This window comes from Hyalangium sp. (assembly GCF_035629615.1).
GTDB lineage: Bacteria > Myxococcota > Myxococcia > Myxococcales > Myxococcaceae > Hyalangium.
Map to the genome: position 1 here is coordinate 1 of NZ_DASPHO010000266.1, position 45,767 is coordinate 45,767.

The 45,767-nt window shown below is 69.1% G+C and carries 34 protein-coding genes and 1 pseudogene; 20 read left to right on the forward strand and 15 right to left on the reverse strand.

Annotation, left to right across the window (positions count from 1 at the left end; genetic code table 11):
* Positions 1-1,177 (reverse strand): CTP synthase (locus VD972_RS13325; protein ID WP_324986298.1); only part of this gene is annotated, 1,177 nt, incomplete at its 3' end.
* 76 nt (positions 1,178-1,253) lie between these two features.
* A complete protein-coding gene (locus tag VD972_RS13330; RefSeq protein ID WP_324986300.1) occupies positions 1,254-1,487 on the reverse strand; it encodes a hypothetical protein in 234 nt (77 codons plus the stop codon).
* A 533-nt stretch (positions 1,488-2,020) separates the two neighbouring features.
* Here VD972_RS13330 and VD972_RS13335 point away from each other — a divergent pair.
* From VD972_RS13335 to VD972_RS13345, 3 genes are all read left to right on the forward strand, one after another.
* Positions 2,021-9,610 (forward strand): DUF5011 domain-containing protein, encoded by a 7,590-nt coding sequence (locus VD972_RS13335; protein WP_324986303.1) that lies wholly within the window; start codon positions 2,021-2,023, stop codon positions 9,608-9,610.
* 178 nt (positions 9,611-9,788) lie between these two features.
* Positions 9,789-12,293, forward strand: coding sequence for an HYR domain-containing protein (locus tag VD972_RS13340; protein ID WP_324986306.1), 2,505 nt, complete (start codon positions 9,789-9,791; stop codon positions 12,291-12,293).
* Complete coding sequence (locus tag VD972_RS13345; RefSeq protein ID WP_324986309.1) at positions 12,290-13,429, forward strand: aminotransferase class V-fold PLP-dependent enzyme; 1,140 nt, start codon at positions 12,290-12,292, stop codon at positions 13,427-13,429. The genes VD972_RS13340 and VD972_RS13345 overlap by 4 nt, the downstream gene beginning before the upstream one ends.
* 84 nt (positions 13,430-13,513) lie before the next feature.
* On the opposite strand, the gene cysK is transcribed toward VD972_RS13345, so the two are convergent.
* From cysK to VD972_RS13360, 3 genes are all read right to left on the reverse strand, one after another.
* Positions 13,514-14,425 (reverse strand): cysteine synthase A, encoded by a 912-nt coding sequence (gene cysK / locus VD972_RS13350; RefSeq protein WP_324986312.1) that lies wholly within the window; start codon positions 14,423-14,425, stop codon positions 13,514-13,516.
* Between the two features lie 39 nt (positions 14,426-14,464).
* Positions 14,465-15,310 (reverse strand): serine O-acetyltransferase EpsC, encoded by an 846-nt coding sequence (gene epsC, locus VD972_RS13355; protein WP_324986315.1) that lies wholly within the window; start codon positions 15,308-15,310, stop codon positions 14,465-14,467.
* Positions 15,311-15,389: 79 nt separating this feature from the next.
* Positions 15,390-16,394, reverse strand: coding sequence for an NAD(P)-dependent alcohol dehydrogenase (locus VD972_RS13360; protein ID WP_324986321.1), 1,005 nt, complete (start codon positions 16,392-16,394; stop codon positions 15,390-15,392).
* Positions 16,395-16,450: 56 nt separating this feature from the next.
* Between VD972_RS13360 and VD972_RS13365 the strand changes: the two genes are divergently transcribed.
* The 9 genes from VD972_RS13365 (at position 16,451) to VD972_RS13405 (ending at position 25,250) form a co-directional block, all read left to right on the forward strand.
* The gene (locus VD972_RS13365) at positions 16,451-16,921 is read left to right on the forward strand and encodes a YqaA family protein (protein WP_324986396.1); all 471 of its coding nucleotides are present in this window, start codon (positions 16,451-16,453) and stop codon (positions 16,919-16,921) included.
* A gap of 187 nt (positions 16,922-17,108) precedes the next feature.
* Positions 17,109-18,797 (forward strand): lamin tail domain-containing protein, encoded by a 1,689-nt coding sequence (locus VD972_RS13370; RefSeq protein ID WP_324986324.1) that lies wholly within the window; start codon positions 17,109-17,111, stop codon positions 18,795-18,797.
* 103 nt (positions 18,798-18,900) lie between these two features.
* Positions 18,901-19,407 (forward strand): ureidoglycolate lyase, encoded by a 507-nt coding sequence (locus VD972_RS13375; RefSeq protein WP_324986328.1) that lies wholly within the window; start codon positions 18,901-18,903, stop codon positions 19,405-19,407.
* Positions 19,408-19,530: 123 nt separating this feature from the next.
* A complete protein-coding gene (locus VD972_RS13380; protein WP_324986330.1) occupies positions 19,531-20,367 on the forward strand; it encodes an alpha/beta hydrolase in 837 nt (278 codons plus the stop codon).
* A 63-nt stretch (positions 20,368-20,430) separates the two neighbouring features.
* Positions 20,431-21,804 carry a tetratricopeptide repeat protein gene (locus VD972_RS13385; protein ID WP_324986333.1) on the forward strand — a complete coding sequence of 458 codons (1,374 nt, stop codon included), beginning with the start codon at positions 20,431-20,433 and terminating at the stop codon, positions 21,802-21,804.
* Entirely contained in the window at positions 21,804-22,892 is a 1,089-nt protein-coding gene (locus tag VD972_RS13390) for a glycosyltransferase (protein ID WP_324986335.1), read from the forward strand. The genes VD972_RS13385 and VD972_RS13390 overlap by 1 nt, the downstream gene beginning before the upstream one ends.
* Positions 22,889-23,929: a radical SAM protein gene (locus VD972_RS13395; protein ID WP_324986338.1), complete on the forward strand. Its 1,041-nt coding sequence runs from the start codon at positions 22,889-22,891 to the stop codon at positions 23,927-23,929. The genes VD972_RS13390 and VD972_RS13395 overlap by 4 nt, the downstream gene beginning before the upstream one ends.
* Entirely contained in the window at positions 23,926-24,804 is an 879-nt protein-coding gene (locus VD972_RS13400; protein ID WP_324986341.1) for a radical SAM protein, read from the forward strand. The genes VD972_RS13395 and VD972_RS13400 overlap by 4 nt, the downstream gene beginning before the upstream one ends.
* Before the next feature lie 83 nt (positions 24,805-24,887).
* Positions 24,888-25,250, forward strand: coding sequence for a hypothetical protein (locus VD972_RS13405; protein WP_324986344.1), 363 nt, complete (start codon positions 24,888-24,890; stop codon positions 25,248-25,250).
* Positions 25,251-25,460: 210 nt separating this feature from the next.
* Here the strand turns inward: VD972_RS13405 and VD972_RS13410 are convergent, their stop codons facing one another.
* Entirely contained in the window at positions 25,461-25,766 is a 306-nt protein-coding gene (locus VD972_RS13410) for a hypothetical protein (RefSeq protein ID WP_324986347.1), read from the reverse strand.
* A gap of 94 nt (positions 25,767-25,860) precedes the next feature.
* Between VD972_RS13410 and VD972_RS13415 the strand changes: the two genes are divergently transcribed.
* Both VD972_RS13415 and VD972_RS13420 read left to right on the forward strand, forming a co-directional pair.
* Entirely contained in the window at positions 25,861-28,047 is a 2,187-nt protein-coding gene (locus VD972_RS13415) for a dipeptidyl-peptidase 3 family protein (protein ID WP_324986350.1), read from the forward strand.
* A 409-nt stretch (positions 28,048-28,456) separates the two neighbouring features.
* Positions 28,457-28,675: a hypothetical protein gene (locus tag VD972_RS13420; protein WP_324986352.1), complete on the forward strand. Its 219-nt coding sequence runs from the start codon at positions 28,457-28,459 to the stop codon at positions 28,673-28,675.
* Positions 28,676-28,699: 24 nt separating this feature from the next.
* Here VD972_RS13420 and VD972_RS13425 read toward each other — a convergent pair whose 3' ends face one another.
* Positions 28,700-29,800 (reverse strand): AI-2E family transporter, encoded by a 1,101-nt coding sequence (locus VD972_RS13425; protein WP_324986355.1) that lies wholly within the window; start codon positions 29,798-29,800, stop codon positions 28,700-28,702.
* A 116-nt stretch (positions 29,801-29,916) separates the two neighbouring features.
* Between VD972_RS13425 and VD972_RS13430 the strand changes: the two genes are divergently transcribed.
* Genes VD972_RS13430 through xdhB form a run of 3 tightly spaced genes read left to right on the forward strand, consistent with a single transcriptional unit; the run spans position 29,917 to position 34,216 of the window.
* On the forward strand, positions 29,917-30,333 hold the full coding sequence (locus VD972_RS13430) for a DoxX family protein (protein WP_324986358.1): 417 nt from the start codon (positions 29,917-29,919) through the stop codon (positions 30,331-30,333).
* A 57-nt stretch (positions 30,334-30,390) separates the two neighbouring features.
* Positions 30,391-31,842, forward strand: coding sequence for a xanthine dehydrogenase small subunit (gene xdhA, locus VD972_RS13435; RefSeq protein ID WP_324986361.1), 1,452 nt, complete (start codon positions 30,391-30,393; stop codon positions 31,840-31,842).
* Between the two features lie 4 nt (positions 31,843-31,846).
* Positions 31,847-34,216: a xanthine dehydrogenase molybdopterin binding subunit gene (gene xdhB / locus VD972_RS13440; RefSeq protein ID WP_324986363.1), complete on the forward strand. Its 2,370-nt coding sequence runs from the start codon at positions 31,847-31,849 to the stop codon at positions 34,214-34,216.
* On the opposite strand, the gene VD972_RS13445 is transcribed toward xdhB, so the two are convergent.
* Entirely contained in the window at positions 34,213-35,454 is a 1,242-nt protein-coding gene (locus tag VD972_RS13445; RefSeq protein WP_324986366.1) for a threonine/serine ThrE exporter family protein, read from the reverse strand. The two genes, xdhB and VD972_RS13445, sit on opposite strands and share 4 nt — an antisense overlap.
* A gap of 111 nt (positions 35,455-35,565) precedes the next feature.
* Here VD972_RS13445 and VD972_RS13450 point away from each other — a divergent pair, with 111 nt between their 5' ends.
* Both VD972_RS13450 and VD972_RS45485 read left to right on the forward strand, forming a co-directional pair.
* The gene (locus VD972_RS13450) at positions 35,566-36,114 is read left to right on the forward strand and encodes a GNAT family N-acetyltransferase (RefSeq protein ID WP_324986369.1); all 549 of its coding nucleotides are present in this window, start codon (positions 35,566-35,568) and stop codon (positions 36,112-36,114) included.
* Positions 36,115-36,481: 367 nt separating this feature from the next.
* Positions 36,482-37,317, forward strand: a pseudogene (locus VD972_RS45485) (pseudouridine synthase).
* Here VD972_RS45485 and VD972_RS13460 read toward each other — a convergent pair.
* The 7 genes from VD972_RS13460 to VD972_RS13490 form a co-directional block, all read right to left on the reverse strand.
* The gene (locus tag VD972_RS13460; protein ID WP_324986373.1) at positions 37,302-38,366 is read right to left on the reverse strand and encodes a FadR/GntR family transcriptional regulator; all 1,065 of its coding nucleotides are present in this window, start codon (positions 38,364-38,366) and stop codon (positions 37,302-37,304) included. The pseudogene VD972_RS45485 and the gene VD972_RS13460 sit on opposite strands and share 16 nt — an antisense overlap.
* A 74-nt stretch (positions 38,367-38,440) precedes the next feature.
* Positions 38,441-40,984, reverse strand: a complete 2,544-nt coding sequence (locus tag VD972_RS13465; protein ID WP_324986376.1) for a hypothetical protein — start codon at positions 40,982-40,984, stop codon at positions 38,441-38,443.
* A 3-nt stretch (positions 40,985-40,987) separates the two neighbouring features.
* A complete protein-coding gene (locus VD972_RS13470) occupies positions 40,988-41,575 on the reverse strand; it encodes an RBBP9/YdeN family alpha/beta hydrolase (protein ID WP_324986379.1) in 588 nt (195 codons plus the stop codon).
* Positions 41,576-41,584: 9 nt separating this feature from the next.
* Positions 41,585-43,036 (reverse strand): M48 family metallopeptidase, encoded by a 1,452-nt coding sequence (locus VD972_RS13475; RefSeq protein WP_324986382.1) that lies wholly within the window; start codon positions 43,034-43,036, stop codon positions 41,585-41,587.
* Positions 43,033-43,617, reverse strand: coding sequence for a hypothetical protein (locus VD972_RS13480; RefSeq protein ID WP_324986385.1), 585 nt, complete (start codon positions 43,615-43,617; stop codon positions 43,033-43,035). The genes VD972_RS13475 and VD972_RS13480 overlap by 4 nt, the downstream gene beginning before the upstream one ends.
* Positions 43,618-43,641: 24 nt before the next feature.
* A complete protein-coding gene (locus VD972_RS13485; RefSeq protein ID WP_324986388.1) occupies positions 43,642-44,577 on the reverse strand; it encodes an SDR family oxidoreductase in 936 nt (311 codons plus the stop codon).
* Entirely contained in the window at positions 44,574-45,380 is an 807-nt protein-coding gene (locus VD972_RS13490) for a lysophospholipid acyltransferase family protein (RefSeq protein WP_324986390.1), read from the reverse strand. The genes VD972_RS13485 and VD972_RS13490 overlap by 4 nt, the downstream gene beginning before the upstream one ends.
* 98 nt (positions 45,381-45,478) lie before the next feature.
* On the opposite strand from VD972_RS13490, the gene VD972_RS13495 reads away from it, so the two are divergent.
* Positions 45,479-45,767 (forward strand): VOC family protein (locus tag VD972_RS13495; RefSeq protein WP_324986393.1); only part of this gene is annotated, 289 nt, incomplete at its 3' end.

A 45,767-nucleotide genomic window follows, 5' to 3' on the forward strand; every position in this document is an offset into this window, starting at 1 on the left:
CCACGACGGCCATCTGCAGGCCGAGGCAGATGCCGAAGAAGGGCACCTTGTTCTCGCGCGCCCAGCGGACGGCCGCAATCTTGCCCTCCGTGCCGCGCACGCCGAAGCCGCCGGGGACGAGCACCGCGTCCACGCCGTCCAGCATCGCCTCCGGGCCCTGCGTCTCCACGTCCTGGCTGTCCACGAAGCGCAGGCGCACGCGCACGTCGTTGGCGATGCCGCCGTGGAGCAGGGCCTCGTTCAGGCTCTTGTAGGCCTCCTTGAGGTCCACGTACTTGCCGACGATGCCCACCTGCACCTCGCCGCGGGCCGGCTCGTAGATCTTCCGGCAGATGCTCTCCCAGCGCTCCAGGTGGGGCGCTCGGCTCCAGATGTTGAGCACCTCGGCCAGCCGGTCATCCAGCCCCTGGCGGTGCAGCTCCAGCGGCAGCTCGTAGATGCTCTTCACGTCCGGCGAGGTGAACACGTTGCCCGTGTCCACGTTGCAGAACATGGCGATCTTGTCCTTGAGCTCCTGGGAGATCTCCCGGTCCGTGCGGCACAGCAGGAAGTCCGGCTGGATGCCGATCTCCCGTAGCTTCATCACCGAGTGCTGGGTGGGCTTGGTCTTCACCTCGCCGGCCGCGCTGATGTAGGGCAGCAGCGTCAGGTGGACGTAGACGGTGTTCTCGCTGCCCACGTCGTAGCGCATCTGCCGGATGGCCTCGAGGAAGGGCAGCGACTCGATGTCGCCCACCGTGCCGCCGATCTCCACGATGATGACATCCACGTCCTGGGCGGCCTGGCGGATGCTGATCTTGATCTCGTCGGTGACGTGCGGAATGACCTGGACCGTCTTGCCCAGGTACTCGCCCCGCCGCTCCTTCATGATGACGGAGTGGTAGATGCGGCCGGAGGTGAAGTTGTTCATCCGGCTCATCCGAGCGTTGGTGAACCGCTCGTAGTGGCCCAGATCCAGGTCCGTCTCGCCGCCGTCCTCGGTGACGTAGACCTCGCCGTGCTGGAAGGGGCTCATCGTGCCGGGATCCACGTTGATGTAGGGATCCAGCTTGACGAGGGTGATGTTGAGTCCTCGGTTCTCCAGCAGGGCGCCGATGGACGCGGAGGCGAGCCCCTTGCCCAGGGAGCTGACCACGCCGCCGGTCACGAAGATGTACTTGGTCTTCTTCGAACGCATGTCCCTTCCTGCCAAGGAGGTCGGGGTGCGTCAATGATTCTGTGGAGGCCAGGGGCCCGGCCGGCTCGCCAGCGGCTCAGGAGCCGTCCTGGCTCTTGGGGCGGGCGTGGGCGTAGTCCTTGGCTTCCGGCTCTCCGGCGCGCAGGTTCCGCAGCGGACAGTGGCGGCAGGTCCAGCCGTCCCAGGCGCGCTTCACGGCCAGGTGCAGGCAGCGGTCATAGTGGAAACAGAAGAGGTTGCGCTGAGTCTCCACCGCTCCCTCTTCCCGGATGGCCGAGGGGAGGGGGGTGGGGCAGGGTGTAATAGGCACGGCAGAGCTTCTCCAGAGAAGTCATCGAGGCTTCCCCCCCGCTCACAAACAGGGTGGCTGCGAGGTCATTCCCGAAGAGCCGTGGAGCACTGGGACATAAAAAAGGCCCGCTCTCCCCGTGCGCCCCTTTCGGGTACGACGCGCGCGGGAGGGAACGGGCCTCACTGCTGGCTCCACATCCGCCGGGTGGCTAGTGCGCCATGCCAGCGGAGGTGGATGCCTGACTGATGTTGGTCAAGGCATCACCTCCTTTCGTCTGCGGCAGCAGTGTTAACCGGGAGGGTGGTGCGTGCGCTAGTGCTGAATGTGGGTATTGCCGGGTGTCGGACGGGTCGGCTGCTCCTCAGGCGGCCACAGGGCATCAGGCCCTGAATCCGGGGGCCAAGGTCCGGGGGCCGGGGCCATACCACCTGCGTGGTATCGCCGGGCCTGCTCGGGTTGCGCACCCTGCCTCGGTTCCTTGTCCTTCGACAGCGTGGCTGCTGGCTCCATAAGGGACGGGAGCGCTCGCTCCGCTGAGGGGATTGCGCCACATGAAGCTCGAGAGCCTGGGGTTGTTCCTGTGGGTGGCGTTTGTGGCCAGCTCCTGTGGTGAGGAGCGGCGTGCGCCGGGGGCTGAGCTGGCTCCGGTGGCGGCGCGCACGACGCGGCAGGAAGCTCGGAGCACCAACAAGGTGCTGATCCTGGGCAGCACCGTCAACGGTGGGCTTGGCAGCCGTGAGGCTCAGGCCGCGCTGGCCTACGCGCCGCCCGGTGTGGTGATTGACGTGGTGACGCCTGCGCAGTGGCGGCTGATGACGGCCACCCAGTTCATGTCCTACCGCGCCATCGTCATCGGCGATGCGGCCTGCACGGCCGGTGAGGCCGCGTTCCAGGCGGCGATCGACACCCGCGCCACCTGGGGAGCCATCGTCGATGGTGACGTGGTCATCATCAGCACGAACGTGAGCTCCAACAATGCGCCCCAGATCGTGGAGAACGGGATCTGGGACGTCATCCGCAACACCTTCCAGCACCGAACGGGCATGTACATCTCGCTGGGGTGCGCCTACCAGAACGCCCCGGCCAACACGCACGTGACGCTGCTGGAGCCGTTCGGTGAGTTCAAGGTCCAGGGCCTGTCGACCTGCGCAGATACCGGCCACATCTTCCAGGTGCTGCCCGACTACCTGTCGGACAGCATGTTCGATGGGTTTCTCCCTGGCGAGGATCTGTGCGCTTCGCGTGCGGTCTTCACCAACTACCCGAATCGCACCTTCGCGTTTGTGGCTCTGGCGACGAGTTCCATCGGCGAGCCGATTCCTGGCGAGCAGGTCTATACGGACTTCTTTGAGGGGATGGATTACGCGGGTACCCCCTACATCCTCATGCGCGGTGCCTCTCCTGTGGGCGCCGGCTGCGGCGGTGACTCCAACAACGTCCCGTCGGTAGAGGAGTGTGACCTGGGGGATGGCAACAATGGCCAATCTCCCGTCGAGGGCACACCTCCGGAGCTCACCTGCTCGTTCTCGTGCCGCCTCGAATGGTGCGGCGACGGTCACGTGGACACGATCTGGGGCGAGGAGTGCGACGAAGGCCTCAACAACGGCCGTAGCTCAGATGCCTCTGGCACCATCGGCACGTGCACCTCGTTCTGCAAGACCCCCAGCATCCCGGTGCCGCCCAGCAGCCCGCCTGTGGCGCGCTGCAAGAACGTGACGGTGATGGCGACCAACACCTGCGGCATCCCCGCCGACATCAATGACGGGTCCAGCGATCCGGACAACGATCTGGTGGGCTGCACGCAGAACCCGCCCGGCCCGTACGGCCTCAGCCCCACGGGTGCCGCCACTTACGCCACGGCGGTGACCCTGACGTGTACGGACCAGGCGGGCAACATGGCTCAGTGCATGGGCACTGTGACGGTGACGGACAAGGTGGTGCCGACGGTGACCCTCATTGATGAGGCCAACCAGTCGCTCGAGTGCAACCGCAGCATTGCGTACTCGGACCCGGGCGCCACTGCCAACGACCTGTGCTCAGGCCCGCTGCCGGCCGTGCCGTCGGGCACGGTATCCATGGGGACACCCAACACCTATACGGTGACCTACACCGCGACGGACCATGCCAGTAACAGGGGCACGGCCACGCGCACGGTCGTCGTGTCCGACACGCTGCCACCCAACATCACTGTTGGCACGAACCCCGTTTCGCACCAGTGCGGCGAGGCCTACAACGATTCGAACGTGTCGGCCCTCGACCAATGCGCGTTGGGTGTGCAACTGGTGAGGACCGGCGTCCCGACCGGCTTCGTCACGGGCGGCTTCACGGTCCTCTACAACTCGACGGACCCGGCGGGCAACGCCGCCCAGGAGAAGAGTCGCACGGTCAATGTGATCGACACGGTGAAGCCCACCGTGACGATCACCGGGTCGCTGACGCAGACGGTGGAGTGCAATGACCCCGCCTATGTGGACCCGGGCGCCACGGCCACCGACACGTGCGCCGGAGCGCTGCCCGCCGTGGCCCAGACTCCGCCCAACACGGGCGCTCCGGGCACCTACCCCGTCAGGTACCAGGCGGCGGATCCCGCAGGCAACGTGGGGATCTCGTCCAATGCTCGGACTGTGACGGTGCGCGACACACTGCCGCCGTCGGTGACGCTCACCGGCGGGAATATGGGCCTGGAGTGCGCCACGGTTTGGGACGATCCGGGCGCCACGGCCACCGACCAGTGCCGCGGCAACCTGCCTGTCACCAAGAGCCCGGCCACGGTAAACAACATGCAGCTGGGCGCGCAGACGCTCACCTACAGCGCGACCGACGGGGTCCGCACGGACTCGGAGACGCGGATGGTGACGGTGAGCGACTCGCGGGCCCCGGCCATCACGCTCATGGGCCCGCTGAACCTGTCGGTGGAGTGCGGTGATCCGACCTACGCGGACCCGGGTGCTACGGCGAACGACGCGTGCGTCGGCCCGCTGCCCGCGGTGCCGGAGCCGCCGGCCAACCCGAACGTGCCGGGCACCTACAACGTCCGCTACCGCGCGACGGACCCCTCCAACAACACGGCCCTCTCGGACACCAGCCGGACGGTTTCGGTGCGCGACACGCTGCCGCCGACGCTGACGCTGCAGGGCGCCAATCCCCAGGCGCTGGAGTGCGGTACGCCCTGGGTCAACCCGGGCGCCACCGCCAGCGATCAGTGTGCCGGCCCGCTGACGGCCACCGTCTCGGGTGGCGTGAACCACCAGGTGCCTGCCGCCTATACGGTCACCTACACCGCCTTCGACGGAACCCACACGCTGACCGCCAACCGCGCGGTGAACGTGAGCGACACGCTGCCGCCCTCCATCACCGTGAACGGTCCGCTGGAGGACTCGTACGAGTGCGGCGCTGCCTATACAGATCCGGGTGCCTCTGCGACCGACGCGTGCGACGGGCCTGTGGCTGTGACTTCGTCCAGCCAGGGCGATCCGAGCCGGCCGGGCACCGTCACCATCTCCTACTCGGCGCAGGATGCGGCGGGCCACCAGGTGACTTCGCCCGTGACGCGCACGGTGACGGTGGACGACGACGCGCCGCCCACGCTGACCCTGCTGGGCCAAGCGACGCAGCGGCTCGAGTGCGCCACGCCCTACAACGACCCGGGCGCCAGGGCCAACGACGTGTGCTACGGGGATCTGACCGCCAACATCGTGCGGACGGGCTCCGTGAACAACATGCAGCTGGCCGCCCATACGCTCACCTACAACGTGTCGGATGGCGCGGGGAACAACGCGGCCCCTGTCAGCCGCACGGTGCAGGTGGAGGACGGGGAGGCGCCGATCGTCACGGTCACCGGCCCGCTGAACATCCCGGTGGAGTGCGGCGATGACTCGTACGCGGATCCGGGCGCCACTGCGAACGACGCGTGCGTCGGGCCGCTGCCTACGCTGCCTAGCATCGTGGCCGACCCGGATGCGCCGGGCTCCTACGTCATCAACTACCAGGCGGCGGATCCTTCCGGCAACGTGGGCCACTCGAGCACCAGCCGCACGGTGACGGTGAGCGACACGCTGCCGCCAGTGCTGGCGCTCAACGGTGGGAACATGGGCCTGGAGTGCGCCACGCCCTTCAATGACCCGGGCGCCACGGCCAACGACCAGTGCCGCGGCAACATCACGGGCCTGATTGCGCGGACGGGCGAGGTGAACAACCGTCAGCTGGGTGACCAGACGCTCACCTACAGCGTGACCGATGGCACCTTCACGGACACGGAGACCCGCACGGTGACGGTGAGCGACACGCTGGCGCCCACCATCACGGTGAACGGTCCGCTGGAGGACTCGTTCGCTTGCGGTGCCACCTATACGGATCCGGGTGCCACGGCCACCGACGCGTGCGTTGGCTCCGTCCCGGTCACGTCGTCCCGCACGGGCGACCCGGGCCGGCCCGGCACCATCACCATCTCGTACTCGGCCACTGACCCGTCGGGTAACAGCGTCACCTCGCCTGTGACGCGCACGGTGAGCGTGAACGACGACGCGCCGCCCACGCTGGTCCTGCTGGGGCCTGCCACGCAGTCTCTGGAGTGCGCCACGGATTGGACCGACCCGGGCGCCACGGCCAACGACGCGTGCTTCGGGGATCTGACGGGCAGCATTCAGCGGACGGGAGAGGTGAACAACCGTCAGCTGGGCCCCCAGACGCTCACCTACAGCGTGACCGATGGCACCTTCACGGATACGGAGACCCGCACGGTGAATGTGAGCGACACGCTGGCGCCGTCCCTGACGGTGCTGGGGCCGCTCAGCCAGCAGGTTCAGTGCAACCATGCCCCGTATACGGATCCGGGCGCCACCGCGACCGACCTGTGCGCCACCAACGTGCCCGTGCTGGTCACCGGCTCCGTCAACACCGGCGCGGCGGGCAACTACACCCTCACCTACCGCGCGACCGACCCGTCGAACAACACGACGACGTCCTCGGATGTCCGCACGGTGACGGTGGTGGACGACCTGCCGCCCTCCATCTTGCTCACGGGCGCTTCCCCCGCCACGCATGAGTGCGGTATCGCCTACAACGACCCGGGCGCCACGGCGAACGACGCGTGCGCTGGGGACCTGACTCCTCTCATCCAGCGCTCGGGCGCGGTGAACTCGGGCCAGCTGGGCGAGTACACGCTCAACTACACCGTGACGGATCCGTCCAACCTCACCGCGAGCACGCAGCGCACGGTGACGGTGGATGACACGCAGGGCCCGATGCTGACCCTGGTGGGCCCCGCCACCCAGACCGTCGAGTGCGGCCCGACCTACGCGGATCCGGGCGCCACCGCCACGGACCTGTGCGCGGGCAACCTGGACGCTCAGATCCAGGTCTCCGGCGCGGTGAACCCGCGCGTGGTGGCCGACTACAACGTCACCTACTCGGTGGCCGACAACGCGGCCAACGCCGCGACGCCGGTCAACCGTGCCGTGCAGGTGCGTGACACGGTGGCGCCTGAGATCACCGTCACCGGCGAGCTCGAGACGACGTTCGAGTGCGGCTCCGCCTACGTGGATCCGGGCGCGACGGCCAGCGACGTGTGCGCCGGCCCCGTCACCGTGGTTGCGGCGCAGGCGGGCAATGCGAACCAGCCGGGCACCATCACCATCAGCTACACGGCGACCGACCCGTCGGGCAACAGCGTCACCTCGCCTGTGACGCGCACGGTGCACGTGAGCGACAACGCGGCGCCCACGCTGGCGCTGCTGGGCTCTGGCACGCAGCGGGTGGAGTGCGCCACGCCGTTCAACGATCCGGGGGCCACGGCCAACGACGCGTGCTACGGGGACCTGACGGGCAGCATCACCCGCAACGGCACCGTCAACACGGCCGTGCCGAACGACTACCCGCTCGTGTACAACGTGACGGACGGGGCGGGGAACAGCGCGCCCTCCGTCAGCCGCACGGTGGAGGTGCGTGACACGCTGCTGCCGTCCATCACGGTGCTCGGCCCGCTCGCGGACTCGTACGAGTGCGGCGGCGCCCAGTACACGGACCCGGGCGCCACGGCGACCGACAGCTGCGCGGGCAACCTGACGTCCGCCATCGTGGCCACGCGCACCTCGGACCCGGGCGCGCCGGCCAACTTCGTCATCACCTACAGCGTGTCGGATCCGTCCGGCAACACCGTCACCTCGCCGACTTCCCGCACGGTGACGATGAACGACAACGCGGCGCCCACCATCGCGCTCAACGGCCCGGCCACGGAGACCCTGGAGTGCTGGCCTGGTCCGTACACCGACGCGGGCGCGACGGCGAACGACGCGTGCATCGGTCCGGTGCCGGTGACGGTCAACGGCTCGGTGAACACGCGCGTGGCGGGCAACTACACGCTGCGCTACACGGCCCAGGACACGGCGGGCAACACCTCGCTCGAGGTCTCCCGCAACGTGCGCATCAATGACACGGTCGGTCCGGCCATCACGCTCACCGGCCCGAACGCGGTCACCCTCGAGTGCAAGGTGGAGACGTACGCGGATCTGGGCGCCACGGCAGAGGATCTCTGCTCCGGCCCGGCCCCCGTCGTGGTGGATGCCTCCGACGTCGACCCGACGGAGACGGGCTTCTACCTGGTCCACTACTCCGCCACGGACTTGAGCAACAACACGAACACCACGGTGCGCAACGTGAACGTGGTCGACAGCCTGCCGCCGACCATCGCGCTCAACGATCCCAACCCCATGGTCATGGAGTGCGCCACGCCGTTCATCGATCCGGGTGCCACGGCCGAAGACGTGTGCCAGGGCAACGTATCCGACACGGTCTTCGTGGAGTTCACCGACCTGGATACCCTGCGCGAGGGTGACTACATCGTCCGGTACCAGGCGCACGACCGTCGCGGCCACGATGTCCGGGCCACGCGGAACGTGACGGTCAACGACACCCGGCCGCCGGTGCTCACGGTGGTGGGCGCTCCCACGCAGGAGATCGAGTGCGGCACCCAGCCGGGCCTGGGTGTCTCTGCCACGGATGCGTGCTACCCCCACACCGCCACCATCGTGGCCACTCCGGCCCAGCTGCCCAACGAGCCGGGCGAGTACGACGTCTACTACTCGGCCACGGATGCGGCGGGGAACACCACCGCCGAGGCAGACCGCGTCACGCGCCACTTCACGGTGGTGGACACGACGGAGCCGGTGCTGGTCGTCAACGGGCCCACGGAGCTGTACTACGAGTGCACGGGCCACGCGATCGGCAACGTGTGGAGCAACCCGGGCGCCAGCGCCACGGACGTGTGCGAGGGCGACATCATCGTCCACCAGTACAACACGGGCGACGATGACGGCGACGGCGTCCCGGGCGACATCGATATGGATGACTTCGGGCCTGGCCCGACGACCGAGGTCGAGGGGCTCTACTACGTCCAGTACCTGGCGTGGGATGAGAGCTTCAACATCCAGGGCGCCATCCTCTCCGTGTACGTGCAGGACTCGCTCAAGCCGGTGCTGTACCTGAACGGCGAGGAGACCGTCCAGACGCAGTGCTTCCTGCCCACGGACGATCCGACCGACCCGGATGAGGTCGTCGAGGTGGACCCGGATCCGTACGTGGATGCGGGCGCCTTGGGTGATGACCAGTGCTACGGCGATGTGACGCCGCTGGTGCAGTCGTTCGGCGACATCAACAAGCAGGCGCCGGGCACGTACACCATCGAGTACCAGGTGCGTGACGGGGCCTTCAACTGGGCCGATCCCATCACCCGCACGGTGGAGGTCATCGACAACATCTCGCCGAAGCTGAAGCAGAACCCGCCCATCAAGCTGTTCCCGCCGAACGGCGTCACCATGCGGACGGTGCAGCTCAGCGAGTGCGCGGTCGCCTGGGACATGTGCGTGGGCTACATGGACATCATGGACCGGGCGTACGACCTGGTGGTCACCAGCAACGAGCCGGGCAGCGACGCGGGCGACATCGTCATCGTCGGCAACAACACCTTCCAGGTGCGCGCCGAGCTCAACTCCAACGGCACGAGCCGGGTGTACACGGCGCAGTACAAGGTCGATGACGACGTGGGCAACTCCCAGCAGGGCACGTGCAAGGTGTATGTGCCGATCAACGACAACGACCCGGCGCCCACTGTCACCGGCGGCTCCGAGTTCATGGCGGGCCGCTAGCCCGTCACACGCTGTGAAGTCCTGAACGGCCGGTGTCCCTCACGGGGCACCGGCCGTCGTATTTTTCCAGGGCCCCCGGAAGCTCCCTGGGCAGGCTGGCAGAGGGGGCTGCCTCCACCTGGGCGAGTGAGGTACACAGGAGGTGGGGTGGGGCCCTGCCCTGGAGAAGAGCGGAACCATGAGGCTTCACCAGCGCTCCGCGCACTTGCTGCCGTTGCTCCTACTGGTGCTGCTCCTGCCTGTGCGCGGGGAGACGGCGGGGGAGGCCGGGCCCCGCCTGGCGTGCGCCCCTTCGCCTCAGCAGGAGACAAGCTTCGCGAACAAGAATGTCACCATCACCTCGCTCGTGGCGATGGGCGAGGCGGTCTTCTTCGCCTCGTCCGAGGCCAGCGTCGGCGCGACGCTGTGGAAGGCCACCCAGGACGCGAATGGCGACGTGGTGACGACGAGCCTGTACTTCAGGGCGGGGGGGGACGTCCGCTTCAGCCGGCTGACCGTGGCGCAGCAGCGGCTGTACTTCGTGGTCACCACCGGCGGCCTTAATCCCGAGCTGTGGGCCAGCGATGAGATGGGTACTCGGGGGCTCAAGATCTTCTCGGACTCCGCCCTGTCCAATGGCGAGAGGTTCGCCGTCATGGGCGGCACGCTGTTCTTCATGGCGGGAGTGTCTGACACGGGCGCCGAGCTGTGGCGCAGCGACGGGACGGCCGAGAGCACGCAGCTCGTCCATGACATCAAATCCGGCCCCGAGCCCTCCACGCCCAATGAGCTGACGGTCCTCGGTGGGGAGCTGTTCTTCCGGGCGGAAGACGGGAGCATGGACGTCGAGCTGTGGAAGAGTGACGGAGTGCCGAACAGCAACGGCACCCAGCGGGTGAAGGACATCTGGACTGCAGGTTCCAGCAACCCCGGCTCGCTGAGGGTGATAGGGGACAAGCTCTACTTCACCGCGACGCCTACCCTAGGGGCCCAGTCGGAGATCTGGGAGAGCGATGGGAAGCCGGAGGGCACCCAGGTCGCCGTGCCCTTCGAGCAGGCCCGGAACCACGGCCCCCTGGAGTCCCTCACGGTCGCCGGAGACAAGCTCTTCTTCAGCATGGACGATCAGGAAGGGCACGGCCAGGAGCTGTGGGTGAGCACTGGGAGGCCCGAGGGCACGAGGATCGTCAAGGATCTCAAGCCCGGGCAGAACAGCTCCGGGCCGGAGCTGCTCACCGCGGTGGGCCAGACGCTGTTCTTCATGGCGAGCGACACAGAGACAGGCCGAGAGCTCTGGAAGACTGATGGAACGGAGGCGGGGACGGTGTTGGTGAAGGACTTCATCTCAGGCCCGAGCAGCTCGCTGGGGGGAGAGGTGCTCGTGTCCGGGGGCGGGGGGCTGCTGGTGTCGATCGATGACGGCGTCTCGGGAAAGCAGCTGTGGCGGATCAATCGCACGGGCGCAGAGCAGCTGACGACCATCGGCACCGCGCCTGATGGATCCAATCCTCACTCGATGACCGTCGCGGGCGACAGGCTCTACTTCGTGGCCACCTATCCCTCTGTCGGTGAGGAGCTGGTCTCCCTCCCTCTGGGAGAGGTGGACTGTGTCCCGCCCACGCGCGTGTGCCCGGAGGATCTGCACGTCGAGGCGGTCAACTCGATGGGCGCCCACGTCAACCTCCCGCCCCCGAAGGAGATGAGCGATGACTCGCTCACGCCGCTCACGGTGAGGTACCGATCCGCCATCTCAGGGGAGCTCCCCAGTAACGCAGGGGACTTCCAGGTGGGAGCTACCTCCGTCACCATCACCGTGGAGGATGCTGCCAAGAACAGCGCGGAGTGCACGCTGATCGTCACCGTCGAGGACAGGACCGCGCCCGCGCTGGTGTGCCCGCGGCAGCTGGTCCGGGAGGCCACGGGGCCCCTGGGGGCAAACGTCTCCTATCCCGTGCAGGCGCTGGACGCGGTCACTGAGAGCCCGGAGGTGAGCTACAGCCACGCTTCCGGCTCCTTCTTCGCGCTCGATCAAGAGGTGGAGGTGCGGGCCACGGCGACCGACGAGAAGAACAACAGCAGCACGTGCGACTTCAAGGTCGTCGTCAAGGACACGGTGCCGCCGGCGCTCACCTGTCCGCAGTCCGTGGTGCATGTGGCCACGAGCGCCGAGCCTGTCTCCATCCCCTACCCGCAGCTCCAGGCGACGGACGTGGTCACCCTCACTCCGAGGGTGGAGGCCGATCGCCCCTCGGGGAGCCTCTTCGAGGTAGGGGAGTGGCCCGTCACCCTCACGGCGGTGGACGCGGCGGGCAATCAATCCCAGTGCACCTTCACGGTGTACAACCTGGACGCGGTAGCGCCCACCCTCACGTGCCCGGGGCCTCAGCAGGCGCTGGCCACTGAGCCGGAGGGCGTGGCGGTGCACTTCCCCGCGGCGGAGCCGGATGACGATCTCGCCCCCCCCCTGCCCACCGTCCGCTATACCCATGAGCCGGGCAGTACCTTCCCAGTTGGGGAGACGATCGTCACCGCCACGGCGAGCGATCTCGGGGGCAACGAGGTGAGCTGCTCCTTCCCCGTCACCGTGGTGGAGCGATCGGGGTGTGGCTGCCAGTCCGGCTCAGCCAGTGCGAGCCTCTTCTGGCTGGCGCTGGCGCTGGTTCCGCTGTGGGCGCGCCGCCGGGCCGGTAGACTGGCGGGGTGAGCACCTCCCTCGACTCTTACCGCGCCGAGTTCCCCGTCCTGGAGAAGCTGCTGTACTTCAACCACGCGGGGGTGTCGCCCACGAGCGTGCGGGCCGCCACGGCGGTGCGCGAGTGGATGGAGGACGTGGTGCACTACGGCGTGCGGCACGAGCGCCAGTGGGAGGCCCACGTCGCTCACACCCGGAAGCTGGCGGCGCGGCTGATCGGCGCGGCCCCGGAGGAGATCGCCTTCGTGCGTAACACCAGCCATGGGCTGGGGCTGGTGGCCGAGGGGCTGGACTGGCGGCCTGGGGATGAGGTGGCGGTGGCCACGTCGCTCGAGTACCCCTCCAACGTCTACCCGTGGCTGCACCTGAAGGATCGAGGCGTGGAGGTGCGGGAGATCGCCGCGCGCGAGGGGGGAGTCACTCCGGAGGCGGTGGCCGCGGCCCTCACGCCGCGCACCCGGCTGGTGGCGGTGAGCTCCGTGCAGTACGCCAGCGGCTACCAGACGGAGCTGGAGGCGGTGGGGGCGCTGTGTGAGCGCGCCGGCGTGCTGCTGTGCGTGGACGGCATCCAGAGCGTGGGCTGCGTGCCGGTGGACGTGAGGCGCAGCCGGATCCACTTCCTGAGCGCGGACAGCCACAAGTGGATGCTGGGCATCTCCGGTGCGGGCTTCCTGTACGTGGCCCGGGAGGTGCTGCCCCGGCTGCGTCCCGTGCTGGTGGGGTGGCGGAGCACCACGGATGCGTGGAACTTCAACCGCTCGCACTTCGAGCTGCGCGCGGACGCGCTGAAGCTGGAGGAGGGCAGCCATGCGTACACGGGCATCTACGCGCTCGCGGCCGCGCTGGAGCTGCTCCTGGAGGTGGGCGCGGAGCGCATCGGGGCACGCATCCGCGAGCTGCTGACGGTGCTGGACGGGGAGCTGCGTGCCCTGGGCTGCGACACGGGGCCCGCGCCGGAGCACCGGGCGGGCATCCTCACCTTCCTGCCGCGCGCCGGAGATCCTCGGCCGCTGTACGGCTGGCTGTCCGAGCGGGACGTGGTGCTCTCGCTGCGCCGAGGCCGCCTGCGCGTGTCCCCTCACTTCTACAACCAGCCGGAGGAGCTGGAGCGGCTCGTCCGGCTGGTGCGAGACTTCAAGGGGGCGTGAGGCACCGTGGAACGGGCGAGCTGAACCCGATGAGGCGAGAGGCGCGCGCCCCCGCCTCAGACGGCTCCGGCGGGGACTCCCGGCTTAGAACAGGTTCTCGATGGAGAGGTAGCGCTCGCCCGTGTCGTAGCAGAAGGTGAGCACCCGGCTGCCGTCGGGGATGTCGGCGAGCTTGCGGTTCACCGCCGCCAGCGCGGCCCCGGACGAGATGCCCACGAAGATGCCCTCCTCCTTCGCCGAGCGGCGGGCGAAGTCGAACGCCTCCTCGTCGGTGACGGTGATCGCCCCATCAATGGCGTCCACGTGCAGGTTCTTCGGGATGAAGCCCGCGCCGAGGCCCTGGATCGGGTGCGGCGACGGCTGCCCGCCGCTGATCACCGCCGACTTCGCCGGCTCCACCGCGAACACCTTCAGCTTGGGCCACACCTTCTTCAGCTCCTCGGCGCACGCGGTGATGTGGCCACCCGTGCCTACACCCGTGATGATGTAGTCCAGCCCCTCCGGGAAGTCCTGGAGGATCTCCTTCACCGTGGTGCGCTTGTGCACCGTGATGTTGGACTCGTTCTCGAACTGCTGCGGCATCCACGAGTTGGGCGTCTGCGTCACCAGCTCCTGCGCCCGGGCAATCGCGCCCTTCATGCCCCCGGCCCGCGGCGTCAGCTCCAGCTGCGCCCCGTACGCCGCCATCAGCCGACGGCGCTCCAGGCTCATGGACTCCGGCATGACGAGGATGAGCTTGTAGCCCTTCACCGCCGCCACGACGGCCAGGCCAATGCCCGTGTTCCCCGACGTCGGCTCGATGATGACGCTGTCCTTCTTGAGGATGCCCCGCTGCTCGGCGTCCTCGATCATGGACAGGCCAATGCGGTCCTTGATGCTGCCGCCCGGGTTGGCACGCTCCAGCTTCATGTACACCTCGACGCGCGAGGGGAAGAGCCGGTTGATCTTGACGTGGGGCGTGTTGCCAATGGTCTGCAGGATGTTGGCTGCCTTCATCGGATGGGCCTCGGGGGTGGGGTAGGGACTGCGCGGGGGTTAGATGTGGAACTCCAGCTCGCCGAGGTCCGTGTCGGAGACGCGGTGGCGGACCTCGGTGCGGCGGGTGACGATGGACTGGGGTGGCACGCTCTGCGTGAGCCAGGCGTTGCCGGCGATGACAGTGCCCCAGCCCACCACGGTCTCCCCGCCCAGGATGGTGGCGTTGGCATACACCACCACGTTGCTCTCCAGGGTGGGGTGGCGCTTCTTGTTGGACAGCTTCTTCTCCACCACGAGCGCGCCCAGCGTCACGCCCTGGTAGATCGTCACTCCATCTCCAATGTGGGTCGTCTCGCCGATCACCACGCCCGTGCCGTGATCGATCACGAAGCGCCGGCCGATGGTGGCGCCCGGGTGGATGTCCACGCCGGTGCGCTGGTGGGCGAACTCCGTCAGCAGGCGCGGCAGCAGCGGCATGTCCAGGAGGTGGAGGGCGTGCGCCACGCGGAAGATGGCGATGGCGTAGAAGCCGGGGTAGGTGAGGATGACCTCATCCACGCTGCGCGCAGCCGGATCTGCCTGGTGGATGGCATCTGCGTCCTGCCGCAGCAAGTCATAGATGTCCGGCAGCTGCTCCACGAAGCGCTGCGGAAGGCTCTGATCCACGCCGGGGTAGAGCGGCGCCAGCAGCGACTGCAGCCGGACGAGGTAGGCCTCCACCGCCATCACATCGCGCTGAATGGCCGCCGAGTGGCGCTCCAGCTGCTCGGCGAAGTGAGGGAAGAGCAGCCCCAGCACCTTCTGGACGAACTCTGGCGCGGCGGTGCGGACCTCGGGAGGGAAGTACTGCCGCTGGCGGCTCTCCAGCAGCACTGCAAGCAGCTTGTCGTAGGAGGCAGTCATGAGTGGAGCAGGAGCTTAACCCAGCCATGGAGAAGGTGGCGGAGGTTTTTCCACTATAACGGATGGGCACCCGCCCTGCTCAGACTTCGAGGACGGCCCGGTAGCGGACCTCGTTGCGGGCCACGCGGGCCAGGGCGTGGTTGGCCTGGTCGAGCTTGAAGCGCTCGGTCTGCGCCTTCACGCCATGGCGGGCCGCCACCTGGAGCATCTCCCGAAGGCCGGCGGTGTTGCCAGTGTTGCTGCCGACAATCCGCTTGTTGGTGGCCAGCAGGGGGAAGACGGGCACGCTCAGGTTGCTGGGAGGTGCGCCCACGAAGCACAGCGTACCATAGGGCCGCAGGGCGAGCACATAGTCCAGCCAGGGCAGATCCGCGTTCACCGTGGAGAGGATGAAGTCGAACGAGCCGGCCACCCGCTTGAGTCCCTCGGGGCTCTTGGTGGCGACGAAGTGGTGGGCGCCCAGGCGCCGGGCCTCGGCCTCCTTGTCCGCGGAGGTGGAGAAGGCCGTCACCTCACACCCGAAGGCCCTCGCGAACTGGAGCGCCATGTGCCCCAGGCCGCCAATGCCGATGACGCCCACGCGGTGCTGGGGGCCCAGCTGGTGGGCCCGCAGGGGCGAGTACACGGTGATGCCACCGCACAGCAGCGGGGCGGCGCCCTCCGAGGCGAGCGCGTCCGGCACGGGGATGGCGAAGTGGCTGTTGACACGGATGGACTGCGCAAAGCCGCCGTAGCGGCCCACGCACGTGGGGCCTGCACGGGCGCAGAGGTTCTCCTCGCCGCGCGCGCACCACTCGCACTCGCCGCAGGAGTCCGCCTGCCAGCCGATGCCCACGCGCTGGCCCGGCTTGAGCTGCGTCACGGCCGAGCCGACCTGATGGAGGGTGCCGATGATCTCGTGGCCCGGCACCAGGGGATAGCGGCTCATGCCCCAGTCGTTGTTCAACAGGTGGAGGTCGCTGTGGCAGACGCCACAGTGGGAGATCTTCACCTCCACCTCATGCGGAGCGAGCGGCTGGGGCTCGTACTCGAAGGCCTCGAGCGGCTTGCTCTTTGCCAGGGCAGCGAAGGCTTGGACTTTCATGCCCCGGATTCCTAGCGCACTTTGCGAGGAAGGTGGGAGCCTGGGGTGGCCGCATGATTCCCGATCCTTCCACGCTCTCCGCCTGGGGCCTCCCGGGCCTCTTCCTCGTCGCGATGCTGGCGGGCTCCATCGTGCCGGTGCCCTCGGAGGCGCTGCTGGTGGCCCTCCTCTCTGGAGGCGTCTCTCCGGTGGCAGCCGTCACGGTGGCCACCGTGGGCAACGTGCTGGGAGCGCTGTCGCTCTACCTGCTCGGGCGCTGGGGCGCGCACGGCGGGGGCGGACGCCTGGAGCGGTGGATCGCGCGCCGCACTGCCCGCGAGGCACCTCGGCTCGAGCGAGCGCGGCAGTGGCTGCGGAGGTGGGGCGCTCCTGCGCTCGTGCTCTCCTGGCTCCCCGTGGTGGGAGATGCCTTCGTCCTCGCGGCGGGGCTCGTGGGCGTGCGCGGGGCTCCCTTCCTCGTGTTCACCACGCTGGGCAAGGGCCTGCGCTATGTCTTCGTGGCGGTGTCCACGCTGACCGCACTGTGAGTGACAGCTCAATTCACCGCGTCTGGACGCAACGCTGCCGTCCGCCGAGCCGATAACGAAGATGGTGGAGCAGGATCCGCCCCCGCTTCGCCCGGAGACACGGTGTCTCCGTGAACCCACTCATCGCTCCGGTTCCCGGGGCAGGATCCAGAACATCGTGCAAATCCCCCAAGCTGCTTCGAGGTACATGCCCCTGGACCGCCGTCTCCTGGCGGCCCTGTTTTCCCTGGTACTCGCGGCTTGCGGTGGCGCAGAGCTGGACGGGGTGGACAATGACTCGCTGGATGACTCGCTGGGGACTCAGCAGTCCGCGCTGAGCACCCGGGTGCGGCTGATGGCCGCCAACATCACCAGCGGCAACCTGCAGAGCTATGACCCTGGGAACGGGACGCGCATCTTCCAGGGCACGAAGCCGGACATCGTGATGATCCAGGAGTTCAACTACGGGGACAACTCGGCGACGGCCATCCGGAGCTTCGTCAACACGGCGTTTGGCTCGAGCTTCTCGTACTACCGGGAGGCGGGCGCGCAGATCCCCAACGGGGTGATCAGCCGCTGGCCGATCATCGCCTCGGGGGAGTGGGACGACACCCAGGTGAGCAACCGCGACTTCGCGTGGGCGCGCATCGACGTGCCGGGGCCCAAGGATCTCTGGGTGGTGAGCGTGCACCTGCTCACGGCCAGCTCCAGCGTGCGCAACACGGAGGCGGCCAACCTGGTCAACTTCATCCGGGCCAACATCCCCACGGGGGACTACCTGGCCATCGGCGGTGACTTGAACACGGACAGCCGCAGCGAGTCCTGCTTCTCCACCTTCTCCCAGGTGGTGTCGACGGCCAGCCCGTACCCGGCGGACCGCAACGGCAACACGAACACCAACTTGAGCCGTGGCAAGCCGTACGATCACGTGCTCGTGGACGGCGACCTGCGTGCGTACCAGACGGCGACGGTGATCGGCGGGAGTAGCTTCGCCAACGGCCTGGTGGTGGACACGCGCGTGTACTCGCCGCTCTCGGAGATCTCTCCCGCGCAGAGCGGGGACAGCAGCGCCACCAACATGCAGCACATGGCCGTCATCAAGGACTTCCTCATCCCCGGGGACACCGCCAGCGCGAGCGTCACGGTGAGCTCGCCCAACGGCGGTGAGAGCTGGGCGGGCGCCAGCTCCCGCAGCATCACCTGGACGGCCACGGGCGTGACGAACGTGAGGCTGGAGTACACGCTGAACGGCAGCACCTGGACGACGCTCACCTCGAGCACGGCGGCCTCCACGGGCAGCTACCCGTGGACGGTGCCGAACAGCGCCACCACCACCGCGCGGGTGCGGGTGAGCGACGCGGCCAACTCCGCTGTCACCGACACGAGCAACGCGGCCTTCACCATCACCGTGTCGGGCGGCGGTGGCACCGGCGGTGTGTTCATCAACGAGGTGCTCATCAACGAGGCGGGCTCGGATGTGAACGGCGAGTTCGTGGAGCTGCTCAACTCGGGGAGCACGGCGGTGGATCTGTCCGGGTGGACGATCTCGGACGCCTCGGGCCTGCGGCACACCTTCGCCAGCGGCACCAGCCTGGGCGCGGGGCTTGCGGTGGCGGTCTTCGGCGGCGCAGCGGGCATTCCGGCGGGGCTGACCAACGCGGTGGCCGCGTCGACGGGCACGCTCAGCCTGTCCAACAGCACGGACACGGTGACGGTGAAGAACGCGGCGGGGACGGTGGTGAACACGGCCACGTTCGGCTCGGGGCTCACCGGGACGGACGGCGTGTCGGCCAACCGGAGCCCGGACGGCAGCAGCTCCGGGACCTTCGTGCTGCACACCACCCTGTCCAGCAGCAAGGCCTCGCCTGGCAAGAGCATGAGCGGGTCTGCCTTCTAGCGAGAGCAGGCTCCTGAAAGCAGCGAGTGTGGCAAGGACACCCGGGTCCAAGGAGCGGCCCGGGTGTCCGCTGGGGACTCACCCCCTTATTGGAGAGATGAGCATGCGGGAGCCACTCCGGGCGCAGCCCCTCACGCGCGAGGCCTTCGCCCCATTTGGGGACGTCATTGGGCTGGAGGTTGCGGGCGGCACGAGCGCCAACCAGGGGACGGCCACCCGCTACGATCGCGTGGCCCAGCTGGCCAGCACCCGGCCCGAGGCGCAGCCGAACCTCGCCGTCTTCCACTCGGTGGCGAAGGCGCTGCCCTTCGAGGTGCGCCTCGTGGAGCGCCATTCCTTCTCGACGCAGATGTTCGTTCCGCTGGCATGCCGGCGGTTCCTCGTCGTCGTGTGCCCGAGTGACGAGCGCGGCGAGCCGGAGCTCGCCCGGCTTCGTGCGTTCCTGTGCGGCCCAGGCCAGGGCATCAACTATCGCGCCGGTGTCTGGCACCACCCCATCATCGCGCTGGAGGGCCCCGCGGACTTCCTGATGCTGGCCTGGGAGGACGGCACCGCGCGGGACTGCGAGGAGCGTCCCCTCTCAGCGCCGCTGCTCGTGACGAGCGACTGACACAGGGGGACCGAGAGCAACCAGGGGGCCAGCACGTCGCCTGTCTGTTGCAAGGCACGCAAGCTGTGCCCACCTTGAGTCGGACGTCCGGAATGCCACCGGAGATCCAGTAGGGGAGTCGTCATGCCCGAGGTTCGCTCCAGAGGGGCTCGCATTCGCTACGAGGACGTGGGGCAGGGCGACACCGCGCTCCTCCTCGTGCCTGGCTGGTGCACCAGCCGGGCGATCTTCGCCCCTCTCCTCTCTCAGCTCAGTGCCCGACACAGGGTGCTCTCCGTGGACCTGCGCGGGCACGGCCAGTCCGAGCAGGGCGGGGAAGCGTTCACCAGTGACACCCTCGTGGACGATCTGTTGGCGGTGCTGCAGGCCAGTGGCGTGCGCCAGGTAGTCCCAGTCGCGCCCTCCCACGCGGGGTGGCTGGCGCTCGAGCTGCGGCGACGGCTCGGGGAGCGTGTGCGGGGGCTCGTGCTGCTGGACTGGCTCATCGTCGATCCGCCACGCGCCTTCCTCGAGGCGCTGAAGGGACTCCGCTCCGAGTCGTGGAAAGGCAGCCGCGACGCGCTCTTCCGGCAGTGGCTGGAGGGAGTCGACTCGGCCGACATCACCCGCTTCGTCGAGGAGGACATGGGGGTGTTCGGTGAGGACATGTGGAGGCGCGCAGGCCAGGAGATCGCCAGCGCCTATGCCCGGGAGGGCTATCCGCTCCGAGCGCTCTCCGCCCTGGTGCCTCCCGTGCCGGTGGTGCACCTGTACTCGCAGCCAGAGAGCCCCGAGTACCTCATGGCGCAGCAGTCCTTCGCCGCGGACCATCCCTGGTTCCAGGTCGTGAAGCTGCGCGCGCGCAGCCACTTCCCGACGCTGGAGGTGCCGGACGAAGTCGCAGAGAACATCGAGCGCTTTCTGGCGGCCTCCGTGGCTGGGGACGAGGCGTCGCCGGGAGATGGGGTGGGCGCCTCGTAACGTGCATTGCTCCTCCTGCCGCTCCTGGCGTTAACTCGGGAGCGAGTGAGAAGGAGCGGGTACGTGACGCGATGGAACTTCTGGGTGCTGGGCCTGGTGCTCCTGCTGGGGCCCGTGGCGGTGGCTCAGGCGCCCGCAGGCAGTGGCGGCCCCGCGGCGGCGGACGGGGATCGCGGCGCGCAGGCGCTCGCGGTGTACGAAGAGGGCAAGCGCCTCTATGACGCCAAGGACTACGCGGGTGCCCTGGCGAAGTTCGATCAGGCCGCGGCGCTGGAGCCCGGCAAGGCCCGGTGGCAGTACAACCGGGGGCTCGCGCTGCGGAAGCTGAACCGGGACTCGGAGGCGCGCGACGCCTTGCGCCAGTCGCGGGTCCTGGACCCGGCGTACAAGCGGGCGGAGATCGACGACAAGCTGAGGGAGATGGGGTTCTCCACCGAGGATGCTCCCTTCAGCGGCGCCTCGACGAGCGGCTCGGCCCCAGGCCCTGGCTCCGAGGCAAGCCCCTCGAGTGGGGGGCCGGTGGCCACCGGCCTCGGTGCCGTGCTCTGCATCGGCTCGACGGCCGTGTTCTTCTTGGGCTTCTTCTTGATCCGCTTCATCATCCGCAAGGCGAGAGCCGCTCCAGCGGAGGCCCCCGCCGAGCGCCACAGCTCCCGGAGAGGCTCCCAGCCGGCGAAGGGCCGCGTGGACGTGTCGCCCCTGGTTCAGCGGATGGAGCGGGTCGCGAAAGAGCTCGTCTCGGTGGAGCATGCCCTGCGGCTGGAAGAGGACGCCGATCTGCGCGCGTTGCTCAACCAGGCCACCATGGCGGAGCAGCGGGCGCGCGACGAGGTGGAGAAGGCCCGGACGGGGAAGGAGGGCCTCGCGGCGGCCCAGGGCCTGGTGCAAGCGGCGGAGGAGAGCTCGAAGGCGGCGGCGGAGCGGGCTCGAGCGCACTTCGGGGACAGGGCCTTCCTTCCCGAGGGAGAGCGGGTGGGCTGCTACTTCTGTGCGCGTCCCCTGGCGAATGCCTCCTTCCGGATGCAGGTGCCGCTCAAGCGGGGCTCGGACGTCACCCCCGTCGTCGCGTGCCCGCCGTGCGCGAACATGGCCGCCGCTGGCCAGCCGCCTCCGATCAAGGTGCGCATAGAGGGGGGCGGGCGGGTGGTGCACTGGAGCGAGCTGCGGGGGTATGACCCGTATACCCACCGCCACAAGCCCTATCCGGGCATCCGGCCGATCCCGGCCTGGGACTTCACCCCTCAGCGCTCCCTGGCCGAGGTGGCGGCGATCGCCGCGGGAGGTGCGGTGGTGGGGGGGCTGGCGGCGTATGGGGTGAGCCAGATGCTGGATCTGGACAGCGCGCAGGAGGCCGCAGCGGCGCAGGCCGCGGCGCAGGCCGCGGCGAGGAAGGCCGGCGAGCGCCGCGAGGAGCGTGACTGGAAGGATCACTCCTGATGGGCGCGCCTCGCTTCCTCTTCTACGCCGTGAATGGCCTCGGCCTGGGACATGTGACGCGCCTGCTGTCCATCGCACGAGCGCTGAAGCGCCTCTCCCCCGAGTGCGAGGTGCTCTTCCTCACCTCGTCCGAGGCGGACCATGTCATCTACCACGAGGGCTTCGCGGCGGTAAAGCTGCCCTCGAAGACGATCCGGGAGCGCTGTGGCCTGCGCAAGGGCAGCTACCTCAAGCTGGTGCAGACGGTGACGTGGAACACGCTGGCCGCGTTCGATCCAGACGTGCTCGTGGTGGACACCTACCCCACCGGCAGCTTCGAGGAGCTCATCCCCGCGCTGCGCTGGCGGCAGAAGAACGTCTTCGTCTTCCGAGAGCAGCGTGCGGAGTCGGCGGGCTCGGAGCTGCTCCAGGCGTCGCTGCGCCTGTACGATCTGATCCTCATTCCGCATGACGACGTGTCCCTGGTGGGGCCTCTGCCGGAGCCCGTGAAGGCCCGCGCGGTGGGGCCCATCCTCATTCGCGAGCGCCAGGAGCTGCCCTCTCGTGCGCAGGCCCGCCAGGCGCTTGGGTTGCCGGAGGAGGCCACGCTGCTCTACGCCTCCTTTGGAGGTGGGGGCGATCCCGAGGGTGCGAGGGCGCTCACCCTCACGGCCCAGGTGGCGCGCGAGCTGCCCGGGGTGCGGCTGGTGGTGGGCGCGGGGCCGCTGTGGCGCGAGCAGCCCCCCGCGCTGGAGGGAGCGGTGGTGCTCCAGGGCCGCTACCCCGCGCTGGACTTCCTGCCTGCCTTCGACGCGGCGGTGACGGCGGCCGGCTACAACGCCGTGCACGAGCTGCTGTATGCGGGTGTCCCCTCCGTCTTCGTGCCCTTCGAGCGGATGGTGGATGATCAGGAGAAGCGCGCGCGGGAGGTGGCGGCGGCGGGGGCCGGGCTGGTGTGCGCGCCGCTGACGCGAGAGGGGCTCACGCGGGCGGTGCGCGAGCTGATGAACCCCGCCACGCGCGAGCGCCTGCGAGGCGCCGCCCTGAAGAGAGTGGAGCGCAATGGCGCGGAGCCCGCGGCACGGGCGCTGCTGGAGCTGCTCGCATGAGGAACGAGGACACGCAGCGAGAGCGGCTGAAGGGCTACCTGGAGCGCAAGCCGCGCACCGGGCCGGAGACGGTCCACCTGGACGTCACCAACGCCTGCAACCTGGACTGCATCACCTGCTGGAACTACGCGCCGGATCTGGCGGTGGCCAAGCCCGTCACGTGGAAGCGGCAGCGGATGGACGCGGCCACCTTCCACCGGATGGTGGACGAGTCTGCCGAGGCCGGCGCCGAGCGCATCGTCATCAGCGGAGGAGGCGAGCCCTTCACGCACCCGGAGATCTACGGCTTCATCGAGAAGGTGAAGGCGCGAGGCCTGCGGCTCACGATCATCACCAACGGGACGCTGTGTGACTGGGAGCGGGTGCGGGGGCTCGGGGTGGATCAGCTCCTGCTGAACATGGCGTCCGCGTCACCGGAGACCTACGTGGCCTATCACCCCAACCAGCCACCGGAGACGTTCCACCGGCTGCTGGCGGGGGTCCGGACGGTGCGGGACGTCACCGCCGTCAACCTGGTGCAGGTCGTCAACCGGGTGAACTATCAGGAGCTGCCGGAGATGGTGCGGCTGGCGCACGAGGTGGGGGCGCGCTCGTCCTTCAAAGTCGGGGATGTGCCCAGGGGCACGGAGCACCACGCGCTCACCGGCGAGCAGAAGCAGCGACTGCTCGAGGAGCTGATCCCGGCTGCGCGCAAGCTCGCGAAGGCGCTGAAGGTGAAGCACAACCTGGACGCCTACGAGGCGCAGCTCTCGGGGAAGTGGCCCTCGGGGCAGGAGACCGGGTGCTTCGCGGGCTACCTCTACAGCCGCGTCTACGTGGATGGGCGCGTCTTCTTCTGCTGCGAGCACATTGAGGCGGGGCACGTGAAGGACGGCCCCCTCAAGGAGGTGTGGCGGGCGCCAGCGTACGAGGCCGTGCGTGAGCGGCTCCACCGCGGCGAGTACTACCCGGGCTGCGCGCGATGCGGGAAGCACGACATGAACTTCGCGGCGGCGCGGGACTTGCGAGAGATGCTCGAGGCGGGGGAGCTGCCATGAGCGGCCCACGCCCCACGGTGAGCTGGAACATTGTCGGTGGGTGCAACTACCGCTGCACGTACTGCGTGCAGAAGCACATGCCGGGCATTGGCGGGCCCACGGACGAGCAGCTCGAGGCGGCGCTGGCCACACTCACGGCGCTGCCGGGGAGCTGGGAGTTCAAGATCTCCGGCGGCGAGCCCTTCCTGCTCAAGCGGCTGCCGGAGGTGGCGCGGCGGCTGGCGGGGGCTGGGCACAGGGTGTCTCTGCTCACGAACCTCTCCGCGCCGGTGCGGGTCATCTCCACCTTCATCGAGGCGGCGGGGGAGCAGCTGAGGACCTTCTCGTGCTCGCTGCACCGCGAGGAGGTGGAGGAGGCGGAGTTCTTCGAGAAGGCCCGGGCGGTGAAGGAGCTGCTGGCGAAGTGGCCGCGCGCCACCTTTGTGGTGAACAGCGTGGTGGTGCCGGGACAGGTGCCGGAGGTGGCTGACAGCCGCGAGCGCTTCGAGGGCGCGGGCATCAAGTTCTACCCCCAGCTCATGCGGGTGAACGGGCAGCCGGCGAAGTACGGGTGGGTGGATCGCTGGCGGCTGGATCGGGCCTTTGGGGACATGGTGTCGCCCTCGCAGATGAACCGCGGCTACCAGCTCAAGGGGCGGCTGTGCCACGCGGGCAGCAAGTACTTCATCATCCACCCCAAGGGGGACGCCTTCTCCTGCTACCCCGGGAAGCGCTTCGGGGATGGGCACCTGGGAAACGTCTTCGACGGGACCCTGCACCTGTGGGACGCGCCGGCCCCGTGCCGCTATGAGGTGTGTCCCTGCACGGTGCCGCAGAACCGGGGAATCATCGAGGGCTTCGGCGGCGGCGCCGGGGAGGACACCCACACCTTCTGAGCGCTCTCGGTTCTCCATCTTTGCCCCTGGGAGACGAACATGCTCGCCTGCCAAGCCATGCGCTGGAAGGGTGCACCCACGAGGTGCTCGAGCAACTGTGGCCCGCGCCGTTCAGCCTCGAGCAGCGCTACCGCTACTATCCCAACGCCCGGTTCCTGGAGACCGTCAGCCGGGAGGAGGAGGCGCGCCTGATAGCCCAGGGGTGCACCAAGGAGCTGTGGCGCACGATCAAGCCGGACATCGTCCTGCATGCCAATCGCAGCAGCCTGCGGAGCTCCGTGCTCACGCTGGACTTCAAGTTTCCCTGCCCTGATACCAACAAGCCGCAGTGGAGAGAATATGGAGAGAACAGCGCCTGTGCTGGCTACAACCAAGGCGAGATCTACAGGAACGCCCTGAGGGGAGAGGCTGTGCTCATCTCGCCAAGGGCGGGGGTGACTCCATGAGGGAGAACATTCCCATCATCCGCTTAAGGAATACGAGCGGCATGCTGATGGCCCGCGATGGCGTCGTCCTCTGCTTCTTCATGCGCCAGTGAGAACCTGTCTACTTGTCAGACAGGTTCATTCCAGGCGCCGCCGCCAGGGGTGGATGGGTGTCTCGAGCTGCATCAGGCCTTGCCCCAGCGCTGGCCATTGGCAATGCTCACGGGAAGCTCACTCCCGTGACGAGGAGGCTCCGAGTGCCGTCCTCATTCCCCGCTTGAGGGTGAAGCTGCCCTGGAGCTCTTCGTCCGTGGCATCCGCCTCGACCACCACGTGCTTGTCCTCCACGTCGAACCTGAGGGGCTCACGCTGCCAGGGGAGCTTCACGCGCAGCGCGCGTCTCCCCGGCCCCAGCAGCTCCGCCCTCACCGCTCGCCAGGGCGGCATCCCCTGGGTGGGCTCCAGCTTCAGCTCGACAGCCACCTTGCTGGTAGTGAGGCTCCAGGAAGGTCTCGGCGGCGGCGCCGGGAAGGACACCCACACCTTCTGAGCGGCCCCCCGTCGTCAAACTGGAACCCAGGGGGCCCGGGTGGTAACTGCGAGCTCCCCCCGTTCCTCCCTGGGAGCCTGCATGAACGTCCTCCTCCTGGTCGCCGTGCTCGCCGCCGCCCCGCAGGCGACACCGGCCGAGCCCGCGAACACGAGCGCCCCTCCCTCGGCGCAGTCGTTCCTCAAGGAGCGCTTCGGGAGGCACGCCCTCGCGCAGCTCTTCGCGCCAGGAGTGGCCGGGCTGTCCCCGGAGGACAAGCGCGTCGCCTGGTCCCTCACGCTGGCGGCCCATGCGGGCGAGGACATTGCCTATGATCAGCTCGGTTGGAAGGCGCTGGACGTCAAGCGGCTGTTCGAGGGCGTCTACCTCTTCGGCCTGGAGGGCGCTGGCGGCCCAGGCCTGTTCGACAAGCGGCTCAAGCAGTACCTCACGCGCTTCTATGGAGAGACGGGCAACCACGATCAGGTGACAGGACAGAAGTTCCTCCCGGAGTTCACCCCCGGCGAGCTGGAGGCCGCGGCAGTCCGCGCCTTCCGCGCCGGCGCCACCTTCTCCGTCAAGGACGAGTACTCCCTGCGGGCCTGGCTCAAGGAGCTGCAGCCGACGATCTTCGACGCCTCCTTCGAGCCCACCCTCACCGCGAAGTCGCCGCCGGAGGGCCAGGACATGCTCACCGCCTCGGCCAGCACCTCCTACGGGCCCGGCGTGACGCTCAAGGACCTGGAGCGCTTCCAGGAGAAGAACCCCCTCAACTCCCGGGTGGTGAAGGACAACGGGAAGCTGGTGGAGCAGATCTTCCGCGCCGGGGACAAGAAGATCCCCCCCGGCCTCTATGCGGCGGAGCTCTCGCGCGTGAATGACCACCTCACCGAGGCGATGAAGTCCGCCAGCTCCAAGCAGAAGCCGGTGCTCTCCAAGCTCATCCGCTACTTCCAGACGGGCAGCCCCAAGGACTGGGAGGCCTACAACATCGCCTGGCTGAAGGCGGACACGCTGGTGGATGCCAACATCGGCTTCATCGAGACGTACGTGGATCCGCGCGGGCAGAAGGGCCAGTGGGAGGCCCTCGTCAACTACCGCAACGCCGCGGAGAACCAGGTGATGGAGCTCATCGCCAAGAAGGCCCAGTACTTCGAGGACCGCATGCCCTGGCCGGACCTCTACAAGCGGAAGAAGGTGACGCTGCCGGTGGCCAAGGCCATCGACTTCGTCGCCACCCACCCGCAGCCGCCCGCCGGCATCAACCTGCCCAACGAGCAGCACCTCCGCGAGAAGTATGGCAGCAAGAGCGTGCTCGTGGCCAACGTCATGGATGCGGCCTCGGCGCTGCGGCGGCTGCCCCTGGCCATTGAGTTCTCTCGCACGCCCGAGGATCGCGCCCAGGCCCGGAAGTACTCCGTCTCCGCCCGCAAGTGGCTGGTGGCCTTCCACGAGGTGCTGGGCCACGCCTCCGGCCAGGTGGACAAGAAGAAGCTCGGCAAGCAGCAGCCCTCGGCCTTCCTCAAGGAGTACGACAACACGCTGGAGGAGGCCCGCGCGGATCTCGTCGCGCTCTGGCATGCCTTCGATCCGGCGCTCAAGGAGCTGTCCCCGGACGCCGAGAAGATCGCCCAGCAGATGTACCGCGACTACCTCGTCGAGGGGCTCACCAACCTGGCACGCGTGGACAAGGGGGACTCGTTCGAGGAGGACCACCAGCGCGGCCACCACATGACGGTGAACTTCCTGGTGGAGAAGGGGGCCGTGAAGCAGGTGGTGGAGGGCGGGCACACGTACTGGGGGGTGACGGACTACGCGAAGATGCGCGAGGCCGTGGGCGAGCTGCTCTCCAAGCTCATGGTCATCAAGGCCACCGGGGACTACGAGGGCATCCGCGAGCTGGTGACGCAGAAGGGCATCAAGTTCGACCCCAAGCTCCGGGACGAAGTCGTGCAGCGCGTGAAGGCCGCGGATGTGCCCTCGGTGCTCTACCTCACCGCGCCTCGCCTCGTGCCCGTGGTGGACGACAAGGGCCAGGTGGCAGACCTCAAGGTGGACACCACCCAGGGCTTCCTCGAGCAACACCTCGAGCGCAGCGTGCTCGGCAAGCTGCCCCCCGCGGAGGCCGCGAAGACCGCCGCCCGTCTGGCCAGCACCCCCGACGCCTTGAAGGAGGTCTACAAGTCGCTCGTGCCGCCCGCCCGTGCCGAGACGCCCGCCAAGGGCACCGGCGCTCCCGCGAAGTCTGGCGCCTCGAAGCGCGGCGCGAAGTCCGGCTCGGGGCGCTGAGCCCGGAGCTGTCCGCGCCGGCAGCAGGGGAAGTGCTCGCAGGTGACGCCCTGCGTCAGGGGCGGTGCCTGGGTGGCCCTCCTGCTCTCTTTCAGGGGACGCGCCGTCCCGCTTGTGGGACGGCAGTACGCCTTGGGAGACAGGGATGCGAACACGCTCGGCTCCCGAGACACACGGGCTTTCAGACACGTGTGGCTCTCCAGCCACGGATTTCCGTCATCCATGGAGATCCGCCCCTCGGAGAGGCCAGGGGCGAGCCAGGGCCTTCCCTGGTTCTCGTACGGAGAAGGCGAGCCCGCGCTCAGGGCTCGGGCCTGTCAGTCCAGGCTCGCAGGACGTTCACAGGCGGCACGGCGATTGCTGAGTCCGTCCACGAATCCACACCTCGGACACACTGGAGGGAGGGACCATGCTGGCCGTGACTGAGCTGGAAGCCACCGTTGACGCGCTGCGCGACGCGATGCACCTCAGGGCTCCTCCCCTGGTGGCGCCTTCGCTTCGCCTCGTCCCGTCCGTGAGCGAGCTGCCCTCCCGGCCGCAGGAGGCGCGTCTCGCCTCGCGGCCCCGGCCTGTCGTGGACGAGGACGACTTCGACAGCATGTGGGAGGAGGGCGTCGCCTCCTGGTAGGCCGCACCGGAGGCACCGCCCGCTTCAGGTGGACGCGCTGGGCGGGGTGGGCGGATCCGAAGGCCGTCCGGAAGGCCGGCCGTAGTCACGCTCGTAGATGCGCAGCACCGCCAGGAAGAAGGCGACGATGAGCGGGCCCAGCAGCAGGCCCACCGTCCCGAACACGGCCAGCCCTCCCAGCAGCGAGAAGAAGATGATGGCGCCGTGCATGTCCAGGCCCCGCTTGACGAGCAGGGGCTTGACGACGTTGTCCACCAGCCCCACCACCACCACGCCCCAGATGGCCAGGAAGAGGGCCATCCACTGGTGTCCGGTGATCAGCAGGAGCCCGGCGGCGGCGAAGCACACCACGGCCGCGCCAATGGCGGGGATGAGGGCCAGGAAGAACGTCACCGCGGCGAAGAAGAAGGGCACGGGCACCCGAGCGATGAGATAGCCCACCAGCGCCGCCACGGACTGCACCCCCGCCGTCGCTAGCGAGGACACCAGCACGGCGACGGCGACGAGGCGGAACTCGCGGAGGAGCTCCCCCGTCTGCCCTCGCCTGAGCGGGGAGACGCTCTCGACCCACTCCACCAGCTGCTTGCCGTCCACCAGGAGGAAGAAGAAGGCGATCAACATCATGATCGTCTGGAAGGCAAAGGAGCCGGTGGCGGCCACCACCCCGGTGACGGCCTTCGCGGCGGTACCGCCCGTGGAGCTCACCTGCTGCTGGAGCTTGTCGTCCAGCTGCAGCTCCTCCACCTGGAGGCGCTCCATCACCTTGTCGATAAGATTGCGGACGGGGCCGGGGAGGCGCTCCATGAGCCCCTCGATTCCCTCCTGGCGCAGCGTCTGCTGGACGAAGCGCACGCCGTCGGCAATCTCCGTGACGAGGAAGGCGGTGAAGCCCGTGAGGGGCAGCAGCAGCGCCACGATGACACCGAAGGTGAGCACGCCCGCGGACAGGTAGGAGCGCCCGCGCACGACGCGAGTCAGCCGCTGGTGGAGCCCATAGAGCGTGCCGGCGAGCACCGCCGCCAGGAAGAAGCCCTTGGCGAAGGGTTGGACGATCAGCGCCATCAGGAGCAGGGAGATGATGATGAGCCCGATGAAGACGCGCCGCGCCACCTGGTCCGAAGCCATATGCAGGCGACTTAGGAAGCTCCGGGCCCGGGCGGAAGGGAAAATCGGGTGAAACGCTGACTTCCACACGGTGACATGGGACTTGGGAACGGGCCCCAGGCGGGTAGAGTGAGGCCATGCCGCCGCTCGACTCGCCCCAGTTCCCCTTGTGGATGCTGCAGGTGCTGCCCGTCGCCTACCTGGCCATCACCTTCCTCCAGTCCGGCCTGGACAAGGTCATCGATTGGAAGGGGAACCTGGGCTACGTGACTTCGGTGTTCTCCAAGGTGCCGGTGCTCCGGGAACAGCCGAAGCTCATGCTGCTCTCGCTCACGCTGATGGAGCTGGCGTCCGGGGCCTTGAGCGCCGGAGGGATTGCCATGCTGGTGGCCACGGGGAGCCCTCGGCTGGCCTGCGCCGGCGGCATGGTGTCCGGGGTGACCTTCCTGTCGCTCTTGTTCGGCCAGCGGGTGGCCAAGGACTACGCGGGGGCGGCGGGGCTCGCTCCCTACTTCCTGGTCAGCCTGGCAGCGGTCTACTTCAACCGGGGCTGAGGCGGCGGCCAGGGTAGACTGCGCCGCACAGCCTTCTCGGGGGCTGCCAGGAGACACATGGATCGGCTGCGCTTCTATCTCAACGATCGGCTCGTGGAGGAGTCGGGGCTCTCACCCACCCTGACGGTGCTGCGGTACCTGCGGGAGCGGGCCCACCTGACAGGCACCAAAGAGGGGTGCGCGGAGGGTGACTGCGGCGCCTGCACGGTGGCGGTGCTGGAGGAGGATGGGAAGGGCGGGCAGGCGCTGCGGGCGATCAACTCGTGCCTGCTGCTGCTGCCCATGGTGCAGGGCAAGCGCGTCTACACCGTGGAGGCGCTGAAGGAGGGAGGGCGCTACCACGTGGTGCAGGAGACGCTGGCGCGCGAGCTGGGCTCTCAGTGTGGCTACTGCACACCGGGGGTGGCCATGGCGCTGCTGGAGGCCTGTCACCGCAAGGACCTGGACGAGCCCTGGAAGCTGGACGCGCAGATGTGCGGCAACCTCTGCCGCTGCACGGGCTACCGGCCCATCCGGGACGCCGCCGCTCGCGTGGCGGGGCTGGGGCCGCAGGATCGCTTCGCTCGGGCCTTGGCGGAGACGAAGCCCGAGCCCATGGAGCTGGCCTACTCGGCCGGGCCCCAGCGCTTCTTCACCCCTGCCACCCTCGAGGCGCTGTGGGAGGTGCTGGACGCGCACCCGGAGGCCCGCTTCGTGGTGGGCGGCACGGACCTGTCCCTGGAGGTGACGAAGCGCTTCGCGGAGCCGCCGCTGCTCGTGTCCCTGGAGGCGCTGCGCGAGCTGCGGGCGCTGGAGCCGCGCGCGGGGGGGCACCGCGTGGGCGCCACGGTGTGGCTCACGGAGCTGGAGGACTACTCGCGCTCGGCCTGCCCCCCGCTGGAGCGGATGATCCGGTACTTCGGCGCGCGGCAGATCAAGAACCGGGCGACGGTGGGTGGAAACCTGTGCACCGCGTCCCCCATTGGCGATCTGGCGCCGGTGCTGATCGCCCTGGGTGCGGAGGCCGTGGTGCTCTCGCGCGGGGGCGAGCGGCGGATGCCGCTGGAGGACTTCTTCGTGGACTACCGTCGCACCGCGCTGAAGCGAGGGGAGATCCTCGCCTTCCTGGACGTGCCGGCGCAGCCCTCGGGGGCGAGGACGATCGCCTACAAAGTCTCCAAGCGCCGGGAGCTGGACATCAGCTCCGTGTCCGCGGGCTTCCGGGTGGTGGTGGACGCGGCAGGGAAGGTGGCCGAGGCCCGGCTGGCCTACGGGGGCATGTCGGCCCGGCCGGCCCGGGCACGGCGGACCGAGGAGGGGCTCGTCGGGCAGCCTTGGACGGAGGCGAGCGTGGAGGCGGTGCTCGCCCGGCTCGAGGAGGACTTCACCCCCCGGACGGACCATCGTGGCTCGGCCTGGTACCGAGCGCAGGTGGCGAAGAACCTGCTCCGGGGTTTCTTCCAGGAGACGCTCTCCGAGCCTTCGCCCCGGCTCCAGGAGCGCCACACCGCTACGGTTCAGGTGAGGTGATGTGATGGTCGCCATACCCTCTGAGATTCCTTCGCAGCCCGAGGCCAGGAGCCCGCTGCATGCCCCCGGCCTCCACGAGAGCGGGCTGAAGCACACCAGCGGCGAGGCCCTGTACGTGGATGATCTGCCCGCTCCGCCGGGCTTGCTGGTGGGCCATGTGATCGCCTCGCCCCACGCTCATGCGCGGTTGGTGCGCCGGGATGCCCGGAGGGCCCTCTCGCTCCCGGGCGTGCATGCCGTCCTGTTCGCTCAGGACATCCCCGGGGCCAATGACGTGAGCCCGGTTCGGGGCGTGCACGACGAGCCGCTGCTGGCGACGGACGAGGTGCACTGCATCGGGCAGGCCGTGGCCTTCGTGGTGGCAGAGAGCGCGGCGCTGTGCCGGCAGGCCGCCGCGCTGGTGGAACTGGAGTACGAGGTGCTCCCCGCCTGCCTCACCATCGGCGAGGCGATCGAGAAGAGCCTGTTCATCCCCCACCCCTTCTATCCGAACCCGCATGTCATCCGCCGGGGGGAGCCGGAGGCGGCCCTCATCGCCGCGCCGGTCCGCATCCAGGGCGAGTGCATGACCGGGGCGCAGGACCACTTCTACCTGGAGACGCAGGTGTCGCAGGCGGTGCTGGAGGAGGACGGGGCGGTGCGCCTCTGGTCCTCGACGCAGCACCCCTCGGAGGTGCAGGAGAAGGTGGCGGAGGTGCTGGGGCTGGGGCGGCACCAGGTGACGGTGGAGGTGCCGCGCATGGGAGGCGGCTTCGGTGGCAAGGAGACGCAGGCGGCGCCCTTCGCGGCGCTCGCGGCGCTCGCGGCGTACGCCACCCGGCGGCCTGTGAAAGTCTGGCTGAACCGGGATCAGGACATGGAGCAGACGGGGAAGCGCCACCCGTTCTGGGCCCGCTATGACGCGGGCTTCTCCGAGGACGGGCGGCTGCTGGCGCTCAAGGCCGACCTGGTATCCGACGGCGGGTGGAGCAATGACCTGTCGCACGCCATCCTGGATCGCGCGCTGTTCCACATGGACAACACCTACTTCCTGCCGCACGTGGAGGTGCGGGGGCGGGTGGCGCGGACGAACCAGCCCTCCAACACGGCGTTCCGCGGCTTCGGTGGGCCGCAGGGGATGTACGTGGTGGAGGAGGTGATCAACCGCGCGGCCGAGCGGCTGGCGCTGGATCCGGCCGAGGTGCGGCGGCGGAACTACTACCGCGAGGCGCCCGAGAACCAGACGCACTACGGGCAGGCGGTGGAGGGCAACCGGATTCCGCGCATCCACGCGGAGCTGATGACCTCGAGCGAGTACGCGCGTCGCCGGGCGGAGATCGACCAGTTCAACGCCTCCTCGCAGTGGACGAAGCGGGGTATTGCCTACCAGCCGGTGAAGTTCGGCATCTCGTTCACCACGAGCTTCCTCAACCAGGCGGGGGCCTTCGTCGTCATCTACGCGGACGGGACGGTGCAGCTGAACCACGGCGGCACGGAGATGGGACAGGGCCTGCACACGAAGATGCGGACGGTGTGCGCGCACGAGCTGGGCGTGCCGGTGGAGCACGTGCGGGTGATGACCACGGCCACGGACAAGGTGCCCAACACCTCGGCCACGGCGGCCTCGAGCGGCTCGGACCTGAACGGGATGGCGGTGAAGGCCGCCTGCGAGGTGCTGCGTGAGAGGATGCGGCCCGTGGCCGCGAAGCTGCTGCAGGTGGAAGGCGAGCCGGAGCGAGTGGTCTTCTCGGCAGGGAAGGCGTTCGTGCCGGGGCTCGCGCAGCGCACCCTGAGCTTCGAGGAGGTGACGCGAGCGGCGTACGCGGCCCAGGTGTCACTGTCCGCGACGGGGTACTACCGGACGCCGGACATCGGGTACGACCGGATGACGGGGCGGGGCAAGCCGTTCCACTACTACGCCTTTGGTGGCGCCGTGGTGGAGGTGGAGGTGTCGGGCCTGACGGGAGAGCACCGCGTCCGCCGCGTGGACATCCTGCACGACGTGGGCAGCTCGCTGGTGCCCACCATCGACAAGGGGCAGGTGGAGGGTGGCTTCATCCAGGGGGTGGGGTGGCTGACGTGCGAGGAGGTCCTCATTGATGCGAAGGGACGGCTCCTGACGCACTCGCCGGACACGTACAAGATCCCCGCGCTCGGGGATGCGCCCGAGGACTTCCGCGTGGCACTGCTGGAGCGTGCGCCCCAGGAGGACACCATTCACGGGAGCAAGGCGGTGGGCGAGCCGCCGCTCATGCTCGCCATCGGGGCGGTGACGGCGCTGCGGCACGCGATCGGGGCCTTCGGTCCGCCGCGCACGGAGGTGCAGCTTGCGTCCCCCGCGACGCCTGAGGCCATCCTCCGTGCGGTGGAGACAGCCCGGGCGCCCAAGCGCTAGAGCACCCGGCGCGAGGGCACCAGCGCGTTGGCGAAGAGCAGGCCCACGGCGATGGCCACCGCCACCAGCAGCATGGAGAACGCCGTGCCTACGCCGGCGACCACGTCCCGCGCGAGCAGGGACTCCAGGCTGCGGAAGCCCAGGCTCCCTGGCACGAGCAGCATCATCCCGGGCACGATGGTGACGACCGACGGCCGGTTGCGCAGTCGGGACAGGGCGTTGCTCGCCATGCCGAGCAGCAGTGCTCCGGCGAAGGCCCCCAGCTCCGTGCCCAACCCACGTGCTCCGAGGCGCGCTCCGGCGAAGGCCAGGGCTCCCGCGGCGATGATCCATCCAATATCCGCCGGCCGCGCCCGGAAGAGCACCGTCACCGCCGCCGCCACCACCACCAGCGCTCCCACCGCCGTCCAGAAGGGAAGTGGAGCAGAGGGCAGCCCCGCCGGTGGCATGGGCAGCAGCTCGGCCACCCTCTCTCCCAGCGCCACGCCAAAGATGAGCTGGAGGAACACGAGCGCCGCGGCCGTGAGCCGTGAGGCGCCGGAGATGAGGTGGCGCGAGGCCAGCTCGTTGATGGCCACCGTCAGCCCGAGCCCCGGCAGCAGGACGATGAGCCCGGCCAGCGTGGCCACCTGGACGGACAGCGGCCCGAGGACACTGGCCGCCGTGACGGCCAGGGCTGAGGCCAACAACGCGGCCACCGGCTCCAGCACCCGGGCGGCCCGGGGGTTGCGGCGTGTGAGCTGGTCCAGCACGCCGATGGCGAGACTGCTCATCGCCGCCACGCCCATCTCCCGAAGCCCCCCGCCGAACAGCCTCGCCGCGGATCCGGCCGCGAGCGTCCAGCAGAGCAGGGTGATGAGACGCCCGTAGCGCGGGGGGGCCTGGAGGATGGTCTCCACCCGCGCGGCACCCACATCCGGAGAGATCGTCGCGTGGATGACCTCCTGAGCGAGCTCATCCAGCAGCGTCAGCCGCTCGAGATCCATCACCCCGGGCTCCACGCGGATGAGGCTCGTCTGGAGCGCTTCGGGCGGACCGAAGGAGGCGAAGATGGAGGTGGGCGTGGAGAAGAAGCGCGCCTGAATGCCGAAGCGCTCCGAGACCTGGTGGAGCTGCTCCTCCAGCCGGTGGGCGGGGGTGCCGTACTGGTGAAGGGCTTGGCCCAGCCGCAGGATGAACGCCACCACCGGCCCAGGGGGCGGCTCGCGGAACGCGGAGGGGTATTCGGGCGGATGCACGCGCCGCACATGGCAGAGCCCTCCCGGCGAGTCAAACCTCCTCGCAGGCCAGCGAGCCTGGACGACAGAGTCCTTGACTCCAGAGGACTGCCAGCGTGCGCTGGGCGCGCCATGGAACTGCTCACCCCCCGTCTGCGCCTGCGCGAGTTCGAGGAGGACGACTGGCGCGCCACCTGGCCGTACGAGTCCGACCCAGAGGTCGTCCGGTATCAATCCCACGGAGTCCGGACGCCTGAGGAGAGCCTGAAATACATCCAGGACTCCATGGCCACGGCTCTGGAGTCACCTCGGCGCATCCATGATCTGGCGGTGGTGCTTCGGGAGGACGGGCGGCTCCTGGGCCGCTGTGGACTGAAGGTGGTTGATGCCGAGCAGCGCGAGGGCGCACTCTGGTACGTCCTCGATCGCTCTCAGTGGGGCAAGGGCTACATCTCGGAGGCGTCCGAGGCGATGCTGGACTTCGGCTTCGGGACGCTGGGCCTGCACCGGGTGTGGGCGGACTGCGATCCGCGCAACGCGGGCTCCGTGGGCGTGCTCCGGAAGCTCGGGTTCCGGCTGGAGGCTCACTTCCGGGAGAACACCTTCCTCAAGGGCGAGTGGTGCGACTCGCTCATCCAGGCCATCCTCGACCGGGAGTGGGCGGCTCGCCCCAAGCGCTAGCCAGAAGCGTGGACCGCCGGGCTGAAACAGCACCCGGCGGTCCCTGCAGCCGGGGTGAGGCTCTTAGTGAGTCTTCGTGGACAGGTCATCCAGCGGCGCGGTGGGGGGATGCGCGAGCCCGTCGGAGAGACCGCCTTGGACTCCACTGCCTTCGATGACGCTGGCCATGTTTCTTCCTGTGGATGACACGTGCCGCAGGAGCGGCTTGCTGGCCGCACGCACGGCACACCATGAAAGAAAGCCAGGTACGGCAAGGCCTCGACCAGACAGGAGTGCTCACACTGGCTGCGGAGCAGCCGACGGAGCCGCCGCGTGCATGGAAAGGAATGAAGCGCGGGGGCTGTACGGTGGTTCCAGGTGGGAATAAATGAGGGAGGCGAAGAGGGAGACCGTGAGCCGGAAGAGGACACCGCGGTGGCTGGAGGCGGCGCGGCTGCGCAAAGAGACTCCACCGTCAGGAGGAAGGGCGGACTGGCTGGCGCGCGCGCTGGGCCGGGCGGGGGTGATGCCTCGGGCGGAGGCGGAGCGCGTCATTCGCGAGGGGCGGGTGGAGGTGGCGGGCCGAGTGGAGCGAGAGCCTTCCGCGCCGGTGCACCCGGGAGTGGAGGTGCGCGTGGACGGGCAGGTGCGCAGCCTCGAGGCGCCGCTGCTCGTGTGGATGTTCCACAAACCCGCGGGTGTCATCGTCGCGGGGACGGACCCGGAAGGGGTGGGGACGGTGTTCGACCGTCTGCGCGCGGTGCTGACCGCCGGCATGCAGGGCTTCGAGTGGTACGCCATCGGCAGGCTGGATCGGGACACCACGGGCCTGCTGCTCTTCACCAATGATGAGCGAGTGGTGCAGCACGGCACCTCACCGGAGACACACCTGCCCAAGCGCTACGTGGCGGAGGTGGCGGGCCGGCCCTCGGAGGCGGCACTCGCGCGGCTCCGGCAAGGGCTGGTGCTGGACGATGGGCCCACGCGGCCGGCGGGGGTGCGGCTGCTCGGGCCGGATCGTGTGGAGCTGGTACTCACGGAGGGGCGCCACCATCAGGTGAAGCGCATGCTCGCGGCGGTGGGGCACCCGGTTCGTGCCCTGCACCGGGAGGCCGTAGGGGGGTGGTGCTGGATGTGCCCGTGGCCGCGGGGCGTGGGCTCAGTGTCACAGAAGTGTCCGAAGGGCTTGGGTTCCGCGGACATACTGCTCAAGAGCCCGGGTAGCCAAGGTGCTCAGGAGGCCCAGCCCCAGCGCCAGCAGGTGACGGATCGTGAGCCCGTGGCGCGGATGACCCTGCAGCGGGCTCATGTGTCTCTGCTGGGGATGGGAGCGCACCCACCCCGGTCATCATGGGGTCCGGGGCAGGGCGGAAGTCGGAGCATGGAGGCTCGGGCAGGGAGCCTGCTGCCGGCGGCACCTCCAGCAAACCTGTCAGACAACCAGACAGGTTCGGAGAGGCCGCGTCCGGCAGCTCGCTCCCTTCGGACTCAGGGTTGGAGGCCTGCTCACGGAGTGGCTCCACCGCGGGGGGAGGAACCTCAGGCAGGTCGTCTGTCTTGGGGACAGGCGCGAGGCGGCGGAGCAGGCGCTCATCGGCCACCTGGAGCAATGCCGACAGCTCTCGACGCAGCACCGGAGTGTCCCTCTCGCCGAGGGCGTGGAACGCGCAGAGGGCCCACTGGTGAATCGCCTTGGAGTCCAGGTGGGGGAGCACCCACCCAGCCATTCCCCGAAAGGATCGCTCCAGCGACTGGATGAGCAGCGCGTGTCCGGGGCGGTCCGCCGCACGTGCCGCAAGCCGAAGCAGCTCGAACTCCAGCTTTGCCCAGAGGCTGGGTTCCTCCTGCCAGCGAGCAGCATCGCGCAGCGCGAAGCAGGAGTCTCGCAGCTGATCCAGGGCTGTCTCAGGGGCGCTCTCGCAACAGGCCACCAGCAGCTCGACCGTCACCTCCCGCTTGAGGGCGAAGTAACCTTCCAGCAGCCGCCGCCGCTCTGGGAGTGCAGGGCCCTGGCCATGCAGCGCCACGCCCAGGTTCTCGAGCGTCACCGACTCGTCCAGCGCCAACGCGCGGCTCCTCCGGCCGGGGTGCTGCACCACCAGGCCTCGTGTGGCCAGGCGCAGCAGGGCTTCCCGGACGGTGGCTCGAGAAACACCATAGCGCCGCGCCAGCGTCTGCTCTGAGGGAAGAAGTCCATCCTCAGGCAGCTGGCCCTGAGAAATCACCCGCTCGAGTTCCTCCGCGACGCGCGCGACGAGCCCCATCCGTTCCATGTCCGCCACCCTTCTCGTTGCAAGTGGCAGCCATGAAATCAGGCGAGTCTGACATTCGAGCCAGGAGGTGAGGGCTACCGTGGCAGCTCACGGACGCGCTCGGCGGCGACGGCTTCGGACGAGAGCAGGGCGGTCTGAGCCACCTGGTCCCAGAGCCAGCCACGCAAAGTCTCCACGGTGGTGGCCAGGGCCTGGATGTCCGCGTGGAGGCGCTCGTTCCATGGCACCATCTCCGCATGTCTCACCCGGGCTCGTAGCGACTCCAGCGCTCGCTGCTGCTCCTCCAGCGCCGTGAAGTAGGGCTCCGCCACGCCATGCAGGAAGTCTCGGCGCCGCTGACGGAGCGCCTCGCCTGCACCCTCCAAGGCCTTCCGCACCAGCCGCAGCGCCTTGGTGCCGTCGAACACGCGCAGCGCCAGCGCCACCCGGACATCCGCGCACTGAGCCAGCAGCGGGTTGAGGCCTGGCGGGTACGCATCCAGCCTGGACTGGAAGGCCTTCACGCCGCGCACGTACGCGTCCACGTCTCCCGAGTAGAGCCCGAAGTGCAGGAAGAAGCCTCGGTACACGTCGCGCGTGGCGTACTTCCAGGCCTCTTGGATGTCCTTCATGTGGTAGTCGCGGAAGCCGCGCATGTACTCGAAGAGGTCCCGCACCTCCTTGCGGTTGCGGTAGGGCTCGGAGCGCTCCACCTCGACGGGGATCTCCGCGCGGCTCGTCACCATGTCGAAGATGGCACGGCTCGTCGCGCGATCGGTGATGCCCATGTCTCGGAGCGCCTCGTAGTAGCTGAGCATCTTCACGTAGCGGCTCAGCGAGAACACCTCGTGGTACAGCGTCCAGAAGCTGAAGAAGGTGGCCTCGTCCTCGGAGGCCTTCAGCGCGCGTGCGTACTGATCCCAGACAGGGCCCTCGGGTGGAGGAGTGGGCGGCACGGGCTCGCCCTCTACGTACCAGCGCTCGAAGTCCGAGGGGCCCGGCAGCGTGTAGTTGCCCAGCGCGAAGTGGAACGCGTCATGGGACCAGTGGAGCCCCTGGAGCGCCCGGTTCTCGCCGCGATCGGCAGCCATGAAGACGCGGAAGGCGGCCTTGAAGAAGGAGCGGTCCGCTTCGTTCTGCGGGTAGGCCACCCGCACGCCGTACTCGTGCTGCAGGAGCGTCATCAGCCGCGCGTAGGTGGGGGCCTGAAGCTGCTCCTGCTCGATGGAGGAGTAGGTCTTCAGGCGCCGCTGCACCGTCGAGCCATGCGTCATCGTGTCCAGGAACGCGAGCCGGGTCTCGACGGGAGCAGAGCGGGCCTCGCGGAAGGGATCCAGTCCCAGCTCGCCGCCTAGCGAGAGCAGCCCGGAGACGATGATCGGGTCGCGCACCCGGCCCTCGGAGACGGCGCGGGACAGCTCGGGGGCGCGGATGAGGAACACGTCCCCCGGGAGCGCCTGCAGCCGTGAGACATCCAGCTCACAGGCCACACGGTGGCGCACCTCGCTGCTCACCGTGGGCGCCGGCTCCGCGCCAGGGCCAAGCCGCTGGAGCGAGCGCACCCCCACGGGCTGTCCGAGCGCCGCGCCCAGCCTTCGCTCGACCAGCCCAGGCAGCGCCGCGTTCGAGTCCAGCGCTCGGGCTTCGGCCTCCGAGAGGAAGAAGCCGGTGGCGTTCACGTAGTGCGGGTGGATGGGCAGGTCATAGAGGGGCTGGAGCATCCGGCGCTCCAGCACGGAGGGGCGGAGCTCGGACCAGAGGAGGAAGTAGGTCTCTCCGCCGTGGCGCACGAAGGGGAGGACGACGAGCGACTGGCCCGTGCCCGGTGTGACGACCTCCCACCACTGGCCCTCCAGGTGGACGCGGTGCGCGCGGAGGAAGCGCAGGTCCGCACCCGTGGGCGGCACCCGTCGCCGGAACCCCGCGGCGGTCTCCGCGTCGAGCCCCCGCTCCACGAAGGCCGCCAGCCGCTCCGCGTCCCAGACTCGCCCGAGCTCACGCTCGAGCAGGGCCCGGGCCCCCGGAGAGTCCTCTGCTGGCGGGCGTTGAGAGGCAGGGCCCGGGCCCACGAGCGCGCGCAGGAGCAGGACGAGATCCTCGCTGTGGACGTGAGCACCGGCCTCCAACTCGCGCAGGAGCGTCTCCGCGGGGCGGAAGAGGAGGCGGTGGTGCCCACCATCCCACTCCACATCGATCTCCGGCGAGGGAGGCGGGTGGACGGCGACGAACAGGGGCAGCGACAGCTCGGTGAGGTAGCCGATGGAGCGCGCGTAGGCCGGCAGGGGGATCTTCAGGCGCCGCTCATCCATGGAGATGCGGGTGCGCGCATTGAAGACGGAGCGGCCGTACTCGAGGATGTCCCCAGTCTCGTCGACGCCGGCGAAGTCGATGCCCACGGGCTCCAGGCCGAGCAGGGGCGCGCCGCGCACGGCCCGGGAGGCGCGGCGGCGTTGGAGCACGCCCACGTGCAGCTCGCCCTCGTGCTCGAAGTAGGGGATGACCTGGCGGGTGTCGAGCCTGCGGCGGCTGGCGATCTCGAACGTCGTGCCTCCCACCTCCCACGCGCCGAGCATGAGGAAGGAGGGGGAGCCCGTGAGGGCCTCGGGGATGGCTTCTCGGGAGGAGGAGGAGGAGGGCACGGATCAGCTCCGAGAGGGTGCGGGGGAGCCGAAGCGAGAGAGGAGGGTCTCCAGCACGGCGGGTTCTCGCGGGTTGTTGAAGTGGCGCGCGCCGGGAGCGAGGACGACCTCCGCGCCGAGCCGCTCTTCCCACAGGCGCCGGTTGCGCGCGTGGTCCGCGGTGAACGGATCATTGTCCGACAGCAGCACGACGAAGCGGCGGGCCGCGGCGCGCACGCGGGCAAGGTCCACGGGCGTCTCGATCCAGGGGACGATGCTCTCCCAGGGCTTGTCCACGTCCCACCAGGCCGCAACGAGCAGCGCCCCGTCGATGACGTGCCCGGGAGGAAGGGTGGCCAGGTAGCGAAGGACGGCCTGACACCCGACGCTGTGGCCCATGAGGACGGTGGAGGGCGCAGGCGTGGGGCCTACGGCCGTGGCGAGTGCCCCCACCCAGGCCTCGATCGTGGGCTGGGCGGGGTGGGGCATGTCGAGCGTGCGGACGGAGGAGAGGCCCTGCCGGGCTTCCCGGATCTGTGCTTCGAGCCAGGAGTAGAAGTCGGTATCGGGCCGGCCAGCCCAGCGCGGGACGATGAAGAGGGGGCGATCCATGCGTGAACCTCATAGCTGCTCGATCAGGCTGCTCCAGGCGCGGTACTGCTCTTCCGTCCACACCCCTCGCGTGAGCCACTCCACCACGGAGGCTGGCTCCACGAAGTGGCCCTCATGCTGCAACCTCAGGTGCATGCCTGGGCGAAGCTCCGCCACGAAGCCGCGCTGGACCAGCACCGCGGCCAGCCACTGCACCAGCAGGAGGCGAGCACGCTGGCGCTTGGCCTCGGGTGAGAGGATGTCGAGCCCTGGGGGCCGCACCCGGTCCCAGAGCCCGGGGCCCTCGCGCAGCAGCTCCGGCAGCGAGCTCAGCGGCGTGCGGCGTGGATCCAGGGCACCGCCCGTGAGGTGCCGGGCAATCTCCGGCAGGATGATCTTCTCGCCCAGCTCTCCCCACCGCAAGGAGACGAGGCTGCCGCGGGTCTTCTGCTCGTAGAACACCTCCTCCGCGTGGGCCTCTCCGCCGAGCAGCTCGATGCAACCTCCTGTCTCGAGCTCCTTCAGCGGCAGAGGCTCGCCTTCGCGGGGCCCCTCGTGCCCGAGCGAGCGCAGCCGCTCCTCGAACGGCGGGTGCGAGTCCCACGGCGACGGCGGGCGGCGGGCCTCCTCCTCGATGTCATGCATGATCTCCGCCCGCCAGGACTTCTCTCGGAGGAAGGCGCGGAACCCCTCCAGCAAGGGGATGCGCACGCTCTTCTCGATGATGGGGATGACGTCATGGTGGAGGTAGGCGCTCCAGAGCGGTGCCAGCACATGCGCCTTGTGCAGGGCCCGGGCGGTCGCCTCGGGGCCGCACGTCCGGGCTGCCAGCGCATCCGCGGCCAGCTCCTGCTGGCGCGACACGGCGCCCGACACCCGGAGGAACACCTGGCCATAGAGGCGGAAGGGCACGTCGAGGAAGAAGGCCGAGTCCTCCAGCGTGTCCACAGCCGAGGCAATGGCGGACCGCGTGCGGTACACCCAGGGGCCGAGCGTCAGATCTCCCCCCGCATGGTGGCCGAACTCGTGCGCGAGCACGGAGGCCAGCTCCTCGCGCGAGAGGAGGGCGAACATCGGGAAGCCCACCCCGACGATCGCCTCTCGCCGCAGGCCGAACCAGCGCCGCTCCATGGAGATGAAGGCGGTGGCCTGGTCCGCCAGGAACAGCCTGCGCGGCACTCGCGACCCCACTTGCCGGGCCACATCATCGACGAGGGCGTGCAGGGCTGGGAAGCGCTCCTGGGACAGATACTCGAGCTCCTCACGCTGCCGCCGGAACGACCAGCGGGGCCGCAGCGCCCACAGGACGGTGAGCGCACCCGCGGCGGAGAAGAACCCGGCCCACCCCAGCCCTCCGGAGTAGAGGCTCTCGGCGACCGGCACCCACGCGAGCGCGGCGACCACCACGAGCCCCAGCACCCAGAAGCCCGCCCAGAGGACGAGCGTCAGCAGCGCACGGCGGGTGGTGCTCTGCGAGCTCACGGTGCCACGCTCTCCACGAGCACAGGCTGGGACACGCCGTTGATCAGGCGCACGTCCTGGGAGCGCGAGTCCTGGAAGGCCTGCAGCGCCCCGAGCACCACCAGCACTATCACCCCCAGCGCCAGGGCACGGCTCCAGAGCCAGGGCAGGGGGCCCATCGGCACGCGCGCGAAGAGCGTCCAGGAGCGGTTGAAGGCGCCGCTGCCTTCGCCGGGGCGCACCACATAGGCCCCCAGGGGCAGCAGCGGGAGGGCGAAGAGCGCGACGACACAGTGAGTGGCGATGTGCGTGCCATCCAGGGAGTCCGGCTCCGCGGTGCCGAGCAGCGTGGAGCCGAACCCATTCACGGTCCCCAGCCAGGGGTTCTTGTGGAGGGGGCGTGCGAAGAGCCTCCGCTGGCGAAGCAGCGAGTCAATGAGCTCCCGATGCGAGCGCAGGCGTCCCAGCCAGCGGGCCCAGCGCAGCGCGCGATAGAGCCGGAACGGGTCTCCGTGCTCCACGGCGTGCAACACCCCCGGGTCCTCGCACAGAGGCTTGAGCTCCGGGATGCGCTGTAGGAGGCCCGCCGGATCCTGAATCATCACCTTCTCCGTAAGAGGTGCGGCCTACCACTCAGCGCCGGGGAGCGGGGACGCCTCGCGGAAGATGCGGATGATGCGGCCCTCGTCGTGGGCGGGGTGGAAGCCAGTGGCCTCGCGGAAGCGGCGGTTGTCCACGACGATGGGGTACTTGATGTGGGACAGCGCGCCCTCGGAGGTACGAGGGAAGCCGAAGCGCCCCAGGAGCCGAGCGAGCAGGGGCCCGGGCAGCGGCACGGGCGTGCGGCCCGTCTCTCGGATGATGACGGAGAAGGGGACGGGCGGCGGGCCGGCCACGTTGAAGATGCCGCGGAGGCGCTTCTCCAGCGCGAGCTGGAGGGCGGTGACGACATCCTCCTCCTGGATGACATGGAAGAGCGGATCATAGCCGAGCACCATCGGCACCCGCCGGCCGCGCAGGAAGCTGGCGAGCGTCCCCGTGCCGGGGGCGCCCAGCGTGTAGACGATGCGCAGCACGGCGGTGGTCATCTCGGGCATGCGCCAGAGCGCGGTGGCGGCGTAGAGATCGGCGGCGACGAGATCGGCCAGCTCGGGCACCTTCTCCAGGGCGCGCGGGGGCTCGTCCTCGGAGTGGTAGAGCGGAGAGTCCGAGGCGGCGCCATAGAAGGTGTGGCGGCCGACGAAGAGCACCTGCTTCACGCCGTAGTCCCGGCAGTGATCGAAGACGGCCTTGGTGCCATCCAGGTTGATGCGGCCGCGCTCCCCGCCCCGCACGCTGAGCGCGGTGACGGTGGCCATGTGGATGACGGCCTCCGGGCGGCGGCGGCGGAAGACGTCCTCCGCGGCGCGCTTGCGCACATCCACCCGGTGGAACTCGATGCCCTCGGGCGCGCTGGACCAGGGGCGCACGTCAATGCCGAGCACCTCGTGCCCGGCGTCGAGCAGCCGCGTGGCCAGCTTGCGGGCAATGCCACCGGCGATGCCGAGGATGAGGACCCTCATGGCCCTCGCCTCTGGTGCCGGAGCTCACGTCCCCGCTCGATGAGCCCGGCGACACGCGACTTCACCTGCGCGACGTAGCCGGCGATGACGTCGTCATCCTCGTCCCCGGTGCCGGAGAAGGTGAGGGGCTCGCCATAGTGGAGCTCCACGGGGGCGGGCAGGGGCAGGGGCAGCAGGTACGGGGTGACGGGGACGTAGGGGACTCCCAGCAGGCGCCCCAGCCCGTAGAGGTTGGCGATGGTGGGCACGGCCGTGCCGCCGCCGAGGATGCCGACGGGGACGATGGGGGCGCGCGTCTGCAGGGCCAGGCGCATGAAGCCCGTGCCGAAGTCCACCAGCGAGTAGCGCTCGCGGTAGAGCTTGGCGGTGCCGCGCGCGCCCTCGGGGAAGACCATGAGCAGGCGGTCGTCCTCGAGCAGCCGGTGCGCGTGCTCGGGCAGGCCGGTGAACTGGCCGGTGCGGCTCGTCCACAGCGAGGCGAAGGGGAAGCGGTTGAGGAACTTCTCGGCCATGCCCTGGCCAAGCCGGGGCGGCTCCATCTCCAGGAAGAGGGAGGTGATGAGCATGGCCCCATCAATGGCATAGCCCCCCGAGTGGTTGCCTACGATCATGGCCCGCCCGCGCGGCGGCACGTGCTCGATGCCGTAGCACTTCACCCGGAAGTAGTAGCGGTAGAGCACGGCGAAGGCGGAGGCCGCCAAGGCAACGTGCTTCTTGGAGATGCCATACGGATCGACGCCGAACTCGTTGAACGGCAGCTCCAGCCGGTTGATCCGCTCCGCAATGGACTCTTCGCGCGCCACCCGGCAACCGTAGCACCGTGGCGCCTGAGGCGGTGCGCGTCTTTGCAGTTTCGGACACCTCCCTGGCAGGTAGAGTCGGCGCAGGAGGAGCGCGACAGATGAGCGATGCGAAGAAGCCGGCAGTGGGCTCGGTAGGTTGGATGGATCTCACCGTGAAGGACGCGGTGGCGGTGCGCGACTTCTACCAGGAGGTGGCGGGCTGGAAGGCGACCCCGCTGGACATGGGGGGGTACGAGGACTTCGTGATGACCGCGCCCGGGAGGGAGGAGCCCGTCTCTGGGGTGTGCCACGCGCGGGGCTCGAACGCGGGCCTTCCCCCCGTGTGGCTCATCTACATCACCGTGGAGGATCTGGACCGGAGCGTGGAGCGGGTGCAGCAGAAGGGGG

Excerpts from the sequence above, each read along its gene's own strand:
- VD972_RS13335 (WP_324986303.1), top strand. The coding sequence starts at position 2,021 with ATGAAGCTCGAGAGCCTGGGGTTGTTCCTGTGGGTGGCGTTTGTGGCC.
- VD972_RS13340 (WP_324986306.1), top strand. The coding sequence starts at position 9,789 with ATGAGGCTTCACCAGCGCTCCGCGCACTTGCTGCCGTTGCTCCTACTG.
- cysK (WP_324986312.1), bottom strand. The coding sequence starts at position 14,425 with ATGAAGGCAGCCAACATCCTGCAGACCATTGGCAACACGCCCCACGTC.
- epsC (WP_324986315.1), bottom strand. The coding sequence starts at position 15,310 with ATGACTGCCTCCTACGACAAGCTGCTTGCAGTGCTGCTGGAGAGCCGC.
- VD972_RS13360 (WP_324986321.1), bottom strand. The coding sequence starts at position 16,394 with ATGAAAGTCCAAGCCTTCGCTGCCCTGGCAAAGAGCAAGCCGCTCGAG.
- VD972_RS13370 (WP_324986324.1), top strand. The coding sequence starts at position 17,109 with ATGCCCCTGGACCGCCGTCTCCTGGCGGCCCTGTTTTCCCTGGTACTC.
- VD972_RS13375 (WP_324986328.1), top strand. The coding sequence starts at position 18,901 with ATGCGGGAGCCACTCCGGGCGCAGCCCCTCACGCGCGAGGCCTTCGCC.
- VD972_RS13380 (WP_324986330.1), top strand. The coding sequence starts at position 19,531 with ATGCCCGAGGTTCGCTCCAGAGGGGCTCGCATTCGCTACGAGGACGTG.
- VD972_RS13390 (WP_324986335.1), top strand. The coding sequence starts at position 21,804 with ATGGGCGCGCCTCGCTTCCTCTTCTACGCCGTGAATGGCCTCGGCCTG.
- VD972_RS13395 (WP_324986338.1), top strand. The coding sequence starts at position 22,889 with ATGAGGAACGAGGACACGCAGCGAGAGCGGCTGAAGGGCTACCTGGAG.
- VD972_RS13400 (WP_324986341.1), top strand. The coding sequence starts at position 23,926 with ATGAGCGGCCCACGCCCCACGGTGAGCTGGAACATTGTCGGTGGGTGC.
- VD972_RS13415 (WP_324986350.1), top strand. The coding sequence starts at position 25,861 with ATGAACGTCCTCCTCCTGGTCGCCGTGCTCGCCGCCGCCCCGCAGGCG.
- VD972_RS13420 (WP_324986352.1), top strand. The coding sequence starts at position 28,457 with ATGCTGGCCGTGACTGAGCTGGAAGCCACCGTTGACGCGCTGCGCGAC.
- VD972_RS13425 (WP_324986355.1), bottom strand. The coding sequence starts at position 29,800 with ATGGCTTCGGACCAGGTGGCGCGGCGCGTCTTCATCGGGCTCATCATC.
- VD972_RS13430 (WP_324986358.1), top strand. The coding sequence starts at position 29,917 with ATGCCGCCGCTCGACTCGCCCCAGTTCCCCTTGTGGATGCTGCAGGTG.
- xdhA (WP_324986361.1), top strand. The coding sequence starts at position 30,391 with ATGGATCGGCTGCGCTTCTATCTCAACGATCGGCTCGTGGAGGAGTCG.
- xdhB (WP_324986363.1), top strand. The coding sequence starts at position 31,847 with ATGGTCGCCATACCCTCTGAGATTCCTTCGCAGCCCGAGGCCAGGAGC.
- VD972_RS13450 (WP_324986369.1), top strand. The coding sequence starts at position 35,566 with ATGGAACTGCTCACCCCCCGTCTGCGCCTGCGCGAGTTCGAGGAGGAC.
- VD972_RS13460 (WP_324986373.1), bottom strand. The coding sequence starts at position 38,366 with ATGGAACGGATGGGGCTCGTCGCGCGCGTCGCGGAGGAACTCGAGCGG.
- VD972_RS13470 (WP_324986379.1), bottom strand. The coding sequence starts at position 41,575 with ATGGATCGCCCCCTCTTCATCGTCCCGCGCTGGGCTGGCCGGCCCGAT.
- VD972_RS13480 (WP_324986385.1), bottom strand. The coding sequence starts at position 43,617 with ATGATTCAGGATCCGGCGGGCCTCCTACAGCGCATCCCGGAGCTCAAG.
- VD972_RS13485 (WP_324986388.1), bottom strand. The coding sequence starts at position 44,577 with ATGAGGGTCCTCATCCTCGGCATCGCCGGTGGCATTGCCCGCAAGCTG.